Genomic DNA, 57671 nt, shown 5'->3' with positions numbered 1-57671 from the left:
TTATCGAATTGATTTTTGCTGTGGTGGAAATAGACCTTTAATCGAAGCGATTGAAGAAAAAAAACTTTCAAAAGATGAAATTCTATCAAAACTAAATACCTTATATCACGAAAAAAAATTATCAAACGAAGTATTAATTGATTTTAAAGAAGCTTCTAGTAGTGATTTAATCGAACATATCGTGACCAATCATCATCGTTTTTTAAATGAGGAATTACCTCTATTAAGTCCATATGTAACAAAAGTAATGCGTGTTCACGGAGAAACGCAACCTCATTTAGTAAGATTACACAAGTTGTTCTTTGATTTAAAAACTGAATTAGAGGCACATACTTGGAAGGAAGAAACAACGGATTTTAAATTGATTTTAGAATATGAACAAAACCCAACTGATGAAAATTACATGAAATTAAATAATGTCGTTGGCGAATTAGAAAATGAGCACAGTTCTGCTGGAGATATTTTAAAAGAATTACGTGAAATTACAAATGACTATACTCCACCAAAAGAAGCTTGTGGTACTTACCGCCTTGTTTATCAAAGACTTGAAGCTTTAGAGGCTGACACATTCCAACATATCCATTTAGAAAATAATATATTGCTTAAACGAGCAATTGTTAAGAATTAATTCTAGTTTATAAAAATATAAAGGAGCATGACAAGTCATGCTCCTTCTTTAGTTAAGTTCCGCTTGCAATTCTTCCATTTTTATTATAAAAAAACCTTCTGAATCAACTTTAACTAATTCCTTTTTTCTTAATTGATTTATAGTACGATTTACTGTCTCTCTGGATGAACCAATCATATTAGCAAGTTCGCGATTCGTAAAATGAGTTGTTATTTTATAGTGATTTTCATCTAAAGATACCCCATTCGATTTACATAATCGTAGTAATAACATGACGACTTGATCATATGTATTATGTAGTGTTTGTTCAACTAATCTAGCTTGTAGATCAATTATTTTTCTCCAAGAAACTTTAACAACTTAATACAAAGTACAGGATATTTAATCAGAATTTGCTCAAAGTCAGCGATTGGTGTGATAATTAACTCTGCTGTTTTAAGCACTTCAGCATGTGCTGGGAAGGTTCCTTTTCGAAATAAACCAACATGTGGAAACATCTCACCTGTTCGTGGTACCGAAACAATTTGTTCTCTACCCGACTGATCAGTTATATGTATTTTTATTTTTCCAGAGTGTATAAAAAACACGCGATCAAGTTTGTCTCCTTGCAAAAAGACAAATGATTTTGCTTTATATAATCTCATATGTGAAATATCAACTATCGATTGAAGCTCTTCATCCGAAAGATCTTTAAAAAGTGGTACTCTTTTAAAATGATTAAAAATCACATCTGACATTCAATATACTCCTCTATAAAAAATTCCTTCTACTTCGTTAAATACAAGTATTTACCTATCTACTTTATATAATTAACAAAAAAAGACCCCTTTATAGGAGTCTACATTTTATTATATTTATTCACCAGGAAAAACCGGAATAAATTTAAATTCATTTACATTAAATAAACCTTTAGTAGTTAGTTTTATACTCGGAATAACAGGTAGCGCTAGAAATGATAATGTTAAGAACGCGTTAAATGTATTGATTGGTCTAATTTGAAGTAATGATTTTTCAATTTGGTGTAAACCTGCTTCTACTTCTTCAGCAGATTTATTACTCATTAAACCGCCAATCGGTAATGATAATTTGGCAATTACTTTTCCAGATGATACGACTACAATTCCACCGTTCATTTCTTCAATTGTTTTAATTGCAAGATACATATCATAATCATTCATACCGGCAACGATTAGTTGGTGTGAATCATGAGCAATGGTTGTAGCGATTGCTCCCTCAATTAAATTTAAACCTTTAACAATACCTAGACCAATCTCTTTTTCAGAATGATAGCGATCTATTACTGCTATTTTACATAAGTTTTCGACGACACTTGGAATAAAATGAGTATATTCACTTGATAATTTTTCAATTAAATGGTTTGTTACGATACTATTCGGATTAATTTCAATTATATTTGCAAGCGTTTTTGAGTCTGTTTTTAATTCAAGATCTTCAATCTTTAGATCCCCTAAGCTTACTTTTGAATTAATTAAATTAGACTCTTCATTTTTAATTAGTTTACTAATTTGTTTGTTTTTAACGATAAACTCATTTTTACACCATACGTCCGCAACTTCTACTGATTCTAAATCGTTTAAAAATATTAAGCTTGCTTCATATCCAGGAGCAATTGCACCTTTTTGTTTTAAACCATAGCATGTTGCTGGATTTAATGTTGCCATCGAATAGGCAGTCACTGGGTCAATTCCATATTCGATTGCTGTTCGAATACAAAAATCAATCGAACCTTCTTTCATGATATCGTCTAAATGTTTATCATCTGTGCAATACATAATTCGCTGTTCATTTCGATCATTTACTGCAGGTAATAAATCACTTAGATTTCTTGCAGCGGACCCTTCTCTAAATGCAACATATAGCCCTGCTCTCAGTCTTTCCATTACTTCCTGGACATTTGTACATTCATGATCAGTTGAAATACCTGCATACGAGTATGTGTTTATTTCATTTTTAGTTAACCCAGCTAAATGACCATCAATTGGCTTTTGATAAGCGTGAGCTAATTTTAATTTATCGATCATTTGTTTTTCCATCGACATAACTGCAGGATAATCCATTACTTCAGCTAAGCCAAGTACTTTCGGATGTGTCATAAAAGGCTCTAAATGCTCTGCATAAAGTATGGCTCCCCCACGCTCTAATGAGGTTGCAGGTACACAGGATGGTAACATAACTCTAACATCTAACGGAATATTTTCTGAAGCGTCTAACATCATCTTAATTCCATCCACTCCAGAAACATTTGCGATTTCATGTGGATCACAAATAACAGTTGTTACTCCATGTGGTAGTACAGTTCTCGCATATTCACTAGGTAAAACCATTGATGATTCAATATGAACGTGGGAATCAATAAAGCCAGGTGATATATATTTCCCTTCAGCATCTATTACTACATTAGCCTCATAATCACCTATTCCAACTATTATTCCATTTGTAATTGCGATTGAATCTTCTATTATTTCTTTCGTAAAAACATTTATTATTTTCCCATTTATTATTAAAAAATCAGCCTTTTCAGCTTTTGTTGACGTTTTCATTTCATGTAGATTCATGTTTGTTTCCTCCTAAATATATAGGAGAGAATATGCTATGTCATATCTCTCGTAGTCAAACTATATCGGCAGCTTGGTAGAAACTTTTGGACCGGTTATTTCCAAAATTATACGAGCGTATTAAGAATTACTTTATTTTTTAGGGCTCAGACGAAAAAACAAGTTTTAGGAAGTTGTCTTTATACTGACTCAATTAATTTAAAGTGAATAAACTTAATTAGCTACTATTTAATTGTAAAAAACTATATTGATAGTATTCTATTAAATTTTGACTCTAAAAAGCAATAACTATTTTAAGGGTTATAAATATAAAATAATTCATAATATTCTCGTTAATGAATACTATTTTAAATGGGATCGTAGGATGGTAATCATAGGAGGTATGTAGTTTGAACAAAGTCGTACAAAAAAATCGAAGAAACCCTAATATTTTTAATCATTTTTCATCCTATTCAAAAAAAGAGGACAATTTGTTGCAAGTTAATTTTAATCGATTTGATTCGTTCCAAAGGCTAATAAAAAATGATGCACCAATAAGTATTAAACAGGACAAAATAATAAAGCAAAATTTAGCTTTTATAAGACTCGTTAACGTTTTACCTAAAAAAATAAGCTTAGACATTTATATTAATCGCACAAAATTTATTTCGAATTTAACTTTTAAAGAATCAACTCACTATTTAGCTTTACCTTCCGGGGTACACTTTGTCGAAATTTTTAAAGCTAATGATCAATCAAAACCAATTCATTCAGAACAAATATCTTTACTTGCTGAACAAAATTATACGATAGCTATTGGTTATAACTTAGACCAAATTTCTCTGTTTTCATATATGGATAATCATACCTTGCCTAAAGGCGAAGCTAAAATCCGTTTTATAAATTTATCCCCTAATTCACCAAATCTAGATTTCGCAGTAAAGGCTGGTGAAGGCGATGTTGTTTTCCCAAATGTCCCATACCGAAAAGCCTCAGAATATCTGCCTATATCGCCTATGACAGTTAATTTGGAAATACGATTAACGGGTACGAAAATGATCATATTTCCTCTCTATAAATCAAAGTTTAAAGAAAATATAGTATATGATTTAATTTCAGTAGGGTGTGTTGAAGAGAGCCCCAAATTTGACGTTATTACATTGTTTTAGACTGTTCACTTAATACTTATCTCTTATACAAAATAAAAAACTCGGACTAATCAATCCGAGTTTTTTTATGCCTCTTTCGGTAACGTTATGTAAAATGCAGTCCATTCATCATCAGAAAAACATTTAATATTGCCATCATGTTTTTCAATGATTTGTTTACATACAAATAAGCCAATTCCGGTACCATGATTTTTTGTCGTAACAAATGGTTCAAAAATTGTCCGTATGCTTTCTTCACTAATTTTAGGTCCATTATTTCTTATTTGAATTTCAATCATATCCTCTAAGTCTGAAACTTGATAATGAATCGTTTTTTGACCATCGTTTTCAGCCAAGGCATCGATTGAATTCATTAATATATTAAGTAAAACTTGACGTAGTTCATTTCTGAAACCTGGTATGTATATATTTTGTGAATTTCCTTCTTGTAAAATGACATTCGAATTTACAATACTTGGATATAAGAATTCTGTGATTTCTTTAAATAAATCATTAATTAAAAAAGATTCTACTATCTGATCATGATCTTTTTTCGAGACATGAAGAAATTGATCAATTCTAAAATTTAATTGATGCAATTCATGATCTATGATGTCTAAATACTTTAATTGTGGATGATCACCTTTAAGTAATTTTACAAATCCAATTATTGAAGTTAGTGGATTTCTAAATTCATGAACGAAACTTGCAGACATTTGTCCTAGGATTGTAAGTCTCTCTTTGTGAGTCTCGTCAATGAACTGTTTTTTCTCTTCTATATCTTGTGTAATGAGATATGAATAATGTTTTACTGTAAAATAAATAAACTGATCAAAAACGTAGTTAATTTTATTAATGAGTGGCTGAAGTAGACTAATACTTTCTTCAAATTCAGACAAATGTTTAAATAGTTCACTTCTAGCTATATTTGAGTTATACACAAAATCTCCGATGTTAGCACTTGCTCTAGCTCGTTCAAGGGCGATTTTATGTGCCAAATCTCTGACTTGATCCTCATTTATTTTGCCCATAATAAATAATAACGTAATGTCAATCAATTTAGTTCCATTAATGATAATCTCGGATTTAAATGGATCATTATCGCTAATTACCGCTTTAGCGACCCAATTCTTTACTAATGTAGGCATACTTTCCTGTATGAAAGTGCTATACCTACTCTCTATTGACATATCAATAAGGAACACCTCCAATAAAAAATCTATTAATTAAATAGTAACAAATTTTTAAATATTCGTTAAGTAAAAAAATAAAAATTTGTCGAATTTATTACGACAAAGTAATATTTTTTACAATATTCTGATTAAATCGTAAATTAAATTGATGAATATTTCTTTCATTTCATTCAGCAACTGAACTTTTACGATTGTCACTGTCCTAGTTATTATAAAACTAAAAGTACGCAAAAATGTCAATAATATGGTGTGTAGAATAGAATAAAGTTAGATACAATTAAATTAATAAACTGAAGGTAGGTATTTCAATGGCTGGAAATAAAGTTGAAGATTATTTAATTAAAGGTATCTATGGTGAAAAGCAAATAAAAATTGAAGAACGAAATATTTTTTTAGGAACAATTCGCGAAAGAATTGAAATTGCTTTAACTACAAGTCAAGTGATGGCAAATTCAATTTATCCAATCGTTGAAAAATCAATCAATATGAAGAATGTTACTTTATTATTAAACGGTACACTTCCCTATAATACAATTTCAAAATATCTTTTAATGGCAAAGAAAAAAAATATTCCCTTTTCACTAGTCAATAATTTACCCGTCCCTACTCCGATCGGGCTTGTCGTTACGCATAATGACGCAATTGATAAAAATGAAATATTTATTAAAGATGAGCTTTATAAATCAACTAATTTCTAATTAATTCGGTATATGAAATTTCTTATAATGTGGATAAAAGCGCAGCTCAATTGTTTTTACAATTTAAGTTGCGCTTTCTTCTTCAAGTTCAGGTTTTTTAATCGATTCCCGTGTTAATTCAATTGATTTTATATAATGTCCGTCTAACTTAAGGACTTTAAATGTACAGTTTTCATATTTAATCGAATCTCCTTCTTGCACATCAAAATTTTCAGTTAAAATCCATCCACCAATTGTATCAACATCTGTATCATCAATGTCTAAGCTAAAAACATCATTAATTTCACTAATTAAAACTTTACCTGCAATGATGAATTTATTTTCGTTTACTTTACTTATATCCTCTTTCTCATCAACATCAAACTCGTCTCGAATTTCCCCTACAATTTCTTCTAAAATATCTTCAACTGTTACTAAGCCAGATGTACCTCCGTATTCATCAACTAATATCGACATATGTATATGTTCTCTTTGCATTTTAACAAGTAAATCATGAACTGATATTGATTCAATAACTTGAATGATTGGTCTAATATATTGTTCAAGTGTTTTCACCTCTGCTTCCCCTTTATGAAGAACAAAATCAGTAAAAACATCTTTAAAATTTATTAAACCAACGACATGGTCCTTATCACCATCTACAACAGGAAAACGCGTATATTTTTCAGTGCTCATAAAGTGAATATTCTCATGAAAAGCTTCACGTAAGTCAATTGCAACCATTTCCGTTCGAGGAACCATAATTTCTTTTGCTACTCGCATATTGAAATCAAATATATTGTTCACATACTTAAATTCAGATTGATTTATTTCGCCACTTTTATAGCTTTCAGAAAGTAGAATTCTTAATTCCTCCTCTGAATGAGCAACTTCATGTTCTGAAGCAGGAGGAAGTCCAAATATTTTTAAGACCATCCTCGCTGAATTATTAAACAACCAAATGAACGGATAGGTAATTTTGTAAAAAAGAATCAAAGCTGGAGAAAACTTTAATGTAATTTGCTCAGCCTTTTGAATAGCGATTGTTTTAGGTGCTAATTCACCAACTACAACATGAATAAATGTAATAATTCCAAAAGCAAGTAAAAAAGAGATCGTGCCGCTTACTGCAGTAGGTAAATGCAAATCGTCAAGCAATGGATGCAATAATTCATCTACGGCTGGTTCACCTAACCAACCTAAACCTAAACTCGTAACAGTTATACCAAGTTGACAAGCTGAAAGATATTCATCGAGATGTGTTATTACTCGTTTTACCGCTCTTGCTTTTTTATTTCCCTCGCCAATTAACTGATCAATTCTAGAACTTCTAATTTTAACGATTGCAAATTCTGATGCAACAAAAAAGGCAGTAAATGCAATTAATACAACAACTAATAATAACTTAGTACCAATTCCAAACAATTGAGTCATCCCTCCAATTGGAAGTGAAGGCCATCTTCATAATTAATATTTTTAAATTAGGCTTATCTTAGTATATTCAGATAAATAATTTGTTATCAAAATTTTTTTTTTAGGCATTCTCAAATCAGGATCGAAATGATTTTAGAAAAGGTTCTGCATTTTCTGTTTTAACACTCAAAGATGCCTTCTCTATTATTACCATTCTTTACCTTATTTCTGTTTTCCTTCTCAGAACAGTGTCTTGCATTATATGCTATTTATCTACTTTATATTCTAAAATCGGTAGAATATTTTATTAAAAACACCGTAAAAAACCGTATTTCGATAAAAATCAATACAAAAGTAATTAAGTTTACATTTTCAGCCATTTTGAAGGTTTAGAACCTATTTAATCGATGGATTTTAAGAACTTTTGCCGAGTCAACACTAGTTTTGTCAACCTCAAAGGAATGTGCAGTTTTATAAAGAATTTTTAATATATAAATTATTTGGAGGAGGAATAGCGTATGTATACAACTTCTCAAGTGGCAGAACAACTGCAATTAACAAATAAAAAAGTATTATTTTTTTTAAAAAAAGGTAATTTAAAAGTAGAGAAAACTCATAATGGATATTTGTTTACAGACGAACAAATCGAACAAATTAAAGAAATTTATGAAGATTCGATGCAAACGATCGAACCAAAACAAAATGACACTTATCATATTGATATTATAAAAGAATTAACACAAAAATTAATAAAACTTGAAGAAAAAGTTGAAACAAAAGCAAATGAAGTCGTTTCAGTACAAATTTTGGAACATCGATGTGAAATTGAAGATTTAAAGAAAGTAGTTGTTACCCTTGAAAATCAAGTAGAACAATTAAATGAACAAGTGGCCTTATTAAAAGCGGATTTAGAGGATCAGAAAAAGATTATTACATTTAAACCGAAAAAACGATTTGCAATTTTATCGATATTCGGAGTATAAAAAATCTAGAGAAATGTTAAAGGTTAATGAATTGAACTTTAGAACAAAGCCAAGTGCGGTAATAATGAATGCAAAGGTTTGGCGTGCATTTAAAAACGTAGAAGAATTTTCTTCTACGTTTTTTTTACATACTAAACTGAATGTTGGTCAAAAATAAATTTGTATGAAAGGAGGAATTTCCATGCAAAAAAATGCGCGACAATATACTCAGGATGCAACTACTGAACTTAAACACGCAATTGAATGTCTTCAATCTGCATTAGAAACCGTTGAAAAACCCCAAAACCATGAAAGAATCGAACAAGCGCTTCAAGCTTGTCAAACAGCTTATAATCAAACGAATCAGGCAGCAGGTATTCTTGAACAAGAATAGTTTGCAAATTGAAAAACTCAGGTTAATCCCTGAGTTTTTCGCAATTACTTATCATAATACATTAATATTTCTTTAAATTCATTTGAATATTTTAATAACTTAATAGCATGCTTAATATCCAATAAAAATGGTACAGCAATAATATCATCACTTATTTCAAAGTATTCATCAATCGGTAAAATTTTAAATCCTGCACTTCTAGCAAACATATATAGTCTTTTATTTATAGTACCAATATACCAATCAGCGTTAGTATGATTGGCATGATCATAACACGCTAGTAATATTTGTTTAAAAAATCCTTTTCCTCTATTTTCTCTAGTAATTAATAATTTACCAATTTCATAGATTTCTTCATTTTGAATATATTTAATATATTTGTTTTCGGAAAAATTATAATAATATTTATTTTTATCCTCATTTTCAATATTATATTTACTAAACTCGAGGGTACCAATTAAATTTTTATCCGAATTACAAATTCCATAACGAGTAACTTCATTACTTCTTACTAAGAAAGGTATTTCGTTTTCTTCACAAAAATCTCCCCAAAGCTCGTTAAATAAATTATTCTCTTCTTTTGTATGAATAACACGAAACACTCTCACTCACCCCTAAAATTCCAATATAAATATTCTTATCTTACGTCTATAAAACAACGTTTATACCAAATTTTAATATTGTCTCTTTAATTCTATTTAGTTATTTTGTTAAAAAAATATTTTATTGGCCTGTTTATATATGGCTCTATTGTATGGTAAAATTTAGCTTTTGGCAACGCTTACATAACTAATTATGTATAATTTGTGAAATCAAAATTATCTCATAATTAGTTTTCTAGTATAGATTAATACGATATTTTAGATTTTCAACCGAAATATTATTTCGTAATTTATAATATAAACAATGTATCAAAATGCCAAAAATACATCTTCGATTTATAAAATAATGCCCTATGCCATCGATTGGTAAAGGGCATATAAATTTTGTTTGGTTGACTGTCTAAATTCAGTTTCAATTACAATCGAACCGCAAAGTTCAATTTTGGATTATTTAAGTTCTTCAAGTGTTCTGTTTATTATTTCTACTAACTCTCTTTCACCTACAAGTTCATAAAAATCCTCGCCCTTTTTCTTAGGGTAAAATTGAATATAAGTACCACAACCCGCTTCAAGAACTTTACGATGAACATTACTACCCGGATATAAACAAATCACTTCGTTAATCGGTTTTCGCACATATGTCATTTTCCCATTAACACGTTCAACATACTTTAGCCCCCAGTATTTATACATTTGTTCCATTGCCTTTGTATTTCCTACTGGTTGATAAATATTAAACATTGGACTATATTTAATTTCAAAAATGATCGAAGCAACGTATTCTTTATTTTTTTTTCGATAAAAATCTAGTCTAATATCCGGTTTTTTCGACTCTTCACCACTAAAAAAATTTGTTCCTTTTAGCAGTGAAACTTGTGGACTTCCCTCGATAATTTCGTTATAAACTAAATTAATGATCCAACTTTTATTTTCAAGAGACACAAATGCTCCATCCATTAACTCATCGTCTTTTATATGCATTAAAATCTGTTCAGCTAACGGTTCAGAATCATTTTTAAATTTTAACTTTAAGAAAATATCGCATAATGAGAAAAAGACAAAGTATTCATATAGTAAAAAAGTCGGCTTATATACAGGTAAAAGCATTTGTTTTTTTCCATACTCCTTTACTTTTTTATCAAACAAGCTTAAGGAATGAATAAAATTTAAAAATACTTTCGATGGACTAGTTGGATATTTTGAAGTATCAGTATCCGTCACTATACGAAAGATTCCAATTGTATATTCTCTAAAATAAACTTCATAAAGTTTCTCCAAAGAATTCGTAATGCGTTCTTTTTCTGAAACACTTTTAGTTAATTTTTCTAATTCTAACTCTTTTAACATTTTTGACTGTCTATATTTCGCTTTTTCTCGATCAGTAATTGAGCCATTCCCAACTACATTCTGCATCATTTTTTCTATATCCTTGACTTGAAAATCGATTTGATCCATTTTATTTTTGTCTTTTACTAATTCATATTTTACAAAAGTTAATAATGTTTCAATTGTAAGTAGAAATTTACGAACTTTATGTTTAGCATACTTTATCTCATCGATATAATTTTCTTCTTGAACAACTGGCTGCATTGTTAAATTAGTTGCATTCGAAATGGCTGGATGCAATAAGGTCCATCTAATTGTATTAAAATCTAATTTTTTTACCTGTCTTTTTAATTCATATTCCTTTTTTTGTTTCCGCTTTAATTTACTTATAAACTGCTGAATTGCAACTAGTAGTCTTTCTTCATTTGACTCGATAAATCGAATAATCGGCCAAAAATACATTGTTCCATTTTGAGTAAATGAAGCGGAAGATTTTTTAAAGTATTGCGAGTCATTCATTATTCCATTTATTTGTTGATTTAATGTTGAATGCATCCACTCTAATTGATCATAATCTAAATTTTTCGGTACTATTTTTATCATTCCATAAAATTGTTGTTCTTGATAAATAATACAAAATTCATAATATCCGCATCTCCAAGGATAGGCATTCTCGGTTTTACCATGTTCATATATTAATATTTTTCTTTTTTCAGATGTAAAAATAAACTGCTGATCATCCAGGTTTTCTTGTTGAAAATGATAAAGATTATTCCAAACGAACGTAATTTTACCGTCAAACTCACCATCGACTTGAAATAAAAATCTTTTTAATTCCTGTATTTCATAGGCAAATAAATAAGCCTCTTTTGGATTCATTGTAAGTGCATCAAGAGATATTTTTTCCTCTTTCCCCCTAGTTCCGACAAGAATTGCAATCGTAAATGGGAGATATAGTGGCTCAAAAATTTCTGGACTATTATTAGTTGACATATCCATCAATCTCCAGCTGCTTTCTTTTCTTTTTCAATTCTTTCATAGAATACTCAAAGTCAGAAATTGATCTACCTAAATTAGATTTCATGACCATATTTAGTAGCCCTTCCTGCTCGTTCCCTTCACCTGTACCAATTAATTCTTCTAAATTAGCAAATAATCCCCTAACTTTAGTTAATACGCGTTGCTTAACAAAGAGATCGATCGCTTCTTTCCGTTCGAATTGAATATGAGAAGGAAGAGTAGGTATGTTAGCTAAATAGTTTGATAAATCTTTAATCATACGTGGAGAGATTATTCGCTCACTTAGTGAATGTTCAACTATTTTATTAAACTCATCAAAAAACTTTAATTCATCACTTGTAAGCTCAGATGCACTTAAAGTTTTCTTTGTCCAATTACTATAGTTTTCTGCATTAATATATATTTGTGGTACAGTTTCATAAATATTTTCATTATCCATCTTTTCTGCATAATTTACGAATGAAGTTGATCTAAGTGAGATTATATTTACACGGTCTAACAGTCTTAAAGAAAACTCACTTGAAGTTTCATCAAAGTTAACTGTTCCAACAAAAATAATATTATTACCGATTCTTACTTTAGGCTTATAATATTGATTAATGACTACGTTATGATCATGGAATAGAGTAATCACTCTCTTATCCTGAGGCATTTCTAAAATTGATAGAAATTTACTAAACCAATGTTCAATTTGAGAAAGATTCATTTCATCAAAGATCACCATATACATCCTGTGCGGAAATTGTTCTGCCTCAATCAGTAATTTCGTTAATCCCGTCTCAGAGTCTATATAAATCCCTGTAGTTGGATTTAAATAACCTAATAAATCATAATGTTCGCGATAAGATGGTGAAATTGGAACAAATAATAACTCCTTACCAAATTCAAGTCCTAAGGTTTCGCCATATATACGTGCTAATTGAGATTTCCCAGTACCACTTACACCACCTAAAATTGTTAGAGCCTGAAACTTACAACATATATGAAAATTAATAATATCTTTTTTTTCATATAACAAGCCTTGCTGCAAACAATTTTGGTAAAATCGTTCAATAAAAGCATTTTCAGTATCATTACTCCATTCAATTGGAAAAGCTTGTTTCTCAGTAAATTCTTGCGTATAAATAAGTTCTTTGCATTCTTTTTTAAAGTTTTTACACAACTCTTCCCACTGTTTTTCGGGAATAAAATAAATTAAATGATTTAAATGAATAAAGGACTTTTTAAGTTCATCTTCATCATAATCTTGAAATGTAACTTCATTTTGTTTTTCTAAATAACTAATATCATTCATCATCGATTTTAAAAACAAATTGCCATATAGTCTATTTTCATAAAAGACAAATTCTGGTTGATCAAAGTCATTAAAATATTTTGGCAGATGTATTGGCAAAGAACCTTTTATAAGGCGGTTTTCGACCTCTTCACGCTTTCCCTCTCCCCTAAGTTCTATGACAGGCAGAAGATGGTAGGATGTGTCCCTTTTCCCATCAAAAAACTCAACTAGATCTGCTGTGACAACTTCATTGGCATATTCAAGACGAAACATGACTAATTTAGTATCAAAAATCTTTTTTAATCCTTCAATTATGTCATCTTTTTTCTTACTTTTAATTAGTGGTTTTATTTTACTTTCATTATTTTTATTTGCAGTTGTCCCTACAAACAAAACATCTTGAGTTGAAAAACTAGCTTTTAACTTTGATGGAATTGGAGATAAGCACTCTACATAAAAACGAATATGATCTTCATCTTCATAATAAAGTAAGCTCTGCTTCTCTTGGTCCATTACTCTTTCTGTAACAATTTTTCCAAGGAATAAAAAGTTGTGAATTTTTTTTGCTAATTTCTGGGTCAATGCGCGTTTTAATTTCAAGGTCATTTCCCCCACTTTCCGACATTTCTCCTACATTTTACGTTCATAGTATAGAAATTATGAATAATACGGCCTTTTTACAAATAAAAACACCCAGGTAAACCTGAGTGTTAAACTACCCTCCAGACGCTCGTTTTCTTCGTTACTTCGCCTATCTGAGTGCCTTACCGTCTAAAGTAACTCCGCTCCTCTCCAGGCTTCGCACTGTGACAAACAAGCGCTTGCAAAAAGTTTGAAATTCAAGCATTTAGTACTTTATCTACAAGCTATCTCCCAGGTAAAATTAAGTGTTTCTTAATGCCTATAGTCCTTTAAAGTTTTGTATTTCGGTTATAGCATTAATTGATAATAGACAATATCCAGCCATTGATTAAATTTCTGACCAACTTTATAAAAATGACCTACCTTTTTATATCCTAATTTCTCATGTAATCTTTCGCTCACTTCGTTTCCGCTAGTAATACAAGAAATAATTGTAAAGTGACCTAATTTTTTGGCAGTTTCAATCATCTCAGTCATTAATGCCTTAGCTAGTCCTTTTCGACGATGATCAGGATGAATATATACAGATAGTTCAACCGTATGTTTATATGCATCTTTTTCCTTAAACTGTGTAAGTGAACAATACCCAGTTACTTGACCATTTTCTTTAGAAACTATGACTGGGTAAAGCTCATTATGGTTGTCAAACCATTTTTGCATTTCTTCTTCTGTTTTTATTTTCATATCAAATGTTGCTGTAGTGTTTAGAATTGCATCATTATAAATTGTTACAATTTCTAGTACATCTTCTTTTGTTGCAAACAGAATTTCCATTCTTCTTCCTCTTCTCACGTTTTATCTTTCCATCCATTGTACATGACAAAAATTGATTTTCAACATTCGTATAAAAAAAATCCTTACATCTAAACATGCACAGTGTTTAGGCTCCTTACATATACTGCGTTAGTCAGAATGATAGGAGGTATGAATATGAGTGAAAAAGAAAAAAACAACGCTCAAGATGAAAAACAAAGTCATTCATCAATTGATCTTCAACATTATTTAAAAAAGGTGGATGATCTAATAGATCAGTCGCCTATTAGAGGTCTTTTTGATGAGATTGATAAATTCTTTCATAAACATGGAGTTTTTTCTTCAATCGGTGTAGAGATAATTGAAAACGGTGAGGAATTAATCATTCAGGCAAGTATGCCAGGTGTAAGTAAAGAACAAATTTATATGGACATTGAAGGAACAATCCTAACAATTGGCTTAAAAACTGATACGACTACTGAAGTACAAAACGATCAATCAAATTACTCCTATAAAAAATATTCTTATAGCCAATCCCAAAGAGTTGTAAAATTACCTTTCCCAATTAATGCAACAACAGCAACTGCAAAATACGAAAACGGTATTCTTGTCATAAAAGGTACAAAATTACCTGAATACCAAAAACAAATCTTTTTAGACTAAATACCGACAACTAAAAGTAAATCCGATGAAGGTCGGTGTTTTAACAGTCAAAACAATTAACTAAATTCAAACAAAAAACTGAGTATCTTTTAGAAACTCAGTTTTTTATTAAATAAAATAAATAGAAAATCTACTTACTTAGGTAAGCTTATTTCCCTGTCAAAGTTTCAATATCAGATAAAATCTCATCAAATGGTACATTACTTACACCACTATAATCTTTAACGATTTTTCCGTTTTGATCAATTAAATAAAATTTAGTACCATGGATAACTTGTGAATTGTTTTCAGGTTTTTTAACAATCGTTTTAAAATTTTCAGATGCAAATTTTTCAATGTGTTTTTGAGAATATCCCGTTAAGAAATTCCAATTACTAAAATCAGCATTAAATTTATTTGCGAATGTAGTTAATAATTGTGGCGTATCAACTTCAGGATCAATACTAAATGAGATGAAGTCTACATTTAACTTCTTCTCTGCAGCCTTTTGTTGAAGTTTTGCCATATTTGCTGTCATTGGCGGACAAACTGTTTCACAACTTGTAAATATAAAATCTGTTAGCCAGACTTTTCCTTTTAAATCTTTTGTTCCAAAAGTTTTACCGTCCTGGTTAGTGTATGTAAATTTTTCTAAATCCCAATTTAAAGGATTTTCAATTTTATTTCCACAGCCACTTAATAATGCCAGACATAAAATCATTATTAATGTCACAAATACCGTATTTCTCTTCATACTTATCCCCCTATGTTGCATTGTACTTGTCCATTGTATCAAAAACAGATCGTTTCTTTCTAATAATTTAAACTAATTAACATATATATTTAAAATTTTTCAAATGATATTTTTACAAAGTAAAGTTAAACTAAACTTATTGATAAAGAATCTTGAAAGGATGACTGATAATGGCAAATAAAAAATATGAAAATTTAGACACGAGTTATCGTAAAACTTTTAAAGATTTGATCAAATGTGGAATCGAAAGAAGTAAGGCAAAAAAGGATTATAGTAGTGTAATTCAACAATGTAGTTATAAAAAAATCTCCTATTTAAAGGAAAATCGTGATAAAACAACAATTACTTGGATTGGACACTCTACTTTTTTAATTCAAATAAAAGGAGTCAATATATTAACTGATCCTGTTTATGCTAATCAAATGGCTCTAAAAAAACGATTGTCAAAACCAGGAATACTTATATCAGAATTACCCCCAATTGACATAATTTGTATTTCTCATGGTCACTATGATCATCTAGATTTTAATACATTGCGACATTTCCCTAAAAAAACACGATTTATTTTACCGATCGGCTTGAAACAAAAATTTGTTAGTAAAGGCTTTAACAATGTCCATGAAATGAAATGGTGGGAGTCAAAAGACTTTTTAGGGATCAATATTTCATTTGTACCTTCTCAACACTGGACGAAGAGAACTTTATTTGACAGGAATAAATCACATTGGGGTGGATTTGTATTCAAAACGTCCAATGACTGTATATATCACGTTGGTGACAGTGCTTATTTTTCAGGATTCAAAGAAATCGGTAAAAGATTTCAAATTGATACAGCAATAATTCCAATTGGAGCATATGAACCTGAGTGGTTTATGAAACACAACCATATGTCACCTGAAGAAGCTGTTCAAGCGTTTTTAGATATAAACGCAAAGTTATTTATCCCAATGCATTATGGAACATTTAAACTTGCAGATGATACTCCATTAGAGGCTCTAGAGCGATTATGTTCTGAATGGAAAAGGAAAAAAATAAAACCCGAAAAGCTTAAAATTTCTTTACTTGGTGAAACAATTCATCCCTCAATGGTTGGCAATAAAAAAGAAGAAGCCATTCTTTATTAAGCTTCTTCTTTCTTATATTAAAAAATGAAATGTTGAATATAAAATCTATTCAGCATAAAAAACGAACCCTATAGCACCTTTTCCTGTATGTGTACTAATTACTGGAGTTGTATAATCAGTTTCATCTAATTCAAGGTTTGTTAACTGTTGTATTGATTTTCTAAGATTCTCTGCAAGCTCAGTAGCATCTGCATGTGCAATTCCTACACCTTTTATCGTTTTTCCAAGTGTGTCTTGTTCAAAATATTTAGTTAAAGTTTTTACTACTTGCTGATGGCTACGCACTTTACCAACTGGAGAATAAACTCCACCTTCAAGTGATGCAATAGGTTTAATATTTAGTAATGACCCAATGAAGGCTTTACCCTTTCCAATTCTCCCACCTTTAACTAAGTTTTCAAGAGTATCTACCATGATATATAAATACGTACTATTTTTAATTTCTGTAAGTCGGTTAACTATGTCTTCAACTGTGGATCCCTCTTCAGCCATTTGTGCTGCTTCGATGACTTGAAAAGCCATTGCTCTTGTTATAAAAGCTGAATCGATTACTGTTACATCACCTTCAACCATCCCTGCAGCTGCACATGCGGTTGAATAAGTACCACTTAAACCGCTAGATAAGTGAATTGAAATGACTTTACTTCCATCGGCTGTTAATTTTTCAAATGTTTCTACAAATGTTCCTACAGCTGGTTGAGATGTCTTAGGCAATTCAACTGATTGTTGCATTTCATCAATAAATTGCTTTGGAGATATATTAACCCCATCTAAATATGTTCCACCATTTATTTGAATTGTTAAAGGAATGACTGTTATATTTAAATTTTCAATTTCTTCTTTTAATAAGTCGGCCGTTGAGTCAGTTACAATCTTAATGTTTGCCAATCAATTCACATCTTTCTTCTCTAAAATTCTACAAAATTTGCAAAGCAAATTCATTATATCATTTTTACTAAAAGTTAACAGTAAATATTAAAGTTCCATTAAAATTTCAATATTTGATTGAAAATCCTATTGACATGAGGGAGAGTTTTAAATTAGCGATGGACAAGATAAGGCTTTTGAATAAAACGGATAGATGGAGAATTTTCAAAAAAAAAACTCGGTACCTTTACCGAGTCTTTTACTGATTTATTTGCCGTTCTTTTCGTCTTTGTCTTCTAAAAGATCATTTGTTAACCCTTGTGTAGAACGCTTAAATTCTCTAAGTGTATCACCAAATGCTCTTCCGATTTCAGGTAATTTTTTTGGTCCAAATATAATTAATGCTAAAATTAAAATTAAAATTAAACCTGGAAAGCCTATGTTAGCCATTATTTTCCCCCAACTTCCATCCACTATTAATAAGTAAGTACCAAACTTTCCTTATATAGTAATATTGTCAAAAATTTGTTCATTCGTCAAATAATTTCAAGGAATTTTAATAAATTTTAATAACTTATTTAGTTTTAGTTTACATAATTATGTTATCGGTTCAATTTATTATTATTAAATTAAATTAATTTTTCTTTAAACTGTAAATACTCTTCTTTATTACTAGGTACTACTAAAGCACCACTTTGAATTTTATCCTTATATTCATTAACCTTTACTAAAATTGGGTCCTCAACATTATTATCCGCCAGTATTAATTTTATACCATCTTCATTTAAACCATAAATTAACGTTTTACCACCATGAAATTCATTCGATTTTGTTTGTTTAGCTAAATCATATACTGCCTGATCGATTTTTTTCACAAGTGAGATAAGAGTTACGTTTTCAGGTAAGCCGTGTTTATACTCATCACGGTCAGCTCCTATTACCCATACTTCCTTTTGATTTGATCTCCTAATCTTTTTTGCAGTAGTAAATACGCCTTTACTTGTTAAACCCGCTACAGGAAAAATTATATCAACGTCTTTCATAAAAAAGTCATTTGCTATTCTTGAACCTATTTTAGCGTCATTAAAGGTATTTGAGTACGCTGTTAGAACTTCAATTTCTTTATTTACTGATTTTACTCCAGAAATAAAACCATACTTATATCTGTTAATAATTTCATTGTCGTCTCCACCGATAAATCCAATTTTTTTTGTTTTTGTTTTCATTGCTGCTATTACACCTGCTAAAAAACTTCCGTCTTGTTCAGTAAAATTAATACTAATTACATTTGGTTGGTCAACTCTTGAATCAATCACACCAAATTTAGTACTTTTATTGTTTTCTGCAACTTTGTTCAATACAGAAGATAAATTATTACCTATTCCAATAATCAAATCATAATTTGCATCAGCCATTTTAGTAATTTTCTTTTCAAAACCTTTAGTACTACTTGTTGTACTGTATTTATAATTCTTATCTTTTTTTAAATTTTCCTCTTTTGCAAATTTAGAAATACCTTTCATAGCAATTGAGTTTAAATAACTATTATTTTTACCATTTGAATTTGAGACAATCCCTATTTTGAAAGTATTACTAGACTCTTTATTATTACTGCAAGCCGAAATGACGACTGCAATTATCGAAATTATGATTAATGCAGTCTTTTTTATATACAAAATCATTCACCTCATTCGAATACAATTATTTCTAGTATGAATTTTCGATTATTGTTTTATTCGTTGAAAAGAAGAGGTATTAGGAAAATGAGGGTATTTGGATCTGAAATTTTTAAAGCTGGAAGTATAAACTTCCTGCTTTCATGTTGCTGAAAACATTCTTATTATTAATTATCAAATTATCGTAAAAGGAGGTAAGTGTTGTTGATATCCACTACAGGATGCTCGCTTTCNNCCTGCGGGGTCTCAGCCTTCCCGCTTATCCCATAGGAGTCGAGCATCCCTCCGTTCCAATCAACTTATTCAACAAAAAAATAATGCAATGAGAACATAATCAAATAGCCTTTTCTTAGAGTAAAATAAAAGTTGTTTATTATTCTGTTTGTTGGTCTATTAATATCGAACCTTAATTTATAAACTAATCAATTGATTTTCTATAAATTAGCTCATAATATTTTAGCTTCTAAAAAAACATTTCTAGTGTTGTTCGAATAAAAAATTACTCAAACTTATTTACATTTAAAATCATAAATTATTCATCAAAAAATGTGTTTATTTCAATAATGTTCACATAATATACATTTTCCTATTGACCGTTTAATATTTCTACTATTTAAACTTTATTCATTCAAATGTACCTTTTACTAATACTTCTTTATCTTGCATCATTATTTTTCCTTTTGAAATAACTGCTTCAATTTCTAGCGTGGCTTTATTTAGGAAGACTAAATCTGCATCGTATCCATTTTTGATTTGTCCTTTTTGTAATTTTAAAATATTGGCTGGGTTTTTAGTGATTACGCTAATTGCGTCTTCAATCTTGATGCCTTCAATTAAAATTGCGTCTTTTACTTCGTTATATAAGCTGCATACTATTCCAACCTTCATGCCTCGGAGTATTCCGTTTTCATCAAAATCGGGTAGACTACCTTGTCCATCAGATGTAAACGTGATTTGTTCAATGCTAACACCTGAATTGAGCATTCTTTTCAAACCTACGCTACATTTCACTTCACCATTATTCAAAAAGTGTGGGATTGAGCTAGTTGTAAAGTCAACAAACCCTCCTTTTTTAGCAAAGTTAATTCCTGCTTCAAATAAATAGCTATTGCGGTTAATATGTGTTGGGTAAAATTGAGTAATTGGCAATTCGGTTTCTTCAACAATCTCCTCGATCATTGATAACATTTTTTTACTATCTCCAATATGTACATTTACAACGCCGGACTTTCCTGAAAGCAAGCCCCCATTTCGAGCTTGTGCAGCTATTCTTGCAAATTCTTCCTTTGTCGGTTGAGATGATCGATGATCCGAAATTGCTATTTCTCCTACACCGATAATCTTATCAATTAGGATGATGTCTTCCTCAATTTTAGAAAATAACGTTTTGACAGGTGTTTGGTACGAGCCCGTATAGACAAATGAAGTTATTCCCTCTTCTTCCAATGCTCTACATTTTGCTAGTAGGCTAGTCATTGTTCTTGTTGTTCCATCTGTACCAATTACTCCTACTACTGTGGTGATTCCTCCTTTAATACAATCAGACAACAATAATTCTGGTGTTCTTGTTTTAAAGCCACCTTCACCTCCGCCACCAATAAGATGCACATGAGCATCAATGAAGCCAGGCACAATATAGTAGGCAGATGCATCCAATATTTGTATAGGTACCGAAGATAAGTTAATCTCAATTTCTTCATGGACATACTCAATTTTTTCATTCGAAATTAAAATATCATTTTTACCTATTGACTTTGGGGTAAAGATTTCACCGTTTTTTATGAGTAACATATATACCTCCAATTAGATAATTTTGTATAAATTCAGATTACCATATCTATCTGTTTTATGAATCATTCTTGCTTTTTGTAACTGTTTAAAATGTTCTATCAAAACATACATACAGCTATTAAATATTGAAAACATTAAATCTCTAGAATTGTTCATAATACTCTCATGGATGAAAATGATTCAATTAAAATAGGAGGCATTTTTATGAGTAGAGCAATGAAAGAAGAATTAGCAAATGCTATTACTCATGGGATTGGTGCAATACTTAGCATCCCAGCACTATATTGTTTAATTAGTAAAGCTATGAATAAAGGGACACCTTGGCATTTAATTTCTTTTACAGTCTTTGGTTTGTCTATGTTGCTACTTTATATTTGCTCAACATTACTTCATAGCGTTAGAGACCCAAAGCTAATTAGGCTATTTACTATTTTAGATCACTCGGCAATTTATTTATTAATCGCTGGTACTTATACTCCATTTTTACTCGTAACTTTAAGGGGTAGGATTGGCTGGTACTTATTTACAATTATTTGGGGCTTGGCAGTTTCAGGTGTAATCTTTAAATTTATATATGTTAATAGGTTTGAATTATTTTCAACCATTGTTTATTTAATTATGGGTTGGTTAATGATGTTTGCAATTAAGCCTATTTATGTAGGACTATCTGGAATAGGATTTTTCTACTTATTATTAGGAGGGCTATTTTACTCGATTGGAACAATTTTTTTTCTAGTCAAACGCTGGCCATATAGTCATGCAATTTGGCATTTATTTGTATTATTAGGTAGTGCATCTATGTTTTTTTGTATATTTAAATTCGTTGTTTAAAAAAAGCGCCTCATTTTAAATGAGCGCTTTTAGTTTATTATTCAATAATCTCTTTAATATAGTTAGTTAATTCTTTGGCATCTGTCATTCCAATTTGTTCAGGATAAACTGGTGGAAATACTTTAAGTGTAACATTTGCTGGTTTAATTCGATTACCATTAGCTTCTAAAATATTATAAGTCCCTTCAATTCTTACAGGAATAACTGGAACCCCTGATTTCGTCGCTAAATGTAGGCTCCCTGATTTAAATTCACCCATTTGACTACCCTTACTTCTAGTACCTTCTGGAAAAATAACTAATGAATGGCCGTTTTTAAGCTTATCAACGCCTTCTTTTATAGCTTTAAGTGATTGTCTACGATCTTTTCTGTCCATAAATACACTATGCATTTGTTCCATCCAGTCTGGTACAATCGGCAGTTTTTTTAATTCGACTTTTGCAATGAATCCAATAGGCTTATTTAAATATCCTAATAATAGTGGAATATCAAAATTACTTTGATGATTACTTACAAAAAGGACTCCTTCGTCTCTAGGAATATTTTCGATCCCTTCAACCTTTACTTTACTACCAGTACAGCCAATCATCATCTTCCCGAAATAATCAGGAAATTGGTGCATTATACGGTCTTGCTCATGTACAGGTAATTCTTTTGGTATTTTTTTTACTGATGATAATTTTAGCTTTGCTTCAATTACACCAACTACAATGCGTGTTGCAGCAAATATTGTGCGAAACATATTAATCCTCCGATAATTGAGTATGTTAATTATTATACAAAATGCCCAACCACTTGAAAAGTATTATCCATCCTGAATATTTAATAAAACGAGAATCACAAAAAAAGAATCGGCTTTTGCCGATTCCTTAATATAGTGAATCTTTAGTTCGAAACTTTTTCTCCACTGAATTCTGCAGCAAGAACTTTAGCTTTTTCAATTGCATTCGCTTTAATTTCTTGTGCTTTATCTGGCATTGCAGCCATACCTTCTACGAATAATGTAGTTACATCAGTAACACCTACAAAGTTTAAGATACTTGTTAAGTATGGGCTAGAGAAGTTAATTCCAGTTGCAGGACCTTCTGAATATACGCCACCGCTTGCTTGGATGTGTAATGCTTTTTTATTCTCAAGTAAACCAACTGGACCATTTTCAGTATATTTAAATGTTTTGCCAGCAATTGAGATATTATCAATAAAGTTTTTTACAACTGACGGGAAGCTAAAGTTCCAGAATGGAGTAACAAATACATACTCATCAGCTTGAGTGAAAATTTCTAAGTTACGATTCATAGCAGCTAAAGTAGCTTGTTGATCAGCACTTAATTCTTCAAAAGCAGTACCGTTTCCTAATTTGCCCCATGCATCAAATACATTTCCATCTAACATAGGAACATTTTCTTTAAATAAATCAAAATGAACAACTTCATTTTCAGGATTTGATTTTTTGTATTCATTAATAAATGCTTCCCCAACAGATAGACCAAATGAATTTTCAATTGCATTTGGATTTGCAGTAATATAAAGTAATTTTTTCATCTTAAACATCTTCCTCTCAGTTTCGTTTATCTTTAATTCGAGATTTATTTTTAAAAATCAAGGGATAATCAAATCCCTTAACCTCATAATAATATCTTTAATTCAAGATGTCAACACTTTTTTTCATAAACAAAATATCTAAATTTAATTTTTGATTTTTCATCGACTTGTACATCAGAAACTGATTTAACATTCCATTCTTCCTTAGAAAAATTCGGGAAAAAAGTGTCGCCTTCAAAGTTCTGTTCAATTTCAGTAATATAAAGTGTATCTAAATATGGGAATGTTAAATTAAAAATTTCAGCCCCACCAATAACAAATAAATCTTTATTTTTATTTTCTTCAACATAACTTATAACGTCATGAATGACAGTAACACCTTCTGCTTGAAAATCATTTTGTCTTGTCACAATGATATTTTCTCGGTTTGGGAGTGGTCTACCAATCGAATCAAAGGTTTTTCTTCCCATAATAATTGTATACCCAGTAGTTACTTTCTTAAAATAAGCAAGCTCTTGTGGAAGATGCCAAGGCATCTTATTATTTAAGCCGATTACATTGTTTTCTGACATCGCAACTAATGCAGCAATCATACACTTACTACCCCTTTGATTGCAGGATGGCTCTCATAATCTTCTAATGTAAAATCCTCATATTTAAATTCAAAAATGTTTTTAATTTCAGGATTTAATTTCATTTTTGGTAATTTATGAGGCTCTCTAGTTAGTTGTAAATTTATTTGTTCAAGATGATTTGTATATATATGTGCATCACCAAATGTATGCACAAAATCTCCTAATTCTAAATCACATACTTGAGCAATCATCATTGTTAATAGTGCATAAGATGCGATATTAAATGGCACTCCTAAAAAAATGTCCGCACTTCTTTGATAAAGCTGACAAGAAAGTTTTCCATCATTCACATAAAACTGGAAAAAACAATGACAAGGTGCTAATGCCATCTTATCAAGTTCTCCAACATTCCACGCAGAAACAATCATTCTTCGAGAATCTGGATTTGTTTTTATTTGATTAATTACTTCACTAATTTGATCAATTGTTGAGCCGTCAGCAGCTTTCCATGATCTCCATTGTTCACCATATACAGGGCCCAAATTACCATTTCCATCTGCCCACTCATTCCAAATACGAACACCATTTTCTTTTAAGTATTGAATATTTGTGTCGCCTTTTAAAAACCATAATAATTCATGAATAATTGATTTTAAATGAACTTTCTTTGTTGTTACTAAAGGAAAGCCATCTTGAAGATTAAATCGCAATTGATAACCGAATGTACTAATTGTTCCTGTTCCAGTACGGTCTGTCTTTGTCATGCCATTGTCTAATACGTGTTTACATAAATCTAAGTATTGCTTCATATTGACCTCCTAATTATGTATTGTTTACTCTTAATGTTCTTCTTCTTTAATTTCAATATAACCAAAATGAAATTCTGATGATTTGCGAATTAATTGATTAAATCCATATTTTTTAAATCTTTCACTTCTAAAATGATCTTTCATCACTATTCTTTTTTTGGCTATGCGCTTAGCTTCATTAACTACTTCATATGTTAGGTCATCATATGATGCTAAATTTTTCAATGTTGCAATACCAGAAGAGGCTTCAATATTTTTTTCAAACATTGGATCAAAATAAACGATATCAAAAGATTGATCTGGAAGTGTCTTCAAATAAGTTTTATAATCTATATTTTTTACTTCAATTTTGTTAATGATATTCGACCAATCTATAATGTTCTGTTTATTTGTTTTTAAACCTTTCTTAGTTAGGTACGCAATAATTTTGTTTTTCTCTAAGCCTAAAACTTTACCTTGGTCACCTACAACGTAACTTGCAACAATACTATCTGAAGCCATTCCAAGTGTACAGTCTAGTAGAGAATCACCTTTTGTTAATAAACAAGCGTCACAAAACGGATCATGTTCACCCTTCATCAATCGTCTAATTCTAAAAACTGAGGAGTTCGGGTGAAAAAAATATGGAATTGCTTGATCATCCTCATACCATTCTAATCTATTTTTACCTAAAACAAGTATAGGTTTTTTAAATTTATCATAGATTTCTTCAATGCTAAATTCTTTCCGGAGAATTAGCTGTCCATTTAAGTCTGAAGCAATGATCTCTGCTTCCTTTTCTAAATAAACATCTGGTCTTAAGCAAGTTGTAATAATCATATGTCTCCTTAATTAAGAAAAAAAGAGGAAAAATCCTCTTTTCAGACTGTTGACAACCGCTCGCTTTCTTCGTTGCTTAACCTGGCTGTGGTGCTCATTACCGCGTAAGGGTAACTCCGCTCCTCACCAGGCTTAGCGCCTCGAAAGACAAGCGCTAGCAATCAGTCTGAAAGTCAAATTTTTGGATTTTGTCTATACACTGAAAAGAGGAAAAATCCTCTTTTTACATTTGTGCAAATATCGATTGAATTCTTGCTTTAATATCTTCAGGAGTTGAGCCTTCGATTTGTTCACGAGGAATAAATCCAACTACCTCTTTACCTTTAAATACTGCCATAGATGGTGAAGATGGTGGGAAGTCAGCTAAATATTCTCTTAACGTTGCAGTAGCTTCCTTATCTTGTCCAGCAAACACTGTCATAACTTTAGCAGGTTTCTTTTCTGATTCAATAACAGCCTGAACTGCAGAAGGTCTAGCAAGTCCAGCAGCACAACCACAAACTGAATTGATTACAAAAAAAGCAGTATCATTTAATTCAGTCATAAATGACTCGACTTCTTCCCCAGTAGTTAATTCTGTAAAACCATTTGAAGTTAATTCCTCTCTCATTGGTTTTACAATCCCTTTCATGTACTCATCATATGCATTCATTAGTTTGTTTCTCCTTTGTCATTTTCTATTTTATTACGTTCAGTCATTTGTTTCCAAACTGAACCTAGTGCTTCCTCACCATTCTCAATTCGATGTAAAGCAAGCTGTACTTGTAATTTCACTTCGAATTCTGGGTCTTCTAAAGCAGATTTTAATGCAGGAATTGCACTTTCATCACCTAGTTCAAAAAGAAACATTGCTGCACGCCATCTAACTAATTTACTAGGATCTTTTAATGCTTCAATCATAGCTGGCATTGCTTCTTCAAATCCTAAGTCTGATAAACAATCTCCAGCAATTCGTCTTACACCTACTGCCTTATCCTTTAAAGCCTCATATAAATAAGGTAACACTAATTCTGATTTTAACATACCTAAATATGCTGTAGCTAATCTTCTTATTGAAACATGTTCATCTTTTAATGCGATTTCTAATAAAGGTAAATCTTCAAGTGTAGGATCGATTTTTACAAATCTCGCATACCTTTTTTTCCAATCCTTTTCTTCAAAAATATCTGCAGTAAATGGTTCAAATTTAGGAACTTCTTTTTTCTCAGTATTGGATGCATCATTCGTCATCACTTCGTTGACGATATTCTTTATGTCGTTTTCAGTGTGAGTAGCCGTTAATTCATCAATAATTTCTTTCTCGATTGTTGCTAATTCACCATAACGAATTCCATAATCAATCCACTGTCTTTCAAATACAACATTTGATGCAGATGTTGTTAGTTTCATAATTGCTTCTTTATAGAATGGAGGTAAAGCTGCTCTTTGTTCTTCACCATTTACAATTAATTTCAATTGCATTGGTATATTATGATACATTTGAACAAATACTTGTACCTCTCCAAAATGATTATCAATTATCGTTTCATTAGTAGCTTCATCATTTACTTCTTCACCAAATACATTTCTGACTTGAAGCAAAATGGTTTGCCAACTTGCATTTGACTTACGATCAATGGCAATAAAATCAGCTACGTGATAGACACTTTTGATTCCTTCTATGCCTAATATTTCTTGAATTATTAATGGTGCCTTATCAATATTATCAATAGAATAATGATTTCTACTTCCTGATGGCAGTTCCTCATCCAATAACACTTTCATTGTATTAGGACTCGGTGTTGGTTCGATTGACTTAATTTTCATCTTAATCTCCTCTTCTTGTTATTTAGTCCATTCTATCAAAAAGAGGAAAAACTCACTATTGTAACGCCTTAACGAATTCTTCAAAGTCATTCGTACTAGATTCGACTGCGTTGTGAGTTAACTCTTCAGATCGACGAGTAAAAAGGTGAAATTTCTCAACTATTATTTCCGTCACATAAATAGGTTTTTCAGATTCCTTTACATAACTTGAAGTTTTTATAACTCCTTCAATAGAAACTTCCATCCCTTTTTTTGCTTTTTTAGTAGCATATTCAGCAATGGGACCCCATAATTTTACTGATACATAATTCGTTCTCGTTTTTTTCAGATAATCTGAATAAACATTCGTAGCAATATTAATAAAAGTTGTTTTCCTTCCATTCGGTGTAGTTTGTAAAATGGGCTCTTTCGTTAATCTTCCTACTAATACAACCTTGTTTATCATTATTACCATCTCCTTTATTTTTTTCTACAATACAAAATTATTGTAAGTTCGTAAAAAAAGGAAAATAGTATTTTACATAAACTTTTATTTATAAAAATTTATTATGAGCTAAAAAAACTTGAGTAGTAATATGACATCATACTCCAAAACTCAAAATTAATACTCTACTTTAAACTTTCGACTAAATCACTTAAAACTGACCAACGCTCCATTTTCTGTTCTAATTGAGCTTCTTTCTCTTCAATATCTTTAGAAAGTTTATAAGCTTCATCAAAATTAGAGCCTACACCTTGTAATTTTTCATTTAGTTTCTCTATCTCATTTTCCAGTTTTTCGATATCAGATTCAATACTTTCCCATTCTTTTTGTTCTTGATAAGTTAATCGCTTTTTCTTTTGTTCTTTTTGATAAACTGGTTTTTCAATTGTTTCTTTTACAGCTTCAACTTCACGTTTTTCGATCGATTGTCGTTCTAAATAATCTGTATAGCTTTCTAATGTAGATGAAATTTTTCCTTCACCTTCGAAAATTAATAATTTATTTGTAACTTTATCTAAGAAATAACGATCATGTGATACGGTAACTACTACTCCACTAAAATTCTCAATATAGTCCTCTAAAACCGTTAAAGTATCAATATCTAAATCGTTTGTTGGCTCATCAAGTAATAATAAATTTGGAGCAGTCATTAAGAGTCTTAATAAATATAGTCTTCTTTTTTCGCCACCTGAAAGTTTTCCCAATTGTACTCCGTGCGATTGCGTAGGAAATAAGAATGTTTCCAGCATTTGTGAAGCTGAAATAGTTTTTCCATCTGATGTATGAATGACTTCTGCTTCTTGCTTAATATAATCAATCATTCTCATAGTTGGATTCACATTTTCTTGTATTTGAGTATAGTATGCTACTTTTACTGTTTGCCCAATTTCAATTTCACCAGAATCAACTTGTTCTTCACCAACAAGCATTTTCAATAAAGTTGTCTTACCCGCACCGTTTTCACCAATTATTCCAATACGATCAGTTTGAAGTAAAAGTAAGTTGAAATTATCTAATATCGTATTCTCGTTAAAAGACTTATTAACATTTAAAAACTCAACAACTTTTTTACCTAAACGAGTTTGTTGAAAGTTCATCTCTAATTCCACTTTTTCTTGATTATTGAGTTTACCCGAAAGGTCATCAAAACGTTGAATACGAGCTTTTTGCTTGGTCGTTCTAGCTTTTGCCCCTCTACGCATCCAAGCTAATTCTCTTCTAAATAAATTGTTTCTTTTTTCATTAGTAGCTGTCTCTTGCTCTTCTCGAGCAGCTCTTTGTTCAATATAATACTGATAATTTCCTTCATAACGATAAATATTACTGTTTGATAGTTCTAATAATGCTGTAGTAACTTCATCTAGAAAATAACGATCATGAGTTACAAATAATACTGCGTTTTGTAGTCTTTTTATGTATTCTTGTAAAAAAACGATACATTCATAGTCCAAATGGTTCGTAGGCTCATCTAAAATTAATAAATCACATGGATGTATTAATGCTTTTGCTAAGGCTACTCTTTTCTTCTGACCACCTGAAAGTAATGAAACATCTAAATTTAGATTTGATAAACCTAATTTCGATAAAATTGTCTTTGCATTTGCTTCTAAATCCCAACCATTTAATGAATCCATTTCAGCTTGTAATTTTAGTAATTCATTTTGTAATCCTTGATTGGATGGATCTTCTCCAAGTGCTTGTAAAGTTTTTTCGTATGATTTTACTAAAACCATTACTTTATCATCACTCTCAAATACTGCTTCAAGAATCGTTTGGTTTTTATCAAAGTCTTCATGTTGAGGCAAATAACTTATTACATAATCCTTTGGAGTCATAATTTTTCCATCATCAGCTGACTCGACACCAGCAATTATTTTTAATAAACTCGATTTACCAGTTCCATTTATACCTAATAATCCAATTTTCTGTCCTTCACTTACGGTAAATGAAATTTTATCGAATAAAGTTTTTTCCCCATAAGTTTTAATTAAATTCTCTACACTTAAAATCTTCATATCTTAAAATTCCACTCTTTCATAAATTCATCGATGAATTTTTCTACAAATAAATGTCTTTCTTCTGCCATTTCTAATGCTGATTTTGTATTCATTAAGTCTTTTAGCTTTAATATTTTTTCATAGAAGTGATGTAGCGAAGAACTTTTGTCACTTCTATATTCTTCGATCGTCATGTTTTCTCTAATTTTAAACTCCGGGTTAAACATACTACGACCTTTTTTACCTCCGTACGCAAACGTTCTAGCAACACCAATTGCCCCAATTGCATCCAAACGATCAGCATCTTGTACAATTTTACCTTCTAAAGAGGTTGGAATAACTCCATTCCCTCCTTTATAGGAGATATTTTCAATTATGTACATAATTGCTTTTACGTCTTCATTACTATTTAATAATTCATTTAGAATTGATTCTAATTGTATTTTTTGAGCTTCAAGATCATCGTGTAATTTATCATCAATTACATCGTGAACTAATGCAGCACATTCTACGATGAATAGATCTGCATTTTCTTTTTTAGCAATATGTACAGCTAAGTTTCTAACACGGTCAATATGATGCCAGTCATGTCCAGAACTATCACCTTGATGAAGATTTCGAACATAATTTTCTAATTGTAATATGATTTCCTGCTGATTCATACTCGTACCTCCATAAATCGACTAGTGATATTATATCATTTTTCTATCTCCGAAAAACATTAATAGGTTAAGTGGGTATTATATTTACGAAAAAACCTTCACTTAAAGTGAAGGTTTCAGAGTGTAAACAAAGGAAATCTAATTATATTGAGTAGTATATTTGATCTTAAATCCATTTGGATTCGTTTTATGCCATTTCCAAGCATCTTTAATGATCAAATCGATGTCTTCATTCTTTACTGTCCATCCTAAAACTTTTTTAGCATTCTCTGAAGAAGCAATTAGAATACTTGGGTCACCTTCTCTTCTAGAACTGATTTTATATGGTATTTGATGCTTGGTTATTCGACGAACTGCTTCAACAATTTGTAATACTGAATACCCCTTATTATTTCCAAGGTTAAAAATATCACTTTTTCCACCATTAAAAAGGTAATTAAGTGCTAGTAAATGAGCATTCACTAAATCTTCAACATGAATATAATCTCTAATACATGTCCCGTCTGGAGTGTTATAATCATCTCCAAAAATAGTAATCTCTTTTCTTTGATTTAAAGCAACTTGTAAAATTAATGGAATTAAATGCGTCTCAGGAGAATGATGTTCTCCAATTTCGGCTGAACTTTTTGCTCCAGCTACATTAAAGTATCTTAGTGAAACATAATTAATACCATGTGCTAAACTACTCCATTTCATCATCTTTTCCATCATTAATTTTGTTTCACCATATGTGTTCGTTGGATCTGTACTGAAGTCTTCTGAGATCGGTACTATTTTAGGTTCACCATATACAGCAGCCGAAGATGAAAATACGATATATTTAACATTAAACTCATTCATCACTTCTAATAAAACATGTGTGCCAAATACATTATTACTAAAATACTCCAACGGTTTTTCCATTGATTCACCGACTAGACTATTTGCTGCAAAATGTAACACACCATCAATCTTTTCATTTAGAAAAACTGACTTTAAAAATTCCTTATCACGAATATCCCCATGATAAAAAATGGCGTCTGAATGGATTGCCCCTATATTTCCCGTCTGCAAATTATCAACAATTATTACATTTTCGCCATTTTCAATCAGCATGTATACTGCGTGTGATCCTATATAACCAGCTCCGCCAAGTACTAAAATATTCATATTGATCACATTCTTTCGTTTTTAAGTTGTTTATTAGTCATAGTTTTATTTTTAAAAACAAGTAATTTTTGACCAAAATAATTTAAAACCGTATAAAACCCAGAACTAATTAAAACAGCTAAGTCATTTTTAAAATTTAGAGATATAAAATCCTGTAAATTTAAAATATAATCAATTATTCTAGCTCCAAGATTAAATGCTATAAAATAACAGGTTAAAATGACAATGATAAACATTGGGATACTTTTTTTTACAGAGCCTTCACTTTTAAATGTAAAATTCCGATTTAAAATATAACTGATACATGCTCCTAAAGAATTACCAATAAATGTTGAAATCCAATAAGATAAACCAAATAAATGAAGTAGTAAATAAATGAATGATAATCCTACAATTGTATTTGCAATTCCTACTGCAATAAAACGGAAAAATGTCTTATTCATCTTTTACCCTTACTCACTAGTTCAGAATCGATCATTGAATATAAATCTGTTTCAATAGCATACCTAGGTCGATTTTTAACTTCGTGATAAATCTTCCCAATATACTCACCGATCATTCCAATACCCATTATTTGAACTCCACCAACAAACCAAATTGAGACCATTAAGGATGGCCATCCACTAACCGTATTCTCTAATAAATGTTGAACTATTGCATAGCCACCTGCTATTAAACTAAATAAGATGGATAAAAACCCTAGCAGTGAAACAAATCTAATCGGAGCTATACTAAATGAAGTGATCCCGTCAAACGCAAAAGATATCATCTTTTTTAATGGATATTTTGATTCACCTGCAAACCTTTCTTTTCGATCGTAATAAACTTTAGTTGAAGGAAAACCTACAAGAGGTACTAGTCCCCTTAAGAATAAATTTGTTTCTTTATATTTGAATAATTCATCTAATGCCCGATTACTCATTAATCGGAAATCAGCATGATTAGGAACTAGATTAATCCCTATTTTCCCCATGAATCGATAAAATCCAAGTGCTGTTGAACGCTTAAAGAAAGTATCTGTTTCTCTACTGTCTCGTACTCCATAAACAATATCAAAACCCTCTAAATACTTCTCTACAAACTTACGTATTACATTAATATCATCTTGTAAATCCGCATCAATTGAAACTACACAATCGGATTGCTTGTTTGCAATTTCCAGCCCAGCTATGAGTGCATTTTGATGCCCTACATTATTAGCAAGCTTTAATCCTTTAACAAATTGATTATCGTTACTTTCCTTTTCTATTAATTCCCATGTTCGATCCTTACTTCCGTCATCTACAAATAGAATTTTACTATCATCTGAAATAAGAGAATCATATATTAATTCTTCAATTAAGTAAGTGAGTTGATAGGCTGTTTCTTCAAAAACTTCCTGTTCATTGTAACAGGGGACAACAATCGTTAATAAAGGTATCATGTATAATCACGTCCTTTTCAAGTGGTTATTTTACTTCGTAAAGATAAATGCGCCATGCAGAATTATGATCATTAAAAATCTTCATCAATCTAAGACCATTACTTTTAGCATTTTCAATTGGGACAGCCGCAAAAATATATTCCCCACCCAACTTTTTAAATTCGTTAATATTTAGTTGTAAATGATGGATTTTTACGTTTGAGTCCTTTTTAAATTCATAATTTTTACCTAGTTCAGCTACAAATAGATAGCATCTTCCCCCCCAATGATCGAAGTAATTTTCAAGCAAAGGGCTTTTTTCAAGTTCTGGTGCAATTATTTTTCTAAATTGGTGCTTATACTTTAACGAATAAAAATTATTATACGTATCGATCGTGTAAAAACCGTTATATTGAGCAATCGCAGGGTGAATGCCTATACTTGCAACCCGATAACTATTTTTAGGTTTTCCAATATATTTTGAGATTTCATTAAATTGATTTACAGCATAAAATTGTTTAAATGATGGTTTCCCCGCTACTCGATATACAATTTCGTCATTAGCACAAAACATTACAATTACTTGAACTACTAAACAAATTTTCACAAACTTTTGCCACCCTTTTCCCTTTAACCAAAGAAGATAGGCTCCGACAGCAAACATTAAATAGATTATTAAAGGTCTTAAAAAATGAAATCTAGCAAAGTTAAATGTATTTAAAAGTTGTAATTGTTCTTTTACTGGCTTCCATCCTTTATAAAACCAAAAGGCGTACCAAACGGATAATAAAAAATTAAGAATGAATAAGTATAGAAATCTTTTTTCAATACTATCTCTTTTTTTATTTCTTAAAGTCCAGAATACAATAAAAGATAAAGGTACAATGACTAGAGTGTGAAGTGTTAAAACATGGGTATGTCCTAAAAAATAATTCTTAAACACTAATCGAATCGTATGCCAAAAACCCAATGTAGAGCTTAAAAACTCATTTCTACTTGTTGGTTCAGATGGAATGACTAGTGAAAATACAAGGCGATATTCAATTGCTAAATACATTAAAGTCATTAATAAAATACTTAAAAAGAACACTAGATTGATTTTCTTTTTTACAAATACATCTCTTAACCATAGCAATCCCATGAATACTAAAAAGAAAAAGAATCCTAATACAAAACTAGAATAAAAGGGTAATAATATAAGAGTAATCCAGTCTTTCCAAGAATATTTTCCAATTCTTATATTCAGAAACGCCCATAATGCTAGTGGCATACCCAATGTACTTAGCATTCCAGACGGCCAAAATGGTGTTAGTGCAAATGCAAGTGAGACCCATACTCTAATTAGGTAATTTTCTTTTGACGTTATAAAATGCTTTTTTAATAAGAGATACATTCCAAGAAACGCAAAAACTCTGGTAATTGTCTGACCTATGGAATAAGCTAGCATTGGCGAAAAGAGATTATTTAGCCACTGTATACCACTAAATTCCGTTCCATAAGCATTTCTTGGCAATCCATTAATGATCTGCGGGATTGTAGAATTTAATTTACCAAATAATTGCCCTGAGTTTCTAAGTGTTTTATACCATGCAATATTTGAATCTAAATTATCATGTACTCTAATATGAGCATTTCCCCCTAAAATGAATAGAGGAGAAACATAAATGATCATTAAGACCATTGCAATCATTAAATGTTTATTTTCCTGGCTTAATTGTTTAAAAAATTTCATATTTATTACACCACTTTGTTTATATTTAGTTTTTGGATTACAGATTAAAATTCCCCTATCTTGTTCGCCTGAGTTTGATCCGACCAACATTTTTCACACTTCTGTATTAAATGTAAAAGATTTCGTTTAATAGACGCTTATTTATATGTTCAATTAATATTAAAATTCTTTTCTGAAAATCAGATGAAAATTTGACTAAAATTTCATTTAAATTTTCCCTATTATTTTCAATAAGTAAAAAATATTAATTTTATAATGTGCATAAAAATTTGATTAGGCTAATTTCTTTAATAGTATAAAAAGTTTTTAGAAGTAATTAAATCATGTACTAGAGGTGCAATCATGCTGATTTTTGTGGATGACGAACAAAAAAAGTTTCATCTAACAAACGGAAGAATTAGTTATGTATTTTATGTCATGAAAAATGGTCACCTTGGTTCTTTGTATTTTGGAAAAGCGATTGACATTCATTCAAATTTTACTCATATCCAAAATGACAATTCTTCTACAACATATACTTCTTATTATTATGCTGATCGATCAATTAGTCTTGAAACAATCAGACAGGAATATCCCGTCTATGGCACTTCTGACTTTCGAGAACCGGCATTAAGTATTCGTCAGTTAAACGGTAGCCATATTACAAACTTTATCTTTAAATATTATACAATTACAAAAGGGAAACCAATCTTACAAGGTTTACCTGCCACTTATACAGAAAATGAAGAAGATGCTGAAACAATTCAGATTGTTCTAGAAGACTCAACTCTTAAAGCAGAGCTTGTAATTTCCTATACTATATTTAAAGATTTATCTGTTATTACTAGAAGTGCATATATTTGTAACCAAGGAATTGAACCATTTTATTTAGAGCGATTTATGAGTGCGACGATTGATTTTCCTGATCATGATTTCATTATGATTCAACTAAGTGGTGCATGGTCTAGAGAGAGACATTTATTGGAACGTAATTTAGTAATGGGTACACAGGGCATATCGAGTCTACGTGGTTCAAGTTCACATCAACATAACCCATTTCTTGCCTTTAGAAGAAAAGAGACTACAGAAAATCAAGGTGAAGTATTTGGTTTTAATTTAGTTTATAGTTCAAATTTTATTGCACAAGCTGAAGTTGATCATTACGATATGACTCGAATTACGATGGGAATACATCCATTTCGTTTTACTTGGAAATTATCTAAAAACGAACACTTTCAATCCCCTGAAGTAGTGATGGTGTATTCTGATCAAGGTATGAACGGAATGAGTCAAACTTTTCATGATTTATATCGAAACAACCTAATTCGTGGTATGTGGAAAAATAATGAACGACCTATATTAATAAACAATTGGGAAGCCACTTATTTCAACTTTAATGAAGAATCCTTACTTCAAATCGCAATAGAAGCAAAAAAGCTTGGGATTGAATTATTTGTATTAGATGATGGATGGTTTGGTAAAAGAAATAATGCTACTAGCTCTCTAGGCGATTGGTATTCTAATACTGAAAAATTCCCTAAAGGAATAAATAGTTTTGCTAATAAAATTAAAGAGTTAGGTTTAAAATTTGGTCTTTGGTTTGAGCCTGAAATGGTTAGTCAAAATAGTAATTTATTTAAAAATCATCCTGATTGGATTATTCGTACACCTAATCGACAAGTTTCTTTAGGAAGGCATCAATTAGTATTAGATTTCTCGAGAAAGGATGTTGTCGATCACATTTATAAAAAAATGGCAGATGTTATAAAAAATACAAATTTAGACTATATAAAATGGGATATGAATCGAAATATTACTGAGGCTTATTCTATGAAGTTAGCTAATGATCAGCAAGATGAATTTTATCATCGGTATATTTTAGGTGTGTATGAATTATATGAACGACTAGTAAGTGATTTTCCAAATGTGTTATTTGAATCATGTGCTGGCGGTGGTGGTCGATTTGATCCTGGTTTATTGTTTTATGCACCCCAAGCATGGGCTAGTGATAATACAGATCCAATTGAACGATTAAAAATTCAATACGGTACCTCACTACCATACCCAATTTCTAGCATTGGATCACATGTATCAGCATCACCTAATCATCAAACAGTTCGTGATACCCCATTATCAATTAGAGCCAATGTTGCATTCTTTGGAACATTTGGTTATGAATTAAATCCTTTGATACTTACTGAAAAAGAAAAATCAGAAATTAAATCGCAAATACAATTTTACAAACATCACCGATCATTAATTATGAAAGGAGATTTTTATCGGTTACTTGATCCTTTTAAGGAAAACGAAGTAGCTTGGATGGTAATAAGTAAAAACAAAAATGAAGCCATTATAGGTTGGTACAAAATATTAGCAAGTCCAAATCCAATGAAGTACCAGACTTTAAAACTGACAGGTTTAAATCCAAAAAAGAAATATTTACTAAACACTACGAATCTCACTTTTTATGGAAACGAATTAATGGAAAACGGAATCCCCTTACCACTCGAATTTAATGGCGCCAATAAAAAAATTGCAAAACGAGCAGGTGATTTCCAATCTTGCATCTTTCATCTTGTTTGTCCTGATTAAATGGACGAAACTCGTCCTTAATGTCCTATGACGAAGTTCGAAAAAAATTGAAATATTGACCAATCAAAACGCTTGTCTTTTCGTGCAGCAAATCTTTGATATGTGCGATAAAAACAAGCGTTTTTAAATGGTCTTTGAACCATTCAACAAATGAAGGTTCTTAAGCTTTCAATAATTTCTCAATTGTCGATCTCATCTCTTGAGGATTTGTTTGAGGAGCAAATCGTTCAATGACTTCTCCATTTTTATCAATAATAAATTTAGTAAAATTCCATTTTATTGATTTTAACCCCATAATACCAGGAGCTTCTGAGCTTAAATATTTAAATAGTGGATCTGCTTTGTCACCATTTACATCAATTTTTCCGAAAACAGGGAAGGTTACACCAAAATTCAATTCACAAAAACTTTGAATTTCTTCATTTGACCCTGGTTCCTGATTCATAAATTGATTACATGGAAAACCAAGAATTACTAATCCTTCTTCTTTATATTCTTCATATAATGCTTGTAAATCTTTATATTGAGGAGTATATCCACAAGCACTTGCAGTATTTACAACAATTATCACTTTATCATTATATTTTGAAAGAGATACATCTTCGCCCTTGCTATCTTTTACTTCAAAATCATAAATACTCATTTCACATTCCTCCTACTTCCTTATAATGTTAATAGTAATTATTTTCCATCCAAATGTCTATTCTATTTACTATTTTTTGAAAAAAACCTTCAAACCTATTAGTATTTAAATTATAGTTTAATTAAACTAATTTCTTCACCTTTTGAAAAAAGAATGGAGGTAAGAGTATGCAAGATTTAGGCTTTAATACATATTTAATTGATTTATATGATCTATCGTTTCAGGAGCGAACGGGTAGCTATATTATTTTAGATGAAGATATTACAATCATTGAAACGAGTGCTAGCCCTTCCCACGAGTATTTATTACAAGGTTTAAAAGAGCTACAAATTTCATTAGACAGAATTAAAAATGTTATCGTAACACATATTCATTTAGATCATTCAGGTGGCGCTGGCTTACTAATGGAAAAATGTCCTAATGCAACTCTTTTTGTCCATCCAAAGGGAGCTAGGCATTTAGAAGATCCGACAAAATTAATTGCGAGTGCAAAACAAGTTTATGGTGATGATTTTGATCGTTTATTTAATCCAATTCTTCCAATAGACACTGCTAAAATTTATCAGGTAGCCGATGGTGAGGAGCTTGTTATTGGTAAAAATCGTAAACTAACATTTTTACATACTCCAGGTCATGCTAATCATCATATTTCAATTTTCGATTCTTCTAGTAAATTTATGTATACAGGAGATACATTAGGTATTTATTACCCACAGCTTCAAAAGGAAATAGGTACGTTTATTTTACCATCGACATCGCCTAATCAATTTTCATACGAAGCAACCCTTAGTTCATCTGGAAAAATCCAAGAGTATAATCCAGATGCTATTTGCTTCGGTCATTATGGATTAACTAGAGATACAAATTTCGTATATGAGTCTTTAAAACTATATTTAGATCGTTTTATAAAACTGACTGCTTCCACGATTGAAGATAATAAAGAAAAACCTTTTTATGAGAAAAGCAGGATACTGTCAGCAACATTATATTGTGAAGTAAAGCAAGATCTTCAAAATAAGAATATAGAAGAGAGTCACCCTGTTTTCGAGATTATTAAGCTGGATTTGGAAGTTTCAGCTATGGGATTAGTACTGGCTATGGATCAAAATTAACAAAATAAAAAACTTCAGCCATTTGGCTGAAGTTTTTATTATTTTTTAATTTTTTTAATTGGTTTATTTTTGCTTGAAACAGGTTTTTTATTTTGATTTGAATCTGGTTTCGTTCTTTTTTCTTTTGGTTGATTTTCATTCAGTTGTGTTTCTTTCATTTCTACTTTTTGTATTTCACCGTGTGAAACCGTTAAATGTTCAAAAAACAATTTTTGCGTTCCTCTTAAGCTAAATAAATTCTTTTTCTCTCGAGGTGTTACCAAGTTTATGACAGTACCTTGTTTACCCATTCTTCCTACACGGCCACTTCGATGAGTATATTGTTCAACTTTTTCTGGTACATCAAGTGTTATGACATATGGTAACTCTTGTAAATCGATTCCTCGTGCTGCTACGTCAGTTGAAAATAGTAAAGTAGTTTTACCGATTTGAAGATCTTTTAAAACTCGACTTCTTTCCATTTTCCCTAGTTTTGAATGTAGTACCGCTGTTTTAATTCCTCTAAAATTTAATTTAGAAGCGTATCCTTCAAGTTTAAATGGCTCATTACTAAATACGATTGCTTTCATATTTTGAACAGAAGCAATTCTTCTAAGTAATTCTAGCTTCTCTCTTTCTTCACAAGGAATAAAACCATGAATTATATTTCCTTCCAAGCTTTGTTCAATCGAAATTTCTTTTAGATTTGAACTTGTTTCCTTTGCAAATTTCATTGCCCCCGGTGTTATTGTTGCAGATAAAAATACTAGTTGGCGATTTTTCATCGTTGCTTTGACAATTTGCGGTAAATCTTTTTGATCATCCGTTTTTAATAATTCATCTACTTCATCAAAAACAATTGTCTTAACACAATGCATTTTTAATTTTTTCTGTTTGATTAATTGTGAGATTCGCCCCGGTGAACCAACGATAATTTTAGGCTTCTGTTTTAATTTTTCAATCTGACGTTTTATATCAGCTCCACCAACAATTGAAGCCGTCTTAATATTTGTATTTTGTGTATAGTCTTGAACAACCTGAAAAATTTGCATTACAAGTTCACGTGTTGGAGCCATAATAATAATTTGAGGACTTTCTTCCATTTCATCAACCTTATTAATTAAAGGTAAAACATATGCAAGAGTCTTACCAGTACCTGTCGGAGATTGCGCTATGACATCGTTTCCTTCTAAAATCGCTGGGATTGCTTCCTCTTGAACTGCTGTCCATTTCGTAATATTATTTGCTTTTATTTTTAAGATTGTTTGTTCTGTTAATTGAAAATGTTCCATTTAAATCTCCTTTAATATTTGCTCATCGTACCATTGTAACATTATTTCTGTAATATGTACCAATTCTTCTATTAGATCGAAGTCATCTTCGGTCATTTTATTTTGAAATTTTATGTTTACTGACGATTCAATGATATTTTTATCTAAAATAGAGTGTTTAATGTTATAAAATGGTGTGAATTGCTCATTTGTATTATTTTGAAATAAAAGTAGACTTCTTTGAATGATTTCGATTTCTAATGGTTTAGGAAAGGTAAATTCAATTTCAATATAACACCCTACCTCAGTATTGCCATTAATTAATTCATTATATAAATCACTAGCTGATGTACTCATTGAAAATGTGCAACTTGTTGTCTTAGTCGACTTGTTTAATTTTTTAAATCGAATTGAGAATAATCGATCCATTTTGGAAAGATTAACAAAGTCATTTCGATCAGTGATTTCATATTCTCCATCTAAATCTTTGTCATATAAGAGCCCTTCTATTACAACCTTCATATTATCAAAAGCGGTCGGATCAAACATTATCTAAACTCCTTTAATCAATAGATTCCTAAGTTCGTTTATTTCCTACTATGTATCATAATAAACGAACCACACAAAAAATAATCCGATAAAATCATTTTGATTCAATTTTATCGGATCAATTTTTATTTTATTATCTCAAATTGGCTATTATAAAGATTTGCGTAGAAACCTTCTTTTTCCATTAATTCTTCATGCGTACCTTGTTCAATAATATCGCCATCCTTCATACAAAGAATCAAATCTGCATTTCGAATAGTTGAAAGGCGATGCGCAATCACAAAACTTGTTCTTCCTACCATTAAATTGTCCATTGCTTTTTGAATGAGTGCTTCAGTTCTTGTATCAACACTACTTGTTGCTTCATCTAAAATTAATATTTGTGGATCTGCCAAAATTGCACGAGCAATCGTGATGAGCTGTTTTTGACCTTGGGATATATTATTCACTTCTTCGTTAAGTATCATATTGTATCCATCAGGCAAGGCTCTAATAAAGTGATCAGATTGAGCAGAAATAGAAGCATTTGTTACTTCTTCATCCGTTGCATCAAGTCTTCCAAAACGGATATTATCTGCAATTGTACCATTAAATAGCCAAGTATCTTGCAGAACCATTCCAAATAATGATCTAAGTTCATCCCTTTTAAAATTCTTTATGTTATGTCCACCGATTGTGATTTCCCCATTATTAACATCGTAAAACCGCATTATTAAATTTACAATTGTTGATTTACCAGCTCCTGTTGGCCCAACAATTGCAATTTTTTGCCCAGGTTTAACGACTAAATTAAAATCATGTATAATCATTTTTTCAGGTGTATAACCAAAAGCTACATGATTGAAGCGAACATCACTTGTAACTTCATTATGCTTAATTGATCGTGCATTTGTTACTTCAGGTACTTCTTCTTTCTCATCTAAAAATTCAAATACTCTTTCTGCAGCTGCTGCTGTTTGTTGAAGTATATTTGAAATATTAGCAATTTGTGAAATTGGTTGCGTAAATGAACGAACATACTGGATGAAAGCTTGAATTCCTCCAACTGTCATCGATCCATTTGCAGTAAAATATCCACCTAATATACAAATAGCAACATAGCCAATGTTTCCAATAAAAGCAGTGATTGGAATCATAAGTCCCGATAGAAAATTCGCTTTCCATGCTGATTTATATAACTCATCATTATACTCACTAAAAGCTCTTGTAGATTCATCTTCACCACTAAATGCTTTTACTAAAACATGATTTCCTAACATTTCTTCTACATGCCCATTTACTTTCCCTAAATATCTTTGCTGGTTAATAAAATGTTTTTGAGATTTTTTAACGATCATCATGACAAATACCATTGAAAGAGGCAATATGCATAGCGCAACTAAAGTGAGTTGCCAGCTGATCGAAATCATCATGATTGTTATACCAATAATCGAGGTAATTGATGTAATTATTTGTGTTAAACTTTGATTTAATGTTTGATTAATTGTATCAACATCATTCGTTATTCTAGAAAGAACTTCGCCGTGACTAGTCTGATCAAAATAGCTTAAAGGTAATTTATGAATTTTATCATTTATATCACTTCGAAGCTTAAAAGTTACCTTCATCGTAACTCCACTCATTACATAGCCTTGAAGATATGCAAAAAGTGAGCTTAATAAATATAAACCGATTAACCATATTCCAATTACACTTATTTTACTAAAGTTAATTTTTCCACTACCGCTAATTTGTTTCATGACACCTGAAAAAATTTCATCTGTTGCTTTACCAAGAATTTTTGGACCTAGTATTGTAAAAACAGTTGAAATAATCGCTAGTACAAAGACAAAAACGATTGTCTTTTTGTGCGCTTCTAAATAGCTCATCAATTTAGACATCGAACCTTTAAAATCTTTCGCTTTTTGACCTGGCGCCATTGGGATATTTCTTCCAAACATTTGCCCAGGCCCGCGACCACCGCCCTGATTTTGAAAAGTATTTTTATTAGAATTGCTCATGCTAATTCCTCCTTGGATAACTGCGATGAAGCAATTTCTAAGTATTCAGGGCAATTTTTCAGAAGTTCTTTATGAATACCTTGACCTACAATCCTACCATTATCTAAAACAACAATATGCTCTGCATTCATGATCGTATTTACCCGTTGGGCAATTATGATCATCGTAGTTGATTCTATATCTTCATTTAACGCTTTTCTTAGCGCAAAATCCGTCTTAAAATCAAGCGCAGAGAAACTATCGTCAAAAATTAGAATTTCGGGTTTTCTTGCTAAAGCCCGAGCAATCGAAATTCTTTGTTTTTGTCCACCTGAAACATTATCTCCACCTTGAGAAATTTCAGCATTAAATTCCCCATCTTTTTGAGAGATAAATTCACTAGCCTGAGCGATTTGGGCTACTCTTTCCATCTCTTCATCAGAAATATTTTTATTTCCGTATTTTAAATTTGAAGCAATTGTTCCCGTTAATAAAAGTCCTTTTTGAGGTACATATCCTATTTTAGTGCGTAAATCCTTTTGCTTTACTTCCCTTAGATCTACACCATCAACTAAGACTTCCCCTTTGGTTACATCATAAAAACGTAATATTAAATTTGCAATTGTTGATTTTCCCGAACCAGTTGGACCAATAATGGCAGTAGTTTGACCTGGCTTTGCAACAAATGAAATATTATTTAGTACATCATTTTCAGCACCTTCATATCGGAAACAAACATTTTTAAATTCAACAAATCCTTTTTTATCTGCTTCAAAGTTTTTATGAAGCTCTGGATCGATAATTGATACATTAGTAGACAATACTTCTGAAATACGTGCAGCAGAAACAGCAGCTCTAGGGACAAGGATAAACATGATTGAAATCATTAAAAATGCTGTGATGATTTGCATTGCATATTGCATAAATGCGATCATATCACCAACTTGCATATTAGATTTAGCAATTTGGTGGGCACCAACCCAGATGATTAATAGTGATGAGCCATTCATTATCAACATCATTGAAGGCATCATCAATGTCATGATACGATTGACAAATAAATTCGTTTTTGTTAATTCGCTGTTTACCTCTTGGAATCTCATTTTTTCATGTGAAGCATTTCCAAAAGCTCTAATTACCATCAATCCCGTTAAATTTTCTCTTGAGACTAGATTTAACTTATCTATAAGCTTTTGAATTAACTTAAACTTTGGAATAGCAACTGTCATGATTACCATAATTAAAGAAAGTAGAACGATAACAGCTAATGCAATAATCCAGCTCATCGAAGCAGATTTATTAATTGCCATTATGATTCCGCCAATTCCCATAATTGGTGCATAACAAAGCATTCGGATCCCCATCATTAAAAGAGTTTGAATTTGCATTACATCATTTGTACATCTTGTAATCAGAGATGCCGTTGAAAATTTATCAAATTCATTGTTTGAAAAGCTTTCAATTTTTTTGAAAACATCTTTACGTAAATTCCTAGCGACACCAGAGGCAATTCTTGAAGACAAGAAACTGACTAAGACTGTTGCTATTCCTCCAAGTAAAGCAATCGCAATCATAATCAATCCTATTTTAACGATATATAAACTTCCTAGTTTATGTAAATTAACGCCTAGTTCAGTATAAAATGCTTTCGTCATCATAATACCACTTTGAGTTAGTAAAGTTTTATCCATTGAAATAGCTTTATTATGTGCATTTAGTATCGCATTTTTGGAAAGTTTATCAAACATTGGTTGTAACTCATATAGTTTTGTTACATTAATCTTATTTGAACGCGGCGTACTACTAGTTTGTGCATGACTTACTTTTCCAGTAGCTTCTTCTTGGATTATATTAAATAACGTCCAAGTGGAAGCACCAAAGGATTGATCAAGTTGTTTTTCTACATTCTTATTCAATTTTTTCTTTACGTATATGCTCTGATCTGCCTTTTTGTAAATACTTATGTATTTTTTTCCTTTTGAATTTTTATCATTTGCGGATTTTAAATCATAATTTTTAAATATAATTTCTTTTTCCTTATCTGTCATAAAGGTAGTCATTAGTTTCATACCTTTTTGACTAATTGCATCCGGAGCAACATGCAATATACCATTTTGCTGAATACCATTGTTTACAATTTCGGACATATAGTTAGGTAAGTTCAAATCACACATGGCCTGACCAAATAAGAATAATATAGCTAAAATTATACTTGTACTAAATGCTTTTAAATACTTAGCTAACTTGATCAAATGAGTATCTCCCTTATTTTGATGTATTTTTAAACACTAACTCATACTGAAAAAACTCGCATCAAATGCGAGTATGTTTTTCAGTATGAATTATTAGTTAATTAAAACAATCCTTTTGGACGGCCAAGTTCATCTACGTCCATATTTAATGCAGCTGGTTTTTTCGGTAAACCTGGCATTGTCATTACGTTACCTGTTAATGCAACAATAAAACCTGCACCAATTGATGCTTTAAGTTCTCTTATTTCTACTTTAAAACCAGAAGGTCTTCCAACTAAACTTGGTTGGTCTGATAAAGAATATTGAGATTTTGCCATACAAATTGTTAGGTTGCCCCAACCATTCTCATTAAATTCCAAAATTTGTTTTTTTGCTTTAGGAGAAATATTCACTCCGTCAGCACCATAAACTTCTTTTGCAATTTTTTCTATTTTATTTTCAATTGAATCCGATAATTCATATAAATAATTAAATTTTTCTTTAGGAGTTTTTAACATACTAACAAGAGATTCAGCTAGCTCTACGCCACCTTTACCACCATGTTCCCAAACTTCTGTTAAGACAATCTTAATGCCGTTATCTTGTCCCCATTGTTTTAATACACTTATTTCTTCCTCTGAGTCAGAAATAAATTTATTAATTGCTACAACAACAGGTACATTGAATTTGCGAACTGTTTCCACATGCTTTTCAAGATTTTGAATTCCATCTTTAACAGCTAAAGCGTTTTCATTAGTCAATTCATTTTTATTTACTCCACCATGCATTTTTAATGCTCTAATTGTTGCAACTAATACGACTGCATCAGGTGTAACACCTAAAGCTCTAGTTTTGATATTTAAGAATTTTTCTGCTCCTAAATCCGCACCAAAACCAGCTTCCGTTACAACATATTCCCCTAATTTCATTGCCATTTTAGTTGCAATAACACTGTTACAACCATGGGCAATATTCGCAAATGGGCCACCATGAATAATTGCTGGAGTGTGTTCAATCGTTTGAACAAGATTTGGTTTAATTGCGTCTTTTAGTAATAATGCTAGTGCACCTTCTACTTTTAAATCTCCAACAGTTACTGGAGTTTTATGTATAGTATAGGCTACAACAATTCGTTTAAGTCTTTCTTTTAAATCTTGAATTGATGTCGCTAAACAAAGAACTGCCATGATTTCAGAAGCAACCGTAATATCAAACCCATCTTCTCTTGGAACTCCTCCAGAAGGACCACCTAAGCCTACAACGACATTTCTTAAAGCACGATCATTTAAATCAACTACTCGCTTCCAAGATATTCTACGCACATCAATTTCAAGTTCATTTCCTTGATGGATATGATTATCAATAAATGCTGCTAAAGCATTATTCGTCGTTGTAATGGCATGTATATCACCGTTAAAATGTAAATTTATATCATCCATCGGTAAAACTTGAGAATAGCCTCCTCCAGTTGCACCGCCTTTTACTCCCATTGTTGGCCCTAAAGAAGGTTCGCGCAATGCTACGACTGCATTTTTGCCAATTTTGTGGAAAGCTTGTGCAAGTCCAACAGTGACCGTTGATTTACCTTCACCAGCAGGAGTTGGATTTATTGAAGTAACTAAGATTAATTTACCATCTTCATTTTCTTTTAATCGATCTAAAATTGATAATGACAATTTAGCTTTATAATGCCCATAGTTTTCAACTTCTTCATCAAAAAGATTTAAATTATCTGCAATTTCATTTATTTTTTTCATTTCTGATTCAAAAGCAATTTCTAAATCTGACTTAACTTGACTCATTCAATCATCTCCAATTGCACTTCATTATAATCAAAATTATAGCACAATTTTACAAATAATTCATTTTTAAAAATTCAAAATTCTTTAATGATATCATTCAAAATTACTAATACTTTCTACTTATCAATGGAATCCAAAGTTACATACTAAAGATAAGGCATTAAAAGAAAGGAGTGTAATTAAATGTATCGTCATAAAAAGCATAAAGAACATAAACGTAATCATAATTTACCAAAGGATCAAAATGAAGAATATAGTGCAGAGTTTTATCCCTCAAGGAATGTGTTTTATTCGGAAACTACTTCAGATAAATCTCATGCCTCTGGAATTGTAATTGGATACGTAGCTCTATTTTTTTCACTATTTTCGTTATTTTTAATGCCTGTTTTATTTGGAATTGTTGGAATTGCACTTGGAATATACTCTGTAACTAAAGGTCATTCCACTTTAGGATATACAGCAATTGGATTTGGATTATTTTCGGTAATTGTAACTATTTTCTATAATTTATTAATTGTCTTAAGTGCAATTCTTTAAGATAGATTAAAATAAACAAAAAAGACCTTTAAGGTCCTTTCAGAGTAGGAAATTTTTGTATTCCATCTACACACTGAAAGAACCTTAAAGGTCCATTTAAATTCCCCACAAACATTCACTTACTCTTTGTTCAAATCTTCTAAATGGTATTTTCATTATTAGATCAACAATCGAAAGACAATCAATTTCTTTAAACTTGAACGACAGACCATTCGTCATCTTTCTTTGAATACGTTAAATTTGCAATATGATTTGTAAGGTCACGATACTCTTCAACATTTTCTAAAATTTCATCTACACCAGAATAAAAATCAACTCGGAAAATAGGGATTTCGATTACTTTTCTATTTTCAACTCTTTCACTTAGATCAATTACTAATCCATCTTCCATTAAAGGGTATAATGTCAACATTAATTTAATATTGATTGGATTAATTTGTTTTGAACGATTAAATATATTTAAACTTCTTCTCTGAAGTTGTGTAATTTTATATGATATGACATTACAAAGCATAAAAATAAAGTCATTAGTTCGTTTATAATAAACCTTTTGATACATTCCATCACTTATGTTCATGTATGCAAAAGAATTGTTTAATCTTGGTATAAAAGGTTTTTGTAATGGCTCTTTTTTGTGAGCAAGATACAGTAATTCTGCAATTTCTTTAGGCTCAAGCTCATCTAAATCTGCTAATTCTTCAAAATCGATCCAACATAGGTCATCATGTTCACTATGTTCTAATATAAATTGATTAATATATTCTCTTTCAACATAATAAAAAGAGGAATTTAAATTAAATTCGGACCATTGAATATCGTGTTTTAGCAAAAGAATGTTTTGAAGAGGAAAAGGAAGTCCTTGAACAAACTCTTTATAATTTATACCTGATGTTATAAAACAATGATTATGGTTATCACCATAAATATAGATTATCTCCTTTGAATCTATTCCCGCCAACGATATTGCCACCTTTAATTTTTTTCTTTATCATATCATACTTTATACTAAATTTATCATCAAATATAATAAATTTAATTCTTTTTACCTAATATTTTTTTTACATTTTTTGCCAAAAATTCGCATTCAACCTAAAAAATAATGTTATACAGGAGGCCTACATAAAGATGTAGTTTTTGTTTGAATTGGTTCTTTCGTAACAGAGCGAATACTCCATTCACCGTCATCATTTGAAAAATTAAATTTAACAAGAGTGTAAGGTGGTTGTTGATCTTGTTTATATGCAATTAATTGAATTGTTGCTCCGAAAACGTATGTACCATTATATTTCTTTTTTATATTTGTTATTGTCGCACAATTATATTGCTCTCCTGGTCCGAACATTTTATATAAACGGTTATTTATACTCGGAAAAAGAATTGATAACACTGCATCTTCTAATACTTCATTTTGTACCGCAATTGCATTTGCGGGTTTTGATGTCGCAATTAAGCACATTAATAGTACGATAATAAATCCTCTTTTCATTTCTAATCCTCCATCTTAAGGTTTTAACAAATTACTTAGTATCTATTCTTTACAATTTACTGATGGTTATGAAGAGAGTTTAAATGAACTGGGAATAGGAATTTTATGGAATAAGGAAAAAAGAAGACCTTTTCGTGGTCTTCTTTTTATCTTTAAACTATCCTATTGATGATCCCAATAGTATTTACTCAAGATATCTGAGAGTAAGTCAATTGTTCTATAAAGTTCAGGAAGAGTATTATCGACTCCTCCTACTTCGATTAATATTGAATGTGGTGATAAGTCTTGGTTATATACGCCATTTCCTTGTTTATAGTTTTTACTAAATATTCCTCTTGTTAAACCTTTGTTAAATTTCATAATTTCACTATTTAAATCTTTTGCTAACGTTAAGTTCTTTCTATAATTTTTGTTTTCTACTCCAACTATAAAGTATAGCTTTGCGTATTTTTGCCCATTTATCTCAGTAGTTGTCACATTTTTTCGTTGATCATCACGATGTATGTCAATAAGATAATTTAAATCTTGATCTTGAGAAAGCGCATCTTGTACAACCAATCTAGACATTTTATATGAACTTCCCCAATTCCAATTTCTTTTCGTTAATTCAGCTCCAATATTTGTTTTATCGTCAACCGCACCGATTCCATTTGCTTCTAAATTCTTTTTCAATCGTTCACCTAATAAGCTTACATTTACTTTTGGAGAAGAAGCTTGATTTGGTGATTTTGCACCTGGGATTAAAGGTAAAAATGATTCCCAGCTATGTGTGTGGTAAATAAAAAACACATCTTTTCCATTTGTAGTTTTTGATGGCGGATTTGTTGGATTTTTAATTGGTTCATTAACTGGATCTTTAACAGTTGGATTTTGGTTAATTTCGTCGAGTGTTAAGCTTGATTCTATTGGAAGGTTCGTAAAATCAATTCCTTCTCCAGCAACTAAGATATTATTTTCGAATTTTGTCATACTAGATATTTCATGCACTAATAAACTTTTTGGATCGTACAGTCTAATATTTGTAATAAATGAAAAAAGTATATTACCGATAGGTTGTCCATTTTTAGTAGAATCGTCACCCACCTTAAAATGACCATTTTCATATTCAAACGCTTTAATAAATCCTTCATAGCTCATTTTTTCAAACCATTGATGCACATAATATGATTTAGTATTTTTCATTGATGTCACAAATAAACTCGCTAACAAAAATAATAAGACAATGCCTACAAAGACACTTGCCGTTACACGTTTAAGATTAATAGATTTTATATATATTGATTGTCTCATTAAATCACCTCTAATAAAACGTATGTACAAGCCCTATAAAATAGAATGAAAAAATGATTAAATCCTATTAATTACTCTACTGCTATTAAAGAATGTGATTAAAATATTAAATAGTTCGAACTCCACTCTCATTTACGAATTTTATTAGAATTTGGATTAGAAAAAAAGAGATGCCCTTAAAGACACCTCATAAAAAATTTCGTAATTCAATTAGTGTAAAAGCTCTTTTTTTAATAAATTACATATTATTATTATTGTTGCAACGATTGAATACTGTGAACGGATTTACAACACAACTATTTCTTGCAGCTTCTAATTGAGTTTCACAAAATGAGTTTGTTGCTGGCGATACCATACTGTTATTCATATTTCTATTTCTTCTACATCCACTACGTCTATTATTATTCATATTTCTGTTTTCGTTTCTGTTTTCGTTCATGTTTCTGTTTTCATTCATGTTTCTGTTTGAATGGCCATTATTCATACTTTCACTCATAACTCTGTCATTGTCATTATTTCTATGACAATCACATTCATTACATGGTCTACGAACTTCAACAAACTCTCTCATATCTCTTACTGGAGATACTTCTTCTCTTTCTTCTCTTCTACGATTGCAACCACAAAATCCCCACATTTAAGAACACCTCTATAATTATTTATTGTACATTTATAACATACGTAGAAATTTAGATATTGAATGTGTACATGTCTAGATATGAACAAGTTTTTTATATTATTTTTCTATTTTTCATGTCATTTCGGTAAATGAAATTTTAAAAATGGTCATTTTTATAAGAATTTGTTAGTTGTTTATCCTAAAAGTTAAAAAAAAATGAGCCAATTAGGCTCATTTCATGGTGTAGATGAAGTTCTAAAAACCTGATTTTCAGCCTGATTGCAAGCGCTTGTCTTTCGAGGCGCTAAGTCTGGTGAGGAGCGGAGTTACCCTAAAACGGTAATGAGCACCGCAGACAGACGAAGCAATGAAGAAAGCGAGCGTTTGGCGGGCAGTTTGAAATGAGCTAATTAGGCTCATTTTACTTATTACGGTATACATATTCATCTTTTGGTGGTTGAATTTCCTTAATATTAGTAACGTCTAAATAAGGAATGTTTACTTTAAATGGTTGATAATACATTTGTTGTATATTACCAGTAGCTTCAATCCATTGATCATTTTTAAACGTTTGCCCATCAGGCAAATCAATTAGCACACCATATACACCGGAATCGGCAACACAGTGAATAATTCCAAATCTAAATAAGAAAACCTGATTCTTTTTTAATCCTTTTTCATGATAAATAAAGCCTTTATAAGTTAATTGCTTTCCTAAATATTTTCCAGGCTCATCATATAAAACTTCCATTCCTTTAAGAAAGTCATAATCATTTAGGACAATGCTTTTTTTATTTATATATTCTTTTGATTCTTGTTTAATTAATTTTTGATATCCTTCTTGCCCATAGTAGATACTTAAATCAGGCTTTAAATACTGCCTTTGCATAAAAGGATCATTATTACCCGGTTCTGAAACTGGGAAATGAAACCCTTTTGCTTGTACAATCGTCGAATCCAAAGTTGCAACGGGTAAAAATATACCTGTAAACAATGGAAAGATAAAAACTAAGCCATTTAAAAACTTTTTAAACCCTTTTGCTTCTTTATGAACATGTCCATGTACACAAGTATGATCACAATTATGATCATGATGGTGGCTATGGTCGTGGTCATGATCGTTACTATGCTGTTCATCTTCATCATGACTAGTTCTTAACGTATGAATTACTTGAATTAAAGTTAGAAATGCAAATAATATCCCTGCTGTCAGTGATAAATAAGAGTATTTCATATTAATATATTTTGAGATCGTACCTTTAATATGCAATTGCATTAAAAAGAAGGTAAATCCTAATAGTACATATGCTCTTGCCATATTGATTCTCCCTTAAATGAATAATGTAGTGAAAAACGTTAATACAATAACTAATCCCATAATAATGAATACATATCGACTTTTGAAATGTTGGAATAACATTAATGTATTTTTTATATCGATCATTGGACCAATAACCATAAACGCAACGATCGAGTTTAAAGAAAACGTACTTTGAAATGAAGATGCTACGAATGCATCAGCCTCAGAACAAAGAGATAAAATAAAAGCTAATGCCATCATTACTAGAATACTAGCAACTTGTCCATTACCAATATGCATTAATGTTGAAGTTGGAATAAATGTTTGTACGAATGCTGCAATAAATGCGCCTAAAATTAAAAACTTACCCATAGAGAAAAATTCTTCTATAGCATGTACACAAACACTCCATAATTTTTTCCTAGCAGGAATTGAATGATCAACTGGAATGGTAACTAGATCGTGTTTTAATGGATTCTCGATTTTTAAATATGATAATACGATTCCTATTATATAAGCAATGATCATAGCAGCTCCAGCACGATAAATAACCATTTCAATATTATTACCAAATGCAATAAAAGTTGCAAACAATACAATTGGGTTAATAATTGGCCCTGTTAACATAAACGCCACCGCTACATAATGTGGCACACCTTTTTTTATCAGCCTACTAACAATTGGTACAATTCCGCACTCACAACCTGGGAAAATAAAACCCAATAAAATAGCTACTAATACTGCTTTATATCTATTCTTAGGTATTAATTTATATAACATTTCTTCTGTAATAAATATTTGAATGATCCCCGATATAAAAACACCAATTAAAATAAATGGCAATGCTTCTACTACAATAGAAATAAAGATCGTATTCATTTGTAAAAACGAATGATAAAAATTCGTACTCATAATCTCTCTCCCATGTACTTTTAAAAATGAAAACTCACAAAACCTCCGAATGACCGGCGGCTTTGTGAGTTAAAAGTACCTTTTTTTCCAAAATATTAGTGCAATTGTTGTTGATAATATTGCAGATATACCAATTACAATTGGAAACGCATGTGGTATGTTTGCTAAAGGTATATGATCAACGTTCATCCCATAAAAACTAGACACCATTGTTGGGATTGATAAAATAATTGTAATAGAAGTTAAAAATTTCATTACAATATTTAAATTATTTGAGATAACAGAAGCAAATGTATTCATCATTCCACTTAAGATATTACTATAAACTTCTGCCATCTCTATTGCCTGTTTATTTTCGATAATTACATCTTCTAATAAATCTTCATCATCTTCATACATTTTTAATATATTCCCTTTAAGAATTTTTTGCATGACGATTTTATTCGATTTAAGTGAAGTAGTAAAATAAACAAGACTTTTTTCAAGGTTCAGCATTGTAAATAACTCTTGATTTCTTGTGGATTGATGTAATTCAGCTTCAATTTCATTTGTTTTACGATTAATTTGTTTAAGGTAACGTAAATAATATGATGATGTCGTATGCAATAGTTGAAGTGCAAATCTAGTCTTTTTAAACGTAAAGAAGCCTTTTACTTTTTGGTAAATAAATCGTTCAAAGATTGGATTTTCACTTAAACAGATTGTGACAAAAGTGCTGGATGAAATAATCATCCCGATTGGTATTGTATCAAAAATTGTGTGCCCATTATCATCATGAGCTACAATTGGAATATCAACAATAATTAGAGTGTGTTCCCCTTCAACCTCTATCCTTGAACGTTCTTCATCATCAAGTGGGTCTTTAATAAAATCTAAATCTAAGTCTAATTTTTGAACTAGATATTGAATTTCTTGTTCTGTTGGATTGATCGCATTGATCCAACAACCTTTCTCAATAACATCGACTTGATTTAGTTTCCCTTGTGCATCTGAAAGATAAAAATTTAGCATCTTAATTCACCTCTAATTCTAAAACAAAAACTACACAATAATAGCATACGAAACATTTATATATGTTTCAACCTTTATTAAAAAGAAAGTCCATTTTCTAATAATCATACGCTTTTAAGTAGCTATTTTAGTGAGCATTTATACTATTCACAAATAAAGAAAAAGGCCACTTATAGTGACCTATTTTTTAGTATCCGCTTTTATAAAAATAATGCATATCACTTAATTCATCAATGTATTGATAAACTTCTAACTGACTTTGTAATTGCTCTTTTGTATGTAATGAATAATCTTCCGTATTCAATTGATTTTGAACATTTGAAAGAGTATTTGATAAATCAGATTTTAGTGCATCATACGACATAGAATACATAAAATTCATCCTTCCAATTGAAATTTATCATATTATATGTAATATAATGTAAAACAAATCATATTTATTTTATTTTCTACCTTTTGCCACTAATTTTTTTATTAAAAAATATACAACAAATAGGGCAATCGCTATAATGATTAGCATTGGGGTATATGGAGCTAAAACAGATTTAGCAGTTTCCCAGTTTTTACCTAATTTCTCACCTATTTTGATAAATAGTATAGACCAAGGAATGATTGCAAGAACTGTATAAAGTGTAAATTTACTTATAGGCATCTTTGCTAGTCCCGCTGGAATCGAAATGGCATGTCTAACAACTGGAATAAAGCGAGCCGTAAAAACTACTCCAACGCCATATTTTAAAAACCATTTTTCAGCTAAATCAAGGTGATGCTTATTAATTAGAATATATTTACCATACTTTTCAATGATTGGTCGACCACCAAAATAACCTAAACAATATAAAAATAATTGTGCAATAGTTCCCCCTATCACACCTGCTACTACAGCACCTACAAAATTTATATGCCCTCCGGCTACAAGATAACCAGCATATGCTAAAACAATCTCACTCGGAATAACCTCAATCATTAATCCTAATGCTACCCCTAAATATCCTAATGATGCAAAAAATTCTAATATTTGATGTATGATATTTGTCAATAGGATCCCCCTCTCAAAAACAACTTGTACTACAATGATAATACATAGCAAGATAAAATATGTCAAAATATAGAAATACTCAGATGATAGTATTATTCATATAAAAAAAGGCTGTCCAAGTCAGTGACCTGACATTAGAACAGCCTTTTATCATTTCTTAATTATTTAATTACAACGTTTTTGTAAGTGTAATCTGGTCCGAATGCATGCTCAATTAATCCAGTTACTTTTGGCTTCATAACGTATGCAATAGCACGTTGGTAAATTGGAAGAATTGCAGCATTGTCTTGTACTAAGATTTTCTCTGCTTGTAAGAATGCATCAGAACGTTTAGTTGGATCTAATAAGAATTCAGAACCAGCTTGTGAGATTAACTTATCATACTCTTTGTTAGAGAATCCCATTTGGTTGAATGGGCTTTGACTTGTCCACATATCGAAGTATGTCATTGGGTCTTTGTAGTCTGGACCCCATCCGCCGAATGAGATGTCATAATCTTTCTTAGAGTTTAAGTCTAATTGTTGTGCAAATGGAACTGATTTAATGTTAATTTTTAAACCTGGTAAGTTTTTAGTGAATTCACCTTGTAGGTACTCACTGATTTTTTTGTTAGTTTCAGTATCTGAACCTAATAATTCGATTGAAACATCTTTCTTACCGATTTCTTTTAATCCTTGTTCCCATAATGTTTTAGCATCAGCTGGATCGTATTTTACAAGTTGTCCAGAAGCATCACGGAAGTCTTTACCATTAGCATCTAAGAAGTTACTTGGAGCTAAACCGTATAAAGGTACTGAACCGTTATTTAAGATTACGCTTGTAATTGCTTCACGGTCAAATGATTCGTTTAAAGCTTTACGGATGTTAACGTTTTTAAGAGCTGGATTTTTCGATTCGTTTACACGTAAGAAGAATACAGTTGGCTCTTTAGTTGTTCCGTAGTCAGGGCTAGATTTATATTTGTCAACAAACTCTGCAGTTAAACCAGCACGGTCAACATCACCAGACTCATATAAGTTAACTCCAGTTTGTGGGTCTTTTACGATTTTAAAGTTAACTTCTTTTAATGATACGTCTTTAGCATCATAGTAGTCAGGGTTTTTAACTAACTTGTAGCTTTCATCATGTTTCCACTCTGATAATTCAAATGGACCATTGAAAATTAAGTTAGATGCTTCTAAACCGTAGTTTTTACCTTGAGATTCAACATATTTTTGATTTAAAGGTAAGAATGTTGGGAAAGTTACTAAAGAATCAAAATAAGGAATAGCTTTTGCTAATTTAACTTCTAAAGTTTTATCATCAACAGCTTTAACTCCTAATTGATCAACTGGTTTTTTACCAGTAGTAACCTCTTCACCGTTTTGTAACACATTCAACATGAATGCATACTCAGATGCATTTTTAGGATCTGCAGCACGTTTCCATCCGTAAACGAAGTCTCCTGCAGTTACAGGGTCTCCATTAGACCATTTAGCATCACGTAAGTGGAATGTATAAGTTAAACCATCAGCTGATTTATCAAAAGATTCTGCGATACCAGGTTGTACAACATCATCTTTACCTAACGTGTTTAGACCTTCCATAATGTTACCTAAAACGTTGAAAGATTCAGCATCCGTACTAGTACTTGAATCTAAACTTGGTAGTTCAGCTCCGCCTAGTAAGTTTAATACTTGTGGTTTTGCTTTTGCTGTTTCTTTTTTACCTTCATTTGATTTGTCTGAGTTACATGCAGTTAAAAGCATGCTCACAGCAACAGATAAAGATAGAAAATACGATACCTTCTTTTTCATTAGATTGCCTCCCCAAAATTAAACAATTAGACTTAAAAACTATTAAAATATTCAAACAATTTATATTGTCGGAATAGTTAATAACCTTTAACTTACTTTTTATTTTACATGCTTTTCAGAAAATATCAACAAAAAATCGACATTTTTTTCAAAAAAATTAATAAATTTAAATAAATCTTTACTTTTTTGTAATTAAAAACTACATTTTGAAGTCTTTTTTTGCATATAAAATCAAAACTATTAATAAAATCCCCAATTTCAATAAATGATTAAAGTTGGACAAATATGTATCT

General features: G+C 30.8%; 53 protein-coding genes, 1 pseudogene and 1 riboswitch (1 of these 55 running past the window's edge). Of the genes and pseudogenes, 11 read left to right on the top strand and 43 right to left on the bottom strand.

Features of this window, described 5'->3' with window-relative positions; translation table 11 throughout:
* Positions 1 to 628 carry the 3' portion of an iron-sulfur cluster repair di-iron protein gene (gene ric / locus CN946_RS16320; protein ID WP_098862116.1) on the top strand. Its footprint begins 80 nt before the window's first position, so the window shows 628 of its 708 coding nt (coding positions 81-708); the start codon falls outside the window, past its left edge; it ends in the stop codon at positions 626 to 628.
* A gap of 48 nt (positions 629 to 676) precedes the next feature.
* Here the strand turns inward: ric and CN946_RS16315 are convergent.
* Together CN946_RS16315 and ade are read right to left on the bottom strand one after the other, a co-directional pair.
* Positions 677 to 1365 (bottom strand): annotated as a pseudogene (locus CN946_RS16315) (Crp/Fnr family transcriptional regulator).
* A 117-nt stretch (positions 1366 to 1482) separates the two neighbouring features.
* Complete coding sequence (gene ade / locus CN946_RS16310) at positions 1483 to 3204, bottom strand: adenine deaminase (RefSeq protein WP_098862115.1); 1722 nt, start codon at positions 3202 to 3204, stop codon at positions 1483 to 1485.
* A gap of 32 nt (positions 3205 to 3236) precedes the next feature.
* A riboswitch (purine riboswitch) is annotated at positions 3237 to 3339 on the bottom strand.
* Between the two features lie 338 nt (positions 3340 to 3677).
* On the opposite strand from ade, the gene CN946_RS16305 reads away from it, so the two are divergent.
* Positions 3678 to 4352 carry a DUF4397 domain-containing protein gene (locus tag CN946_RS16305; RefSeq protein WP_176547348.1) on the top strand — a complete coding sequence of 225 codons (675 nt, stop codon included), beginning with the start codon at positions 3678 to 3680 and terminating at the stop codon, positions 4350 to 4352.
* A 65-nt stretch (positions 4353 to 4417) separates the two neighbouring features.
* Here CN946_RS16305 and CN946_RS16300 read toward each other — a convergent pair whose 3' ends face one another.
* The gene (locus CN946_RS16300) at positions 4418 to 5521 is read right to left on the bottom strand and encodes a sensor histidine kinase (protein ID WP_098862113.1); all 1104 of its coding nucleotides are present in this window, start codon (positions 5519 to 5521) and stop codon (positions 4418 to 4420) included.
* A 311-nt stretch (positions 5522 to 5832) separates the two neighbouring features.
* Here CN946_RS16300 and CN946_RS16295 point away from each other — a divergent pair, with 311 nt between their 5' ends.
* Positions 5833 to 6222, top strand: coding sequence for a YueI family protein (locus CN946_RS16295; RefSeq protein ID WP_098428946.1), 390 nt, complete (start codon positions 5833 to 5835; stop codon positions 6220 to 6222).
* Between the two features lie 63 nt (positions 6223 to 6285).
* Here the strand turns inward: CN946_RS16295 and CN946_RS16290 are convergent, their stop codons facing one another.
* Positions 6286 to 7626, bottom strand: coding sequence for a hemolysin family protein (locus CN946_RS16290; RefSeq protein ID WP_286133954.1), 1341 nt, complete (start codon positions 7624 to 7626; stop codon positions 6286 to 6288).
* 506 nt (positions 7627 to 8132) lie between these two features.
* Between CN946_RS16290 and CN946_RS16285 the strand changes: the two genes are divergently transcribed.
* Entirely contained in the window at positions 8133 to 8597 is a 465-nt protein-coding gene (locus tag CN946_RS16285) for a MerR family transcriptional regulator (RefSeq protein WP_098862111.1), read from the top strand.
* A gap of 181 nt (positions 8598 to 8778) precedes the next feature.
* The gene (locus CN946_RS16280; protein ID WP_056466342.1) at positions 8779 to 8970 is read left to right on the top strand and encodes a hypothetical protein; all 192 of its coding nucleotides are present in this window, start codon (positions 8779 to 8781) and stop codon (positions 8968 to 8970) included.
* A gap of 44 nt (positions 8971 to 9014) precedes the next feature.
* On the opposite strand, the gene CN946_RS16275 is transcribed toward CN946_RS16280, so the two are convergent.
* The 4 genes from CN946_RS16275 to CN946_RS16260 form a co-directional block, all read right to left on the bottom strand.
* Positions 9015 to 9572: a hypothetical protein gene (locus CN946_RS16275; protein ID WP_098862110.1), complete on the bottom strand. Its 558-nt coding sequence runs from the start codon at positions 9570 to 9572 to the stop codon at positions 9015 to 9017.
* A gap of 447 nt (positions 9573 to 10019) precedes the next feature.
* Positions 10020 to 11891, bottom strand: coding sequence for a hypothetical protein (locus CN946_RS16270; RefSeq protein WP_098862109.1), 1872 nt, complete (start codon positions 11889 to 11891; stop codon positions 10020 to 10022).
* Complete coding sequence (locus CN946_RS16265; protein WP_098862108.1) at positions 11881 to 13794, bottom strand: hypothetical protein; 1914 nt, start codon at positions 13792 to 13794, stop codon at positions 11881 to 11883. Before CN946_RS16265 ends, CN946_RS16270 begins: the two co-directional genes overlap by 11 nt.
* A 330-nt stretch (positions 13795 to 14124) precedes the next feature.
* Positions 14125 to 14610, bottom strand: coding sequence for a GNAT family N-acetyltransferase (locus tag CN946_RS16260; protein ID WP_098862107.1), 486 nt, complete (start codon positions 14608 to 14610; stop codon positions 14125 to 14127).
* Between the two features lie 156 nt (positions 14611 to 14766).
* Here CN946_RS16260 and CN946_RS16255 point away from each other — a divergent pair, with 156 nt between their 5' ends.
* Positions 14767 to 15252, top strand: a complete 486-nt coding sequence (locus tag CN946_RS16255; RefSeq protein WP_176547347.1) for an Hsp20/alpha crystallin family protein — start codon at positions 14767 to 14769, stop codon at positions 15250 to 15252.
* 148 nt (positions 15253 to 15400) lie between these two features.
* Here the strand turns inward: CN946_RS16255 and CN946_RS16250 are convergent, their stop codons facing one another.
* Positions 15401 to 15985 carry an SCO family protein gene (locus CN946_RS16250; protein WP_098428953.1) on the bottom strand — a complete coding sequence of 195 codons (585 nt, stop codon included), beginning with the start codon at positions 15983 to 15985 and terminating at the stop codon, positions 15401 to 15403.
* A gap of 170 nt (positions 15986 to 16155) precedes the next feature.
* On the opposite strand from CN946_RS16250, the gene CN946_RS16245 reads away from it, so the two are divergent.
* Positions 16156 to 17109 carry an MBL fold metallo-hydrolase gene (locus CN946_RS16245; protein ID WP_098862105.1) on the top strand — a complete coding sequence of 318 codons (954 nt, stop codon included), beginning with the start codon at positions 16156 to 16158 and terminating at the stop codon, positions 17107 to 17109.
* A gap of 45 nt (positions 17110 to 17154) precedes the next feature.
* Here the strand turns inward: CN946_RS16245 and CN946_RS16240 are convergent, their stop codons facing one another.
* The 4 genes from CN946_RS16240 to iadA form a co-directional block, all read right to left on the bottom strand.
* A complete protein-coding gene (locus CN946_RS16240; protein ID WP_097979334.1) occupies positions 17155 to 17997 on the bottom strand; it encodes a DegV family protein in 843 nt (280 codons plus the stop codon).
* A gap of 246 nt (positions 17998 to 18243) precedes the next feature.
* Complete coding sequence (locus tag CN946_RS16235; RefSeq protein ID WP_025672166.1) at positions 18244 to 18429, bottom strand: twin-arginine translocase TatA/TatE family subunit; 186 nt, start codon at positions 18427 to 18429, stop codon at positions 18244 to 18246.
* A 176-nt stretch (positions 18430 to 18605) separates the two neighbouring features.
* Positions 18606 to 19652, bottom strand: coding sequence for a BMP family lipoprotein (locus CN946_RS16230; protein WP_176547346.1), 1047 nt, complete (start codon positions 19650 to 19652; stop codon positions 18606 to 18608).
* A gap of 624 nt (positions 19653 to 20276) precedes the next feature.
* A complete protein-coding gene (gene iadA, locus CN946_RS16225) occupies positions 20277 to 21443 on the bottom strand; it encodes a beta-aspartyl-peptidase (protein ID WP_098862103.1) in 1167 nt (388 codons plus the stop codon).
* Positions 21444 to 21647: 204 nt separating this feature from the next.
* Here iadA and trhA point away from each other — a divergent pair, with 204 nt between their 5' ends.
* The gene (gene trhA / locus CN946_RS16220) at positions 21648 to 22274 is read left to right on the top strand and encodes a PAQR family membrane homeostasis protein TrhA (protein ID WP_098862102.1); all 627 of its coding nucleotides are present in this window, start codon (positions 21648 to 21650) and stop codon (positions 22272 to 22274) included.
* Positions 22275 to 22311: 37 nt separating this feature from the next.
* Here trhA and CN946_RS16215 read toward each other — a convergent pair whose 3' ends face one another.
* The 14 genes from CN946_RS16215 to CN946_RS16150 form a co-directional block, all read right to left on the bottom strand.
* Positions 22312 to 23016, bottom strand: a complete 705-nt coding sequence (locus CN946_RS16215) for a lysophospholipid acyltransferase family protein (protein WP_098862101.1) — start codon at positions 23014 to 23016, stop codon at positions 22312 to 22314.
* 143 nt (positions 23017 to 23159) lie between these two features.
* Positions 23160 to 23816, bottom strand: a complete 657-nt coding sequence (locus tag CN946_RS16210) for an FMN-dependent NADH-azoreductase (protein ID WP_098862100.1) — start codon at positions 23814 to 23816, stop codon at positions 23160 to 23162.
* A 110-nt stretch (positions 23817 to 23926) separates the two neighbouring features.
* Entirely contained in the window at positions 23927 to 24409 is a 483-nt protein-coding gene (locus CN946_RS16205) for a dihydrofolate reductase (protein WP_098862099.1), read from the bottom strand.
* Complete coding sequence (locus tag CN946_RS16200; RefSeq protein WP_098862098.1) at positions 24406 to 25200, bottom strand: thymidylate synthase; 795 nt, start codon at positions 25198 to 25200, stop codon at positions 24406 to 24408. Before CN946_RS16200 ends, CN946_RS16205 begins: the two co-directional genes overlap by 4 nt.
* 30 nt (positions 25201 to 25230) lie before the next feature.
* Positions 25231 to 26019, bottom strand: coding sequence for a class I SAM-dependent methyltransferase (locus CN946_RS16195; protein WP_098862097.1), 789 nt, complete (start codon positions 26017 to 26019; stop codon positions 25231 to 25233).
* 223 nt (positions 26020 to 26242) lie between these two features.
* The gene (locus tag CN946_RS16190) at positions 26243 to 26671 is read right to left on the bottom strand and encodes a BrxA/BrxB family bacilliredoxin (protein WP_098862096.1); all 429 of its coding nucleotides are present in this window, start codon (positions 26669 to 26671) and stop codon (positions 26243 to 26245) included.
* Positions 26671 to 27825, bottom strand: coding sequence for a conserved virulence factor C family protein (locus tag CN946_RS16185; RefSeq protein WP_098862095.1), 1155 nt, complete (start codon positions 27823 to 27825; stop codon positions 26671 to 26673). Before CN946_RS16185 ends, CN946_RS16190 begins: the two co-directional genes overlap by 1 nt.
* Before the next feature lie 55 nt (positions 27826 to 27880).
* Positions 27881 to 28270, bottom strand: a complete 390-nt coding sequence (locus CN946_RS16180) for a single-stranded DNA-binding protein (RefSeq protein ID WP_176547345.1) — start codon at positions 28268 to 28270, stop codon at positions 27881 to 27883.
* Positions 28271 to 28434: 164 nt separating this feature from the next.
* Positions 28435 to 30324 carry an ABC-F family ATP-binding cassette domain-containing protein gene (locus CN946_RS16175; protein WP_098862093.1) on the bottom strand — a complete coding sequence of 630 codons (1890 nt, stop codon included), beginning with the start codon at positions 30322 to 30324 and terminating at the stop codon, positions 28435 to 28437.
* Positions 30321 to 30968 (bottom strand): HD domain-containing protein, encoded by a 648-nt coding sequence (locus CN946_RS16170; RefSeq protein ID WP_098862092.1) that lies wholly within the window; start codon positions 30966 to 30968, stop codon positions 30321 to 30323. Before CN946_RS16170 ends, CN946_RS16175 begins: the two co-directional genes overlap by 4 nt.
* A 138-nt stretch (positions 30969 to 31106) precedes the next feature.
* Positions 31107 to 32117, bottom strand: a complete 1011-nt coding sequence (gene galE, locus CN946_RS16165) for a UDP-glucose 4-epimerase GalE (RefSeq protein WP_098862091.1) — start codon at positions 32115 to 32117, stop codon at positions 31107 to 31109.
* A 5-nt stretch (positions 32118 to 32122) separates the two neighbouring features.
* Positions 32123 to 32560, bottom strand: a complete 438-nt coding sequence (locus CN946_RS16160; protein ID WP_098862090.1) for a GtrA family protein — start codon at positions 32558 to 32560, stop codon at positions 32123 to 32125.
* Positions 32557 to 33540, bottom strand: coding sequence for a glycosyltransferase family 2 protein (locus CN946_RS16155; protein WP_098862089.1), 984 nt, complete (start codon positions 33538 to 33540; stop codon positions 32557 to 32559). The genes CN946_RS16160 and CN946_RS16155 overlap by 4 nt, the downstream gene beginning before the upstream one ends.
* 25 nt (positions 33541 to 33565) lie before the next feature.
* Positions 33566 to 35251: a DUF6044 family protein gene (locus tag CN946_RS16150; protein ID WP_098862145.1), complete on the bottom strand. Its 1686-nt coding sequence runs from the start codon at positions 35249 to 35251 to the stop codon at positions 33566 to 33568.
* 342 nt (positions 35252 to 35593) lie between these two features.
* Here CN946_RS16150 and CN946_RS16145 point away from each other — a divergent pair, with 342 nt between their 5' ends.
* Positions 35594 to 37822: an alpha-galactosidase gene (locus CN946_RS16145; protein WP_098862088.1), complete on the top strand. Its 2229-nt coding sequence runs from the start codon at positions 35594 to 35596 to the stop codon at positions 37820 to 37822.
* Positions 37823 to 37982: 160 nt separating this feature from the next.
* Here CN946_RS16145 and CN946_RS16140 read toward each other — a convergent pair whose 3' ends face one another.
* Positions 37983 to 38465, bottom strand: coding sequence for a glutathione peroxidase (locus CN946_RS16140; RefSeq protein WP_098862087.1), 483 nt, complete (start codon positions 38463 to 38465; stop codon positions 37983 to 37985).
* Positions 38466 to 38632: 167 nt separating this feature from the next.
* On the opposite strand from CN946_RS16140, the gene CN946_RS16135 reads away from it, so the two are divergent.
* Positions 38633 to 39577: an MBL fold metallo-hydrolase gene (locus CN946_RS16135; RefSeq protein WP_098862086.1), complete on the top strand. Its 945-nt coding sequence runs from the start codon at positions 38633 to 38635 to the stop codon at positions 39575 to 39577.
* Between the two features lie 38 nt (positions 39578 to 39615).
* On the opposite strand, the gene CN946_RS16130 is transcribed toward CN946_RS16135, so the two are convergent.
* From CN946_RS16130 to CN946_RS16110, 5 genes are all read right to left on the bottom strand, one after another.
* On the bottom strand, positions 39616 to 40848 hold the full coding sequence (locus tag CN946_RS16130) for a DEAD/DEAH box helicase (RefSeq protein ID WP_098862085.1): 1233 nt from the start codon (positions 40846 to 40848) through the stop codon (positions 39616 to 39618).
* Positions 40849 to 41376: a hypothetical protein gene (locus CN946_RS16125; protein WP_098862084.1), complete on the bottom strand. Its 528-nt coding sequence runs from the start codon at positions 41374 to 41376 to the stop codon at positions 40849 to 40851. It lies immediately after the preceding gene.
* Positions 41377 to 41501: 125 nt separating this feature from the next.
* Positions 41502 to 43376 (bottom strand): ABC transporter ATP-binding protein, encoded by a 1875-nt coding sequence (locus CN946_RS16120; protein WP_098862083.1) that lies wholly within the window; start codon positions 43374 to 43376, stop codon positions 41502 to 41504.
* A complete protein-coding gene (locus CN946_RS16115; protein WP_098862082.1) occupies positions 43373 to 45607 on the bottom strand; it encodes an ABC transporter ATP-binding protein in 2235 nt (744 codons plus the stop codon). Before CN946_RS16115 ends, CN946_RS16120 begins: the two co-directional genes overlap by 4 nt.
* Before the next feature lie 101 nt (positions 45608 to 45708).
* Positions 45709 to 47388, bottom strand: coding sequence for a formate--tetrahydrofolate ligase (locus tag CN946_RS16110; protein ID WP_098862081.1), 1680 nt, complete (start codon positions 47386 to 47388; stop codon positions 45709 to 45711).
* 183 nt (positions 47389 to 47571) lie between these two features.
* On the opposite strand from CN946_RS16110, the gene CN946_RS16105 reads away from it, so the two are divergent.
* A complete protein-coding gene (locus CN946_RS16105; protein WP_098862080.1) occupies positions 47572 to 47925 on the top strand; it encodes a permease in 354 nt (117 codons plus the stop codon).
* Between the two features lie 190 nt (positions 47926 to 48115).
* Here CN946_RS16105 and CN946_RS16100 read toward each other — a convergent pair whose 3' ends face one another.
* The 10 genes from CN946_RS16100 to CN946_RS16055 form a co-directional block, all read right to left on the bottom strand.
* Complete coding sequence (locus CN946_RS16100) at positions 48116 to 48883, bottom strand: oxalate:formate antiporter (RefSeq protein WP_098428979.1); 768 nt, start codon at positions 48881 to 48883, stop codon at positions 48116 to 48118.
* 144 nt (positions 48884 to 49027) lie between these two features.
* Positions 49028 to 49411: a DUF3888 domain-containing protein gene (locus tag CN946_RS16095; RefSeq protein WP_098862079.1), complete on the bottom strand. Its 384-nt coding sequence runs from the start codon at positions 49409 to 49411 to the stop codon at positions 49028 to 49030.
* Positions 49412 to 49573: 162 nt separating this feature from the next.
* Positions 49574 to 50701, bottom strand: a complete 1128-nt coding sequence (gene spoIIP / locus CN946_RS16090) for a stage II sporulation protein P (RefSeq protein WP_286133952.1) — start codon at positions 50699 to 50701, stop codon at positions 49574 to 49576.
* Positions 50702 to 50939: 238 nt separating this feature from the next.
* Entirely contained in the window at positions 50940 to 51338 is a 399-nt protein-coding gene (locus tag CN946_RS16085) for a hypothetical protein (RefSeq protein WP_098862078.1), read from the bottom strand.
* A 403-nt stretch (positions 51339 to 51741) separates the two neighbouring features.
* Complete coding sequence (locus CN946_RS16080; RefSeq protein ID WP_098862077.1) at positions 51742 to 52638, bottom strand: TIGR03943 family putative permease subunit; 897 nt, start codon at positions 52636 to 52638, stop codon at positions 51742 to 51744.
* Between the two features lie 12 nt (positions 52639 to 52650).
* Positions 52651 to 53532, bottom strand: a complete 882-nt coding sequence (locus CN946_RS16075; protein ID WP_098862076.1) for a permease — start codon at positions 53530 to 53532, stop codon at positions 52651 to 52653.
* A gap of 69 nt (positions 53533 to 53601) precedes the next feature.
* A complete protein-coding gene (locus tag CN946_RS16070) occupies positions 53602 to 54543 on the bottom strand; it encodes a magnesium transporter CorA family protein (RefSeq protein WP_098428984.1) in 942 nt (313 codons plus the stop codon).
* Positions 54544 to 54730: 187 nt separating this feature from the next.
* Positions 54731 to 54916 carry a hypothetical protein gene (locus tag CN946_RS16065; RefSeq protein WP_056466479.1) on the bottom strand — a complete coding sequence of 62 codons (186 nt, stop codon included), beginning with the start codon at positions 54914 to 54916 and terminating at the stop codon, positions 54731 to 54733.
* 69 nt (positions 54917 to 54985) lie between these two features.
* Positions 54986 to 55588: an undecaprenyl phosphate transporter UptA gene (gene uptA, locus CN946_RS16060; RefSeq protein WP_286133956.1), complete on the bottom strand. Its 603-nt coding sequence runs from the start codon at positions 55586 to 55588 to the stop codon at positions 54986 to 54988.
* 155 nt (positions 55589 to 55743) lie between these two features.
* Positions 55744 to 57378: a peptide ABC transporter substrate-binding protein gene (locus tag CN946_RS16055; RefSeq protein WP_098862075.1), complete on the bottom strand. Its 1635-nt coding sequence runs from the start codon at positions 57376 to 57378 to the stop codon at positions 55744 to 55746.
* Positions 57379 to 57671 lie beyond the last annotated feature (293 nt).

The sequence above is a fragment of the Bacillus sp. AFS053548 genome, from assembly GCF_002575105.1.
GTDB lineage: Bacteria > Bacillota > Bacilli > Bacillales > Bacillaceae_G > Gottfriedia.
This window is presented reverse-complemented; position numbering and strand designations above follow the sequence as displayed.

Bases quoted from the DNA above. Each gene is read 5' to 3' on its own strand.
- ade (WP_098862115.1), bottom strand. From the start codon at position 3,204: ATGAATCTACATGAAATGAAAACGTCAACAAAAGCTGAAAAGGCTGAT.
- CN946_RS16300 (WP_098862113.1), bottom strand. From the start codon at position 5,521: ATGTCAATAGAGAGTAGGTATAGCACTTTCATACAGGAAAGTATGCCT.
- CN946_RS16295 (WP_098428946.1), top strand. From the start codon at position 5,833: ATGGCTGGAAATAAAGTTGAAGATTATTTAATTAAAGGTATCTATGGT.
- CN946_RS16285 (WP_098862111.1), top strand. From the start codon at position 8,133: ATGTATACAACTTCTCAAGTGGCAGAACAACTGCAATTAACAAATAAA.
- CN946_RS16280 (WP_056466342.1), top strand. From the start codon at position 8,779: ATGCAAAAAAATGCGCGACAATATACTCAGGATGCAACTACTGAACTT.
- CN946_RS16270 (WP_098862109.1), bottom strand. From the start codon at position 11,891: ATGTCAACTAATAATAGTCCAGAAATTTTTGAGCCACTATATCTCCCA.
- CN946_RS16260 (WP_098862107.1), bottom strand. From the start codon at position 14,610: ATGGAAATTCTGTTTGCAACAAAAGAAGATGTACTAGAAATTGTAACA.
- CN946_RS16255 (WP_176547347.1), top strand. From the start codon at position 14,767: ATGAGTGAAAAAGAAAAAAACAACGCTCAAGATGAAAAACAAAGTCAT.
- CN946_RS16250 (WP_098428953.1), bottom strand. From the start codon at position 15,985: ATGAAGAGAAATACGGTATTTGTGACATTAATAATGATTTTATGTCTG.
- CN946_RS16245 (WP_098862105.1), top strand. From the start codon at position 16,156: ATGGCAAATAAAAAATATGAAAATTTAGACACGAGTTATCGTAAAACT.
- iadA (WP_098862103.1), bottom strand. From the start codon at position 21,443: ATGTTACTCATAAAAAACGGTGAAATCTTTACCCCAAAGTCAATAGGT.
- trhA (WP_098862102.1), top strand. From the start codon at position 21,648: ATGAGTAGAGCAATGAAAGAAGAATTAGCAAATGCTATTACTCATGGG.
- CN946_RS16215 (WP_098862101.1), bottom strand. From the start codon at position 23,016: ATGTTTCGCACAATATTTGCTGCAACACGCATTGTAGTTGGTGTAATT.
- CN946_RS16210 (WP_098862100.1), bottom strand. From the start codon at position 23,816: ATGAAAAAATTACTTTATATTACTGCAAATCCAAATGCAATTGAAAAT.
- CN946_RS16205 (WP_098862099.1), bottom strand. From the start codon at position 24,409: ATGATTGCTGCATTAGTTGCGATGTCAGAAAACAATGTAATCGGCTTA.
- CN946_RS16200 (WP_098862098.1), bottom strand. From the start codon at position 25,200: ATGAAGCAATACTTAGATTTATGTAAACACGTATTAGACAATGGCATG.
- CN946_RS16195 (WP_098862097.1), bottom strand. From the start codon at position 26,019: ATGATTATTACAACTTGCTTAAGACCAGATGTTTATTTAGAAAAGGAA.
- CN946_RS16190 (WP_098862096.1), bottom strand. From the start codon at position 26,671: ATGAATGCATATGATGAGTACATGAAAGGGATTGTAAAACCAATGAGA.
- CN946_RS16185 (WP_098862095.1), bottom strand. From the start codon at position 27,825: ATGAAAATTAAGTCAATCGAACCAACACCGAGTCCTAATACAATGAAA.
- CN946_RS16180 (WP_176547345.1), bottom strand. From the start codon at position 28,270: ATGATAAACAAGGTTGTATTAGTAGGAAGATTAACGAAAGAGCCCATT.
- CN946_RS16175 (WP_098862093.1), bottom strand. From the start codon at position 30,324: ATGAAGATTTTAAGTGTAGAGAATTTAATTAAAACTTATGGGGAAAAA.
- CN946_RS16170 (WP_098862092.1), bottom strand. From the start codon at position 30,968: ATGAATCAGCAGGAAATCATATTACAATTAGAAAATTATGTTCGAAAT.
- galE (WP_098862091.1), bottom strand. From the start codon at position 32,117: ATGAATATTTTAGTACTTGGCGGAGCTGGTTATATAGGATCACACGCA.
- CN946_RS16160 (WP_098862090.1), bottom strand. From the start codon at position 32,560: ATGAATAAGACATTTTTCCGTTTTATTGCAGTAGGAATTGCAAATACA.
- CN946_RS16155 (WP_098862089.1), bottom strand. From the start codon at position 33,540: ATGATACCTTTATTAACGATTGTTGTCCCCTGTTACAATGAACAGGAA.
- CN946_RS16150 (WP_098862145.1), bottom strand. From the start codon at position 35,251: ATGAAATTTTTTAAACAATTAAGCCAGGAAAATAAACATTTAATGATT.
- CN946_RS16145 (WP_098862088.1), top strand. From the start codon at position 35,594: ATGCTGATTTTTGTGGATGACGAACAAAAAAAGTTTCATCTAACAAAC.
- CN946_RS16140 (WP_098862087.1), bottom strand. From the start codon at position 38,465: ATGAGTATTTATGATTTTGAAGTAAAAGATAGCAAGGGCGAAGATGTA.
- CN946_RS16135 (WP_098862086.1), top strand. From the start codon at position 38,633: ATGCAAGATTTAGGCTTTAATACATATTTAATTGATTTATATGATCTA.
- CN946_RS16130 (WP_098862085.1), bottom strand. From the start codon at position 40,848: ATGGAACATTTTCAATTAACAGAACAAACAATCTTAAAAATAAAAGCA.
- CN946_RS16125 (WP_098862084.1), bottom strand. From the start codon at position 41,376: ATGTTTGATCCGACCGCTTTTGATAATATGAAGGTTGTAATAGAAGGG.
- CN946_RS16120 (WP_098862083.1), bottom strand. From the start codon at position 43,376: ATGAGCAATTCTAATAAAAATACTTTTCAAAATCAGGGCGGTGGTCGC.
- CN946_RS16110 (WP_098862081.1), bottom strand. From the start codon at position 47,388: ATGAGTCAAGTTAAGTCAGATTTAGAAATTGCTTTTGAATCAGAAATG.
- CN946_RS16105 (WP_098862080.1), top strand. From the start codon at position 47,572: ATGTATCGTCATAAAAAGCATAAAGAACATAAACGTAATCATAATTTA.
- CN946_RS16095 (WP_098862079.1), bottom strand. From the start codon at position 49,411: ATGAAAAGAGGATTTATTATCGTACTATTAATGTGCTTAATTGCGACA.
- spoIIP (WP_286133952.1), bottom strand. From the start codon at position 50,701: ATGAGACAATCAATATATATAAAATCTATTAATCTTAAACGTGTAACG.
- CN946_RS16085 (WP_098862078.1), bottom strand. From the start codon at position 51,338: ATGTGGGGATTTTGTGGTTGCAATCGTAGAAGAGAAGAAAGAGAAGAA.
- CN946_RS16080 (WP_098862077.1), bottom strand. From the start codon at position 52,638: ATGGCAAGAGCATATGTACTATTAGGATTTACCTTCTTTTTAATGCAA.
- CN946_RS16075 (WP_098862076.1), bottom strand. From the start codon at position 53,532: ATGAGTACGAATTTTTATCATTCGTTTTTACAAATGAATACGATCTTT.
- CN946_RS16070 (WP_098428984.1), bottom strand. From the start codon at position 54,543: ATGCTAAATTTTTATCTTTCAGATGCACAAGGGAAACTAAATCAAGTC.
- CN946_RS16065 (WP_056466479.1), bottom strand. From the start codon at position 54,916: ATGTATTCTATGTCGTATGATGCACTAAAATCTGATTTATCAAATACT.
- CN946_RS16055 (WP_098862075.1), bottom strand. From the start codon at position 57,378: ATGAAAAAGAAGGTATCGTATTTTCTATCTTTATCTGTTGCTGTGAGC.